The 51,532-nt window shown below is 60.2% G+C and carries 39 protein-coding genes and 1 riboswitch; of the genes, 13 read left to right on the top strand and 26 right to left on the bottom strand.

Features of this window, described 5'->3' with window-relative positions; genetic code table 11:
• Nucleotides 1-88 precede the first annotated feature (88 nt).
• The 4 genes from QMX98_RS09955 to QMX98_RS09940 are packed head-to-tail and all read right to left on the bottom strand — an operon-like array spanning nucleotide 89 to nucleotide 3,957.
• Nucleotides 89-1,150 (bottom strand): extracellular solute-binding protein, encoded by a 1,062-nt coding sequence (locus QMX98_RS09955; RefSeq protein WP_010460986.1) that lies wholly within the window; start codon nucleotides 1,148-1,150, stop codon nucleotides 89-91.
• A 17-nt stretch (nucleotides 1,151-1,167) separates the two neighbouring features.
• Nucleotides 1,168-1,956 (bottom strand): ABC transporter permease, encoded by a 789-nt coding sequence (locus QMX98_RS09950; protein ID WP_010460984.1) that lies wholly within the window; start codon nucleotides 1,954-1,956, stop codon nucleotides 1,168-1,170.
• Nucleotides 1,953-2,870: an ABC transporter permease gene (locus QMX98_RS09945; RefSeq protein WP_221106181.1), complete on the bottom strand. Its 918-nt coding sequence runs from the start codon at nucleotides 2,868-2,870 to the stop codon at nucleotides 1,953-1,955. The genes QMX98_RS09950 and QMX98_RS09945 overlap by 4 nt, the downstream gene beginning before the upstream one ends.
• 1 nt (nucleotide 2,871) lies before the next feature.
• Complete coding sequence (locus QMX98_RS09940; protein WP_077749685.1) at nucleotides 2,872-3,957, bottom strand: ABC transporter ATP-binding protein; 1,086 nt, start codon at nucleotides 3,955-3,957, stop codon at nucleotides 2,872-2,874.
• 140 nt (nucleotides 3,958-4,097) lie between these two features.
• Between QMX98_RS09940 and QMX98_RS09935 the strand changes: the two genes are divergently transcribed.
• From QMX98_RS09935 to uvrA, 3 genes are all read left to right on the top strand, one after another.
• Nucleotides 4,098-4,787, top strand: a complete 690-nt coding sequence (locus QMX98_RS09935; RefSeq protein WP_010460977.1) for a GntR family transcriptional regulator — start codon at nucleotides 4,098-4,100, stop codon at nucleotides 4,785-4,787.
• A gap of 146 nt (nucleotides 4,788-4,933) precedes the next feature.
• A complete protein-coding gene (locus QMX98_RS09930; RefSeq protein WP_282410663.1) occupies nucleotides 4,934-7,045 on the top strand; it encodes an ATP-binding protein in 2,112 nt (703 codons plus the stop codon).
• A 121-nt stretch (nucleotides 7,046-7,166) separates the two neighbouring features.
• Nucleotides 7,167-9,794 carry an excinuclease ABC subunit UvrA gene (uvrA, locus tag QMX98_RS09925; RefSeq protein WP_154504945.1) on the top strand — a complete coding sequence of 876 codons (2,628 nt, stop codon included), beginning with the start codon at nucleotides 7,167-7,169 and terminating at the stop codon, nucleotides 9,792-9,794.
• Nucleotides 9,795-9,870: 76 nt separating this feature from the next.
• On the opposite strand, the gene QMX98_RS09920 is transcribed toward uvrA, so the two are convergent.
• From QMX98_RS09920 to QMX98_RS09895, 6 genes are read right to left on the bottom strand one after another with little or no spacing between them, the layout of a single operon-like run.
• A complete protein-coding gene (locus QMX98_RS09920) occupies nucleotides 9,871-11,814 on the bottom strand; it encodes a response regulator (protein WP_083376565.1) in 1,944 nt (647 codons plus the stop codon).
• Complete coding sequence (locus QMX98_RS09915) at nucleotides 11,804-12,679, bottom strand: ATP-binding protein (RefSeq protein WP_102593990.1); 876 nt, start codon at nucleotides 12,677-12,679, stop codon at nucleotides 11,804-11,806. The genes QMX98_RS09920 and QMX98_RS09915 overlap by 11 nt, the downstream gene beginning before the upstream one ends.
• Nucleotides 12,672-13,682 (bottom strand): ATP-binding protein, encoded by a 1,011-nt coding sequence (locus tag QMX98_RS09910; protein WP_282410664.1) that lies wholly within the window; start codon nucleotides 13,680-13,682, stop codon nucleotides 12,672-12,674. The genes QMX98_RS09915 and QMX98_RS09910 overlap by 8 nt, the downstream gene beginning before the upstream one ends.
• Nucleotides 13,679-14,083 (bottom strand): anti-sigma regulatory factor, encoded by a 405-nt coding sequence (locus QMX98_RS09905; protein ID WP_010460966.1) that lies wholly within the window; start codon nucleotides 14,081-14,083, stop codon nucleotides 13,679-13,681. Before QMX98_RS09905 ends, QMX98_RS09910 begins: the two co-directional genes overlap by 4 nt.
• A complete protein-coding gene (locus QMX98_RS09900; RefSeq protein WP_010460963.1) occupies nucleotides 14,080-14,442 on the bottom strand; it encodes an STAS domain-containing protein in 363 nt (120 codons plus the stop codon). Before QMX98_RS09900 ends, QMX98_RS09905 begins: the two co-directional genes overlap by 4 nt.
• 4 nt (nucleotides 14,443-14,446) lie before the next feature.
• Complete coding sequence (locus QMX98_RS09895; RefSeq protein WP_282410662.1) at nucleotides 14,447-15,298, bottom strand: STAS domain-containing protein; 852 nt, start codon at nucleotides 15,296-15,298, stop codon at nucleotides 14,447-14,449.
• A gap of 281 nt (nucleotides 15,299-15,579) precedes the next feature.
• On the opposite strand from QMX98_RS09895, the gene QMX98_RS09890 reads away from it, so the two are divergent.
• A complete protein-coding gene (locus tag QMX98_RS09890) occupies nucleotides 15,580-15,852 on the top strand; it encodes a hypothetical protein (protein WP_077749679.1) in 273 nt (90 codons plus the stop codon).
• 54 nt (nucleotides 15,853-15,906) lie between these two features.
• Here the strand turns inward: QMX98_RS09890 and QMX98_RS09885 are convergent, their stop codons facing one another.
• Nucleotides 15,907-16,428: a DUF4142 domain-containing protein gene (locus QMX98_RS09885; RefSeq protein WP_077749678.1), complete on the bottom strand. Its 522-nt coding sequence runs from the start codon at nucleotides 16,426-16,428 to the stop codon at nucleotides 15,907-15,909.
• Nucleotides 16,429-16,646: 218 nt separating this feature from the next.
• Here QMX98_RS09885 and QMX98_RS09880 point away from each other — a divergent pair, with 218 nt between their 5' ends.
• Together QMX98_RS09880 and QMX98_RS09875 are read left to right on the top strand one after the other, a co-directional pair.
• A complete protein-coding gene (locus QMX98_RS09880; RefSeq protein ID WP_010460955.1) occupies nucleotides 16,647-16,889 on the top strand; it encodes a hypothetical protein in 243 nt (80 codons plus the stop codon).
• A gap of 111 nt (nucleotides 16,890-17,000) precedes the next feature.
• Complete coding sequence (locus tag QMX98_RS09875; protein WP_010460953.1) at nucleotides 17,001-17,243, top strand: hypothetical protein; 243 nt, start codon at nucleotides 17,001-17,003, stop codon at nucleotides 17,241-17,243.
• Nucleotides 17,244-17,350: 107 nt separating this feature from the next.
• Here QMX98_RS09875 and QMX98_RS09870 read toward each other — a convergent pair whose 3' ends face one another.
• The 7 genes from QMX98_RS09870 to QMX98_RS09840 all read right to left on the bottom strand — a co-directional run bounded on the left by QMX98_RS09870 (nucleotide 17,351) and on the right by QMX98_RS09840 (nucleotide 25,865).
• On the bottom strand, nucleotides 17,351-18,442 hold the full coding sequence (locus tag QMX98_RS09870) for an SMP-30/gluconolactonase/LRE family protein (protein WP_010460951.1): 1,092 nt from the start codon (nucleotides 18,440-18,442) through the stop codon (nucleotides 17,351-17,353).
• Nucleotides 18,439-19,578 carry an SRPBCC family protein gene (locus tag QMX98_RS09865; RefSeq protein ID WP_169857638.1) on the bottom strand — a complete coding sequence of 380 codons (1,140 nt, stop codon included), beginning with the start codon at nucleotides 19,576-19,578 and terminating at the stop codon, nucleotides 18,439-18,441. Before QMX98_RS09865 ends, QMX98_RS09870 begins: the two co-directional genes overlap by 4 nt.
• A gap of 100 nt (nucleotides 19,579-19,678) precedes the next feature.
• Nucleotides 19,679-20,542: a LysR family transcriptional regulator gene (locus QMX98_RS09860; RefSeq protein ID WP_010460947.1), complete on the bottom strand. Its 864-nt coding sequence runs from the start codon at nucleotides 20,540-20,542 to the stop codon at nucleotides 19,679-19,681.
• Between the two features lie 54 nt (nucleotides 20,543-20,596).
• Entirely contained in the window at nucleotides 20,597-22,321 is a 1,725-nt protein-coding gene (locus QMX98_RS09855) for a hydrogenase maturation protein (RefSeq protein WP_282410661.1), read from the bottom strand.
• 301 nt (nucleotides 22,322-22,622) lie between these two features.
• Nucleotides 22,623-24,470: an amidohydrolase gene (locus tag QMX98_RS09850; protein ID WP_010460943.1), complete on the bottom strand. Its 1,848-nt coding sequence runs from the start codon at nucleotides 24,468-24,470 to the stop codon at nucleotides 22,623-22,625.
• A 294-nt stretch (nucleotides 24,471-24,764) separates the two neighbouring features.
• Entirely contained in the window at nucleotides 24,765-25,079 is a 315-nt protein-coding gene (locus QMX98_RS09845; protein ID WP_172791130.1) for an SCP2 sterol-binding domain-containing protein, read from the bottom strand.
• Between the two features lie 75 nt (nucleotides 25,080-25,154).
• Nucleotides 25,155-25,865, bottom strand: coding sequence for a histidine phosphatase family protein (locus tag QMX98_RS09840; RefSeq protein ID WP_077749673.1), 711 nt, complete (start codon nucleotides 25,863-25,865; stop codon nucleotides 25,155-25,157).
• 204 nt (nucleotides 25,866-26,069) lie between these two features.
• On the opposite strand from QMX98_RS09840, the gene sohB reads away from it, so the two are divergent.
• From sohB to QMX98_RS09825, 3 genes are all read left to right on the top strand, one after another.
• Nucleotides 26,070-27,092: a protease SohB gene (gene sohB, locus QMX98_RS09835; RefSeq protein ID WP_219097233.1), complete on the top strand. Its 1,023-nt coding sequence runs from the start codon at nucleotides 26,070-26,072 to the stop codon at nucleotides 27,090-27,092.
• Between the two features lie 132 nt (nucleotides 27,093-27,224).
• Nucleotides 27,225-32,087, top strand: coding sequence for an NEL-type E3 ubiquitin ligase domain-containing protein (locus QMX98_RS09830; protein ID WP_348967361.1), 4,863 nt, complete (start codon nucleotides 27,225-27,227; stop codon nucleotides 32,085-32,087).
• Nucleotides 32,084-35,893 carry a DUF6543 domain-containing protein gene (locus tag QMX98_RS09825; protein WP_282410659.1) on the top strand — a complete coding sequence of 1,270 codons (3,810 nt, stop codon included), beginning with the start codon at nucleotides 32,084-32,086 and terminating at the stop codon, nucleotides 35,891-35,893. The genes QMX98_RS09830 and QMX98_RS09825 overlap by 4 nt, the downstream gene beginning before the upstream one ends.
• A gap of 50 nt (nucleotides 35,894-35,943) precedes the next feature.
• Here the strand turns inward: QMX98_RS09825 and QMX98_RS09820 are convergent, their stop codons facing one another.
• On the bottom strand, nucleotides 35,944-36,438 hold the full coding sequence (locus tag QMX98_RS09820) for a DUF934 domain-containing protein (RefSeq protein WP_010460931.1): 495 nt from the start codon (nucleotides 36,436-36,438) through the stop codon (nucleotides 35,944-35,946).
• Complete coding sequence (locus QMX98_RS09815; protein WP_010460929.1) at nucleotides 36,422-38,080, bottom strand: nitrite/sulfite reductase; 1,659 nt, start codon at nucleotides 38,078-38,080, stop codon at nucleotides 36,422-36,424. The genes QMX98_RS09820 and QMX98_RS09815 overlap by 17 nt, the downstream gene beginning before the upstream one ends.
• A 524-nt stretch (nucleotides 38,081-38,604) precedes the next feature.
• Here QMX98_RS09815 and QMX98_RS09810 point away from each other — a divergent pair.
• The gene (locus QMX98_RS09810; protein WP_145310436.1) at nucleotides 38,605-39,678 is read left to right on the top strand and encodes an ABC transporter substrate-binding protein; all 1,074 of its coding nucleotides are present in this window, start codon (nucleotides 38,605-38,607) and stop codon (nucleotides 39,676-39,678) included.
• Here the strand turns inward: QMX98_RS09810 and QMX98_RS09805 are convergent.
• Both QMX98_RS09805 and metH read right to left on the bottom strand, forming a co-directional pair.
• Nucleotides 39,675-39,893, bottom strand: a complete 219-nt coding sequence (locus tag QMX98_RS09805) for a DUF2970 domain-containing protein (RefSeq protein WP_010460924.1) — start codon at nucleotides 39,891-39,893, stop codon at nucleotides 39,675-39,677. The genes QMX98_RS09810 and QMX98_RS09805 overlap by 4 nt on opposite strands.
• Before the next feature lie 864 nt (nucleotides 39,894-40,757).
• Nucleotides 40,758-44,468 carry a methionine synthase gene (gene metH / locus QMX98_RS09800; protein ID WP_102595011.1) on the bottom strand — a complete coding sequence of 1,237 codons (3,711 nt, stop codon included), beginning with the start codon at nucleotides 44,466-44,468 and terminating at the stop codon, nucleotides 40,758-40,760.
• A gap of 155 nt (nucleotides 44,469-44,623) precedes the next feature.
• Between metH and QMX98_RS09795 the strand changes: the two genes are divergently transcribed.
• The 3 genes from QMX98_RS09795 to nfuA all read left to right on the top strand — a co-directional run bounded on the left by QMX98_RS09795 (nucleotide 44,624) and on the right by nfuA (nucleotide 48,772).
• Nucleotides 44,624-46,909, top strand: a complete 2,286-nt coding sequence (locus tag QMX98_RS09795) for a fatty acid cis/trans isomerase (protein WP_282410658.1) — start codon at nucleotides 44,624-44,626, stop codon at nucleotides 46,907-46,909.
• A gap of 186 nt (nucleotides 46,910-47,095) precedes the next feature.
• Entirely contained in the window at nucleotides 47,096-48,130 is a 1,035-nt protein-coding gene (locus tag QMX98_RS09790) for an acyltransferase (protein WP_102595009.1), read from the top strand.
• Nucleotides 48,131-48,187: 57 nt separating this feature from the next.
• Entirely contained in the window at nucleotides 48,188-48,772 is a 585-nt protein-coding gene (gene nfuA / locus QMX98_RS09785; RefSeq protein WP_007898222.1) for a Fe-S biogenesis protein NfuA, read from the top strand.
• Between the two features lie 131 nt (nucleotides 48,773-48,903).
• On the opposite strand, the gene cobM is transcribed toward nfuA, so the two are convergent.
• From cobM to QMX98_RS09765, 4 genes are all read right to left on the bottom strand, one after another.
• The gene (cobM, locus tag QMX98_RS09780; protein ID WP_282410657.1) at nucleotides 48,904-49,650 is read right to left on the bottom strand and encodes a precorrin-4 C(11)-methyltransferase; all 747 of its coding nucleotides are present in this window, start codon (nucleotides 49,648-49,650) and stop codon (nucleotides 48,904-48,906) included.
• Nucleotides 49,651-49,749: 99 nt separating this feature from the next.
• A complete protein-coding gene (locus QMX98_RS09775; protein ID WP_010460913.1) occupies nucleotides 49,750-50,163 on the bottom strand; it encodes a cobalamin biosynthesis protein in 414 nt (137 codons plus the stop codon).
• Entirely contained in the window at nucleotides 50,160-50,864 is a 705-nt protein-coding gene (locus QMX98_RS09770; protein ID WP_282410656.1) for a CbtA family protein, read from the bottom strand. Before QMX98_RS09770 ends, QMX98_RS09775 begins: the two co-directional genes overlap by 4 nt.
• Before the next feature lie 11 nt (nucleotides 50,865-50,875).
• Complete coding sequence (locus QMX98_RS09765) at nucleotides 50,876-51,067, bottom strand: CbtB-domain containing protein (protein WP_010460909.1); 192 nt, start codon at nucleotides 51,065-51,067, stop codon at nucleotides 50,876-50,878.
• Between the two features lie 118 nt (nucleotides 51,068-51,185).
• A riboswitch (cobalamin riboswitch) is annotated at nucleotides 51,186-51,414 on the bottom strand.
• Nucleotides 51,415-51,532 lie beyond the last annotated feature (118 nt).

Genomic DNA, 51,532 nt, shown 5'->3' with positions numbered 1-51,532 from the left:
GGCAAGCCTCGTTCCTACAAGGATGCGCATTCCCCTGTAGGAACAAGGCTTGCCCGCGAAGGCCGCGCCTCGGTCTAAAGCCAGGCACTCAGCCCTTGAGCTTCGACCAAACCCGATCCTGCAGCTCCCGCGCCTTGTTGCTGCACTCTTTCTCCGGCCGCAAGCGCGAGGCGAATTCGTCGGGCATGTTGATGGCGTCCATGACTTTCCACTTGGCGTCGAGCAGCTTGTCGCTCTGGATGCCGTTGGCGTAGGCAATGGAATTGGACACGGCGGCGGCGTTTTCCGGTTTCATCATCCAGTCGATGAAAATCTTCGCGTTACCGGGGTGCGGTGCGCTTTTCGGCACGGCGAAGTTGTCCTGGAACATCGCCAGGCCTTCGCGCGGATACACGTATTTGATGGTGCTCTTCTGCAAGGTGGCGCGTGCGGTCGAGCCGTTCCAGTTCTGCATCATGATCACTTCACCGGAGGCCATGCGGTCGACGGTGTTGTCCGAGCTGTACATCTTCAGGAACGGTTTCTGTTTTTGCAGCAGTTCGAGGATGCGCTTGGCGTCCTGCGGGTTTTCGCTGCATTCGTCGACGTTCAGGTAATGGCTGGCGGCGTTGATCACGCTGCTGGAAGTGTCGAGGGCGGCGAGTTGCCCTTGCAGTTCCTTGCGCGGTTCGAAGAACTCTTTCCACGAATCGTCGAGCTTGCCGCCGGGCACGCGCGCGCTGTCATAAGAGAACCCGGTGGTGCCCCACAAATACGGTGCGGAGAACTTGCGGCCGGGGTCGAATACCGGATCGCGGAATGCGGGTTTCACGTATTGAAAGTTGGGCAGGGTGGAGGCGTCGATTTCCAGCAGCAGGTTCTGGTTGATCAAGGTGCGCATGATCGACTGCGACGGCACGATCACGTCATACGCCGCGCCACCGGCCTGCAACTTGGCCAGCAGGGTTTCGTTGCTGTCGTAGCCGTCCATGGTGACCTTGATCCCGGTCTCCTTTTCGAACTTGGCCAGCAGGTCGACCGGGTAATAATCGGTCCAGTTGTAGAAAAACAGTTCCTTGGGTTCGGCGGCGTGCGCGCCGAACGCAGTGAGTGCAGTGAAGCAGCTTAGGGCCAGACCGGCGACAGCGGGACGCATGCTTTTTGTTTTCATTCGAGAACGCTCCAGGCTCATTGTTGTTTACCGCGCTGTCCCAGCCAGAAGGCCAGCACCACCAGCACGATGGAAATCAACAGCATCAGGGTCGAGATCGCATTGATCTCCGGTGTTACGCCGGCCTTGATTGCCGAGAAGATGTACACCGGCAAGGTGGTCGAACCCGGGCCGGCGACGAAGAAGGTCATGATGAAATCGTCGAGGCTGACCACGAACGCCAGCACCGAACCGGACAGCACTGCCGGCCACAACAGCGGAAGCGTCACCCGGCGGAACACCTGCCACGGGTTGGCGTACAAGTCGTTCGCCGCCTCCAGCAGGCTCTTGTCCAGATCATTCAGGCGTGCGCGGATCGGCAGGTACGCGAAGGGAATGCAGAAGCCGATGTGCGCGACGATCACCGTCAGCAAGCCGAGCTTGATTCCCAGCGCCATGAACAGCAGCAGCGTGGCCACGGCGGTGACGATTTCCGGCAGGATCAGCGGCAGGTTGATCCCGCCCTCGACCATCTTCTGTCCATAGAACGGCCGGTACGTCGCCAATGCCGCGAGCAGCGCTATCGCCGTGGCGCAGACCGTGGCGATGCTGGCGACGATGATCGAATTCAATGCCGCCGTCTGGATCGACGGGTTGGCCAGAATCCGTCCGTACCAGGCGAACGAAAATTCGGTCCACACCGTTGCCGAGCGGTTGGCGTTGAAGCTGTAGGCGATCAGGACGAAGATCGGCACGTACAGATAGGCCAGGATCAGCAGGCTGACTTCGCGGGTCAGTGGCAGTTTTTTCAGGTGCAGGGCGATCATGCGGTGGCTCCCCGGCGTAGTGTTTTGGAAGCGCTGCGGCTATAGAGGGCGTAACCCACCAGCGACAGCAGCAGAATCCCCAGCAACAGGAACGACAGCGAACTGCCCAGCGGCCAGTTGCGCGCGGTGCCGAACTGCTGCTGGATCAGGTTGCCGATCATCAGCGTCTTGCCACCGCCGAGAATCGCCGGGGTGATGAAGGCCCCCAGGCTCGGCACAAACACCAGCAGGGCACCGGCAATCACCCCCGGCATCGACAGCGGCAGGATGATCCGCTTCAGCGCATGCCAGCGATTGGCACCGAGGTCGTAGGCGGCTTCCACCAGGCGCCAGTCGAGTTTTTCCAGGGTCGAATAGATCGGCAAAATCATGAACGGCAAGAAGCTGTAGACCAGCCCGACACAAACGGCGAAGTCGTTGTAGAGCAGGGTGATGCCGCCGGCCTGGGGGAACAGCGCGTTGAGGCTTTGCGCGACCCAGCCGTGCTCGCGCAGGATGATCAGCCAGGCGTAGTTGCGGATCAGCAGGTTGGTCCAGAACGGGATGGTAATCAGCAAGACCATGAGGTTGCGCCGACGCGGCGTGAGGCTCGACATCCACAACGCCACCGGAAAGCCGAACAGGAAACACAGCACGGTGGTGCCACCCGCCTGGAACACCGAGCGCAACAACGCCTGGGCGTAGACCCAGTTCAGTTCCAGTTCACCGTCGAATCCTTCCTGGAAAAACAGCTGCACGTAGCTTTGCAATTGCCAGTCGGCCTGCCAGTCGACGCCGCCATACACATTGCGCGGCAACAAACTGATGTAGCCCATGATCCCCAGCGGAATCGCGATCAGCGCCAGCAAGGTCAGAATCACCGGGCTCAGTAACAGGGCGCGGTTGAGGGCGGGAGAAGTGCTGCTGACGCTCATCTCAGGCCTCCATCAACAGGCAGGCGTGGGGCGGCAGATTGACCGCCACGCGATCACCGACCACCCGGCCACGGTTCAGGCCTTCGTTGTTTTCGCGCAGCATGACCTTGATGTCGTTGTTCAAGCGGCACTGATAAAGCGTCGCGGTGCCGACATACAACACCGCTTCGATTACGCCGCGCAGGTGATGCGGTTGCGCCGGATCGACCAGTTGCGAACGTTCCGGGCGGAAGGCCAATTGCACCTTGGCGCCGTCGAAGCCTTGAGCCGGGCAAGGAATTTCCACCGGCATGCCGCTCGGCACGAAGAGTTTTTCGTTCTGCTGGCCGCGCTTGAGGTGGCCGGGGAGGAAGTTGATGTCGCCGATGAACTGGGCGACGAATTGATGTTGCGGGCGTTCGTAAATGTCGTTGGGCGTGCCGATCTGCAGGATCTTGCCGGCGGACATCACGGCAATGCGATCAGACAGCGTCAGCGCTTCTTCCTGATCATGCGTCACGAAAATGAAGGTGATGCCGGCTTCCTTCTGTACGCGCTTGAGTTCGACCTGCATTTCCTTGCGCAGCTTGAGGTCCAGCGCCGACAGCGGCTCATCCAGCAACAGTACTTTGGGTTTCGGCGCCAGGGCCCGGGCCAGGGCTACGCGTTGCTGTTGACCGCCAGACAATTCGGCCGGTTTGCGCTTGGCCAGGTGTTGCATTTGCACCAGCGCCAGCATCTCATCGACACGCTGGGCAATTTGCTTGTGATCAAGACCCTGCATCTCGAGGCCGAAGGCGATATTCTGCGCGACACTCATGTGCGGAAACAGCGCGTAGCTCTGAAAGACGGTGTTGACCCGACGCTTGAACGGCGGCAGATCGTTGACCGGTTCGCCCGCCAGACGGATCTCGCCGTCGCTGACATGTTCGAAGCCAGCGATGGTGCGCAGGAGGGTGGTTTTGCCGCAGCCGGAAGGGCCGAGCAGGGTGAAGAATTCGTTGTCGGCAATGTCGACTGATACGTTGTCGAGGGCTGGAGCCAGTCCCGGATCGTCGGAATACCGTTTAGAGACGTTACGCACTTCGATAGCTATTGGTTGACCCATAATGGTGCAATCCTCTAATTATTGTATGCAATATCTGGATGCAATCTACAAATAACCGGATTAATCTGCCCGTGCAACCCCCTTTTTCAAAGGCTGCTCATCGCCTGGGGCCGGTTGTTTAGCGCTAAAGGAGGGTTGAAATGACCGATAAGAAACTCGAAACCACGGTCGACCGCGTCTACCAAGGGGTTTACGAGGCGATCAGCAAACGTTCGTTGCGCCCCGGCATGAAGCTCGGTGAGGCTTCGCTGGCCGAACTTTTTAATGTCAGCCGCACGTCGGTTCGTGCCGCGCTCAAGCAATTGGAAGCGGATGGGCTGGTCACCACCGAGCCCAATAAGGGGGCGTCGGTGTCGTTGCCCAGCGACGAAGAGATCCGTTCGCTGTTCGAAACCCGGCGGTTGATCGAGATCGGGATCGTCAGCGAACTCTGCCGTCGTCGGGACACCGCGGTGACCCAGGACTTGCGCGATCATTTGTTGCTGGAAGATGAAGCGCACCGCAGCGGCGACCACGAACGGCTGATTCATCTGCTCGGCGAGTTCCACATCAAACTCGCGCGGAGCCTGAACAACCCGGTGCTGCTGGACTGGTTCCAGAAGCTGATTTCCCGCGCCTCGCTGTACGCCGCCGCCCTCGACGACGACAGCCACGAGGCGTGCCGCGATGACGAACATCTTCGGCTGATCGAGTACATCGAGGCCGGCAATCAAAGCGCGGCCATCGAGCTGACCTGCATGCATTTGAATGGTATCGAGAAGGCGATCCTCGACGTTGCCGCCACACTGAAAACCGGCTACCACCCGCTCAAGCACCTGATTGAGGTCTAGCGTTCGCCACAAAAGCCCGCACGGTTTGAATCGGCTAACCTCATATGAAACCATTGGCGTCGGCGATGCTCGAAACAAACGGGCACGCGCCGTCCTCGCACTGCGATCCCGCATTTCAGTCACTCACAGGGACAAAGAGCCAGTCGATGCAGTTTCTATCTGATAGCCACGGGTGTGCCGGCTGGAACGGTGAAATGGCCGGGCGCATCCGCGCGTTCGACTGGAGCCGGACCGAGCTTGGAAACATCGACACCTGGCCCGCCAGTCTGTGCAGCACGGTGCGGCTGATGCTCGCGTCGCCACTGCCGATGGTGATGCTCTGGGGGCGCGAGGGCTACATGATCTATAACGATGCCTACTCGACGTTTGCCGGTGGCCGCCATCCGTATCTGCTGGGCTCGCCGGTCGAGTTGGGTTGGCCGGAAGTGGCCGAGTTCAATCGACATGTGGTGGATACCTGCCTGGCCGGCGGCACCTTGTCCTATCGTAATAAATTGCTGGAATTGCTACGCGACGGAGTCCCCGAAGACGTCTGGCTGGACCTCTATTACAGCCCGGTCGCCGATGATGAAGGGCGCCCCGCCGGGGTCATGGCGATGGTCGTTGAAACCACTGAATATGTGATCTCCGAACGCCGGCGCCAGGAAGCCGAAGACGCCTATCGCGCCGACAACGAACGGGTGCGCCTGGCGCTCAATGCCGGGGCTTTGCTCGGCTCGTTCGTCTGGGACATCAAGGGCAACGTGCTGTCCGGTGACGAGCGCTTCGCCCGGACGTTCTCCTACCCGACCGAGCAGAACCTGGCCGACCTGCCCGCCGACATTGCTGAAGCCAAGATTCATCCCGACGACCGCAGCTGGGTCCAGGAACGGGTCAGTCAGTCAGTGGCCACCGGCGAGCCCTTCAACGCCGAGTACCGGGTCTTGCGCCCCGACGGCAGCTATTTGTGGGTGCAGGCGAGCGGCTGCTGCGAGTTCAACGAGCAGGGCGAGCCGTTCCGTTTCCCCGGCGTGTTGATTGACATTCATGAACGCAAGATTGCTGAAGAATCTCTGCTCAAATTCACCCGCAACCTGGAGCAGCGCGTGGCCGACGAAGTCGATGCGCGGCTGGCGGCTGAAGAGCAACTGCGCCAGTCGCAGAAGCTCGAAGCCATCGGCGGCCTCACCGGCGGCGTGGCCCACGACTTCAATAACCTGCTGCAGGTGATCGCCGGCAACCTGCACCTGCTGGCGCGGCATGAGCCGGACAACGCCAACGTGCAGCGCCGGGTCAGTGCGTCGATTGCGGCCGTCGAGCGCGGCGCCAAACTGTCTTCGCAATTGCTCGCGTTTGCCCGCCGCCAACCGTTGTCGCCGGCGGTGTGCGATCCACAACTGATATTCGAAGGGCTGGGTGAGCTGTTGCAACGAGCGCTGGGGGAAACCATCCAGATTGATGTGCAGGTGCCGCAAGAACCTTGGTACATCAACGTCGATCGCAACCAGTTGGAAAATGCCATTCTCAACCTGGCGATCAATGCCCGTGACGCCATGCAGGGCGAAGGGACCATTGAGCTGAGCGCCGGGAATGTCGCGCTCGATCGTAAATTCTGTGCCGGTAAGGGCATCGCGGCGGGCGATTATGTGCGTGTCGCGGTGGCCGACAGCGGTGCCGGTATGTCGCCCGAAATACTCGGGCAGGCGTTCGAGCCGTTTTTCACCACCAAGGCCGATGGTCAGGGCACGGGGTTGGGACTGAGCATGGTGTTCGGTTTCGTCAAACAGAGCGGCGGGCACATCGAGATCTCCAGCATCGTCGGGCAGGGCACTCGGGTGCAGCTTTACTTCCCGCGCAGCTTGCGTGCGTTGCCCAGTGAAACAACATTACGTAATTCACCCCGGCAGGGCGGGCACGAAACCATCCTGGTGGTGGAGGACAACGAAGCGGTGCGCAGCTCGGCGGTGGAATTGCTGAGCGAAGAGGGCTATCAGGTCCTCACCGCGGCCAACGGCGACCAGGCGATGCAGATGTTGCTGGAGGGCGTGCGGGTGAACCTGATTTTCACCGATGTTGTCATGCCCGGCCTGATCAAAAGCTCGGACCTGGCAGCCTGGGCCAAGGTGCAGAATCCCCCGGTGGCGGTGCTGTTTACCTCCGGCCACACTCGGGACATCATCTCGCGCAATCACCAGCTCAGCCCGGATACCCATCTGCTGAGCAAACCTTATGGGCCCGAAGCCCTGACACACATGATCCACACCGTCCTCAGTGGCTAACCACGCACACATTATGGGGGGTTGAATGATCGTTCCCTCGCTCTGCGCGGGAATGATCAGGTGGGAGCACGCTCGCTCCCTAGGATTTTGTGTTTTTTCTGCTATCCAATAAGGGCTCACGATGACTTCAACGCGTACCTCCAATCCTCCTTCCGGCATGGTCAGGGTACGCGGTGCCCGGGAACACAACCTCAAGAACATTGACGTCGACATTCCACGGGATGCCCTGGTGGTGTTCACCGGCGTCTCGGGGTCGGGCAAGTCGTCGCTGGCGTTTTCCACGCTGTACGCTGAAGCGCAGCGCCGCTATTTCGAATCCGTGGCGCCCTACGCGCGGCGGCTGATCGATCAGGTCGGTGTGCCGGACGTGGATTCCATCGAAGGCCTGCCCCCGGCCGTGGCCCTGCAACAGCAGCGCGGCACGCCGAGTACGCGGTCTTCGGTGGGCAGCGTGACGACGCTGTCGAGCCTGATCCGCATGCTGTACTCCCGGGCCGGGAGTTATCCGCCGGGGCAGCCGATGCTGTATGCCGAGGACTTCTCGCCCAACACGCCTCAAGGCGCCTGCGCCGAATGTCATGGCCTGGGCCGGGTGTATGAAGTCACCGAAGCCTTGATGGTCCCGGACCCGAGCCTGACCATCCGCCAACGGGCGGTGGCGTCCTGGCCCACGGCGTGGCAAGGGCAGAACCTGCGCGACATCCTGGTGACGATGGGCTACGACGTCGACAAACCCTGGCGCGATCTGCCGAAAAAGCAGCGTGACTGGATCCTCTTCACCGAGGAAACACCGACTGTTCCGGTGTATGCCGGGCTCACCCCGGAAGAAACCAAAGTGGCGCTCAAACGCAAAATGGAGCCCAGCTACCAGGGCACCTTCACCGGCGCCCGACGCTACATCCTGCACACGTTCAGCCACTCGCAAAGTGCGTTGATGAAGAAGCGCGTCGCGCAATTCATGCTCGGCAGTCCTTGCCCGTTGTGCGACGGTAAACGGCTCAAGCGCGAGGCGTTGTCGGTGACCTTTGCCGGCTATGACATCGGCGAGCTGTCGCAGATGCCGTTGCTGCAAGTGGCCGAGGTGCTGAAACCGGTGGCGGCCCACAGCTACCTTGAACAGGCCGATGAGGCGGGCGAGGTGTTGACTCACCGTCAGACCCGCGAGGCCCGTGAACAGCGCGTGGCCCACGGAGCCAGCGGCCACGCCAACGCGCCGGATGTGCGGCATACGCCTAACTTGTCGGTGGAGAAACGCCTGGCCGCGCAACGCATCGCCCAGGATTTACTGGAACGGGTCAGCACGTTGACCGATCTGGGTCTTGGTTATCTGGCGCTGGAGCGCAGCACGCCGACACTGTCGTCCGGCGAGTTGCAACGGCTGCGCCTGGCCACGCAATTGGGTTCGCAGTTGTTCGGCGTGATCTACGTGCTGGATGAACCGTCGGCCGGTCTGCATCCGGCCGATGGGGAAGCGCTGTTCGAAGCGCTGCAACGCTTGAAGGCGGCTGGTAATACGTTGTTTGTGGTTGAACACGACCTGGAAACCATGCGCCGTGCGGACTGGCTGATCGATGTCGGCCCGGCGGCGGGTGAGCATGGCGGTCGGATCCTCTACAGCGGACCGCCACAGGGGCTGACCGAAATCAAAGATTCCCAGACCCGCGCCTACCTGTTCGCCGAGCAAGTCACCGAAGCCAGAACCAGCCGCAAGCCGACCGATTGGCTGCGCCTGGAAGGCATCACGCGCAATAACCTGAACGACCTCGGCGTCGAGTTTCCCTTGGGGTGTTTTACCTCGGTGACCGGCGTTTCCGGTTCCGGCAAATCAAGCTTGGTCAGTCAGGCCTTGCTCGAGTTGGTGGGCGCGCATCTGGGGCGCGCGACCAGCGCCAGCGAACCTGAAGAGTTGAGCCTTGAGGACGATGCGCCACAAGTCAGCGGCGGTCAGGTCACTGCGGGGCTGGAATCGATCAAGCGCCTGGTGCAGGTCGATCAGAAACCCATCGGCCGCACGCCGCGTTCGAACCTGGCGACCTACACCGGGCTGTTCGACAACGTGCGCAAACTGTACGCCGCCACCCCCCAGGCGCAGGCCGAGGGCTACGACGCCGGGCAGTTCTCGTTCAACGTCGCCAAAGGCCGTTGCCCGACGTGCGAAGGCGAGGGGTTTGTCAGCGTTGAGTTGCTGTTCATGCCCAGCGTCTATGCACCGTGTCCGACGTGCCATGGCGCTCGCTACAACCCCGAGACGCTCGCGATCGTCTGGCAAGGTCTGAACATTGCTCAGGTCTTGCAATTGACCGTGGACGAAGCGGTCGAGGTGTTCGCCGAGCAACCGGGCATTCGCCGTTCGCTGGAAGTGCTACGCGACATCGGCCTGGGCTATCTGCGCCTCGGCCAGCCAGCCACGGAACTCTCGGGTGGCGAAGCCCAGCGCATCAAACTGGCCACCGAGCTGCAACGCAACCAGCGCGGGGCGACGTTGTATGTGCTCGACGAACCCACCACCGGCTTGCATCCAAGGGACGTTGACCGGCTGCTCGAACAGTTGAATACGCTGGTCGCGGCGGGGCACACGGTGATTGTGGTGGAGCATGAAATGCGCGTGGTGGCGCAGAGTGACTGGGTGATTGATATCGGGCCGGGGGCGGGGGATCAGGGCGGCAAGATTGTCGTTGCCGGCACGCCGCAGAAAGTCGCCAGGAGCAAGAAGAGCAGGACTGCGCCGTTCCTGGCCCGGGTCCTATGATCGTTCCCACGCGTGGGAACGATCAAGATCCGGTTATCGTTCTTCGCGGGTAAGCCTCGCTCCTACAGGATCGATGTCAGGCGCAGTCGAGCGAGCGTCGGACTTTGTCCAACAGCTCATTGATCTGAAACGGCTTGATCAGCATCTCCATGCCATCGCCGAGGAATACCTGGCGATTGATCGCGTTCTCCGCGTAGCCGGTCATGAACAGGATCGGCAAGCCTTCACGCCAGCCTCGGGCGACATCGGCCAGTTCCCGGCCGTTCATGCGCGGCAGTCCCACATCCGTCAGCATCAGATCAATCGAGGGGTCGTTCTGCAGGCGTTCAAGGGCGCCTTCGATATCGCCCACCTGCGTGCAGCGGTACCCGGCATCCACCAACACTTCGGCAACGAACATGCGCACCGACGGCATGTCTTCGACAATCAGTACATGCTCGCCCGCGCCCTGTTGATCGACGGTCGCCGGTTCCGCTTCCGTGGTGGTCGGGTCGGCGCTGGCGGGCAACATGATCGTGACTTCGGTGCCGCGACGGGCCACGCTGCGGATGTGCGCATCGCCCCCCGATTGCCGGGCGAACCCGTAAATGCTCGACAACCCCAACCCGGTGCCCTGGCCCAGTGGCTTGGTGGTAAAAAACGGGTCGAACACCTTGTCGATCACACTGTGTTCGATGCCCGTCCCGTCATCGCGCACTGACAGGGCGACATATGCCCCGTCCGCCAGTTTCAGGTCGCCGTGGGAATACGCCGCATAGGTGCTGACCCAGATATTTCCGCCTTGGGGAAGGGCGTCGCGGGCGTTGATCACCAGGTTGAGCACGGCGCTTTCCAGCTGGATCGGGTCGACCAGGGCAATCGCGGCCTTGGAGGTCAGTTCGAGTTTGAGCGCAATGTGTTCGCCGATGGTGCGCACCAGCAGTTCCTCAAGGGAACGGATGTGTTCGTTGATGTCCACCGGACGCGTATTGAGCGGTTGCTGGCGCGCGAACGCCAACAAGCGATGGGTCAGCGAGGCGGCGCTCATGGCCGAGTTCAGCGCCGCTTCGGCATAGAACTGGACCTTGTCGGTACGCGAATCGGCCACCCGTTTCTGGATCAGTTCCAGGCTGGTGATGATGCCGGTCAGCAGGTTGTTGAAGTCATGGGCGATGCCGCCCGTCAGCTTGCCCAGTGCGTCCATTTTCTGCACTTGCAGCAACTGGCTCTCGGTGCGCACGCGTGCGGCGATCTCGTGTTCCAGTTGCGAGGTGGCATCGTCGAGACGGGCCAGGTGCGAGCGCTCGCGATGGCGATGCTCGGTGACGTCTTCGACGAATACCAGGCTCAGTTCAGGGGTGCGATACGGCGAAATCTGCCACTCGGTTTCCCGCAGCTCCCCGTCGATGCGCATATTCAGCGTGCCTTTCCAGCGTTCACCCGCCGTCAGGCGCACCCGCAATTCATCGAGAATCGACTCCTGTTGCTCGGCGAAGCATTCACGCAAGCTCTGTGGATCGCGATTGTCCTGAATCAGTCGGGCGAAGGCGTGATTGCATTCGTGGACTTTGAATTGCGCGTCGAGCACCGCGATGGGGGCCGAGACGTTGACGAAAATCTCCCGAAAACGCGCCTCGCTTTCTCGCAGGGCGTTTTCCGTTTCACGCACCCGCAGCAGGGTGCGCAGGGTGGCCAGCAATACGTCCGGGTCCACGGGATGGATCAGGTAGGCATCGGCCCCGGCGTCCAGGCCAGTGATGATGTCGCCGGTCTGGATCGACGCCGCCGACACGTGAATCACCGGCAACAGCGCCGTGGCCGGCTCCGAACGCAGCTTGCGCACGATATCGAAGCCACTCATGTCCGGCAGGTTGACATCCAGGATCAGCGCGTCGATCAATTCGCTGTCGATCAGCGCCAGGCCGTCGCCGCCGGTCCCGGCTTCGAGCACGAGGTAACCGTGGCGTTCCAGGCGTCGACGCAGGGCATAGCGGGTGGCGACGTTGTCATCGACGATCAACAGGCGGATGTCACGTTTCATCGGCGGGCTCCATGGCGATGGCCAGCGGGATGATCACGAAAAAGGTCGAGCCGACCCCGGGCGTGCTTTCTACCCCGACGTCGCCTCCCAGCAGCGCGGCGAAGCGTTTGCACAAAGACAAGCCCAGGCCGGTACCGCGCAAGCGTTTCTGCAAGGGCGAATCGACTTGGGAAAAGTCCTCGAACAATGCGCCATGTAGCTCGGCAGCGATACCTATTCCTGTATCCGTGACGGCAAAGCGCACGTGGCTGGAGCCTTCGAGGGAGGCCGAGACCCGCACTTCACCGCGTGTGGTGAATTTCAGCGAGTTGGAAATAAAGTTGCGCAGGATCTGCGCGAGCTTCTTGTCATCGGTGTACAGGCGCGGCAGGCCAACCGGTTCTTCAAAGATCAGGTCCACGGCGGATGCATTGACGATCGGGCGAAACATGCCGCGCAGGGCGGCAAACAGGTCGAACATGTCGAACCAGGCGGGCGAGATGGTGATGCGCCCGGCCTCGATTTTCGCCAGGTCGAGCAAGTCGTCGACCATGTCGCTCAGTTCCCGCGCGGCCGTGCTGACGAACGCGACCTGTTTGTGCTGCTCGGGGCTGAGCGGGCCGTCGAGTTCATCGGTCAGCAGGCTGGCGATGCTCAGGATCGAGCCCAGGGGCGTGCGAAACTCGTGACTCATGTAGGACAGGAAGCGGCTCTTGAGGTCCGACGCCTGACGCAGTTCTTCGGCCTGGTTGTCGAGTTCGGCGTAGAGCGCGAGCACGCCCTGATTGGTTTCGTCGAGCTCTTCGCGCAGCGCCGTGGCTTCACTTTGCAAGCGCTCGATCAATGCCGATTGTTCTTCGATCGGCAGCAGGGGCGATTCAGCCATGGGCAGCCTCCAGTGCAACGACCAGTACCGTTACATCGTCCCGGCCGCGACAGAAGTCGCGATGCAGGACCGCGGCGATCACGGCGGGATGGCGGTACACCAGGCCGGGGTAATCGTGGAGGTTCCAACGGGATTGCAAGCCGTCGCTGTACATGATCAATAGATGTCCGTTCACATGAGCGTAGTCAAAGGGTTGGGCTTTGCGGTATTGCCCGCCGACGATTCCCGGATGGGACGCCAGGCCGCGGGACTTGTCCGCACTGATCAGGCTGCCGCCGATATTGCCGATACCGGTGAATCTCAGCGTACCGAGGTCACCGTCGAACTGCGCAATCGCCAGCGCACCGCCGCGGGTACCTGTCATGGCCTGGTGAATGTCTTCGAGCAGGTACACCGGCGAGGCAAAAGGGGCCAGGGCGAAAGCTTTTTCACCGGCGCGGGCGGCGCGTTCGGCTTCTTCGCCATGACCCAGGCCGTCGATCACCAACGCGCTGAGGTTCGCCCCGTCAAACGCCAGGTGCCAGACATCGCCGCACGCCGGGTCGTTGTGCAGCGAGTGCTGGCTGATGCCGATGCGCAAGTCGGCGGCCTTGCTGGCGCGTGGGTATAACCGGGCCAATAACACGGTGCCGCGCGAGTCGGTATGAACATCGAAGACTTCCGCCTGGCGCGACACTGCCCCCAGGCCGATGCCCTGCGTACCGCCCGTGGAAAACCCGTCCGTCATGCACGCCTGCAGGTCAAAGCCTTGGGCACGGTCCACTGCGAGTATCTCGATGCCGTTGGCGCTGCTGCCCGGCAGGATGCGCAGGTGCAATTCGCCCCTGGCCGCATGCTTGAGCACGTTGCTGGCCAATTCAGTGGCCACCAGTGCCACGCGTCCGGCATCCGTCGCGTCGAAACCATTGTCTTCGGCGAGCTTCTGCGCCGTGCGCCGGGCATGGCCGATCTGGCTGCTGTCCTCGATCAACAGCACTTGGGTCAGCGACCCCCCGATGTTCATGTCCATCGGGTGATCGTGATGCGAGTGCCCTGTCCGGGTACGGTGTCCAGTTCGAACTCATCCACCAGCCGTTTCGCGCCTGTCAGGCCAAGGCCCAGGCCGCTGCCGGAAGTCCAGCCGTCGGTCATTGCCAGTTTGATGTCCGGGATGCCCGGGCCTTCATCTCGAAACGTCAGGCGCAGGCCGACCCGCGAGTTTTCGTCGAGGATCTGCCAGTCCATGTCGCCACCGCCGCCATAGACCATGGTGTTGCGCGCCAGCTCGCTGACGGCGGTCACCAGTTTGGTCAGGTCGATCAGGCGCATGCCGCACTCGGTGGCCAGCTTGCGCGCCGTCTGCCGGGCCAGGACCACGTCCTGCTCGATTTGAATGGGCTGAGTGCCGCTGCTGCGCAGGGTCATTGCTCGCGTACTCGTTCCTGGAGCAGTTTCATCCCGCGCTCGACGTTCAGCGCGGTGCTGACGCCGGGCAAGGTCAGCCCGAGCTCTACCAGCGTGATCGCGACCGCAGGCTGCATGCCGACCAGCACGGTCTGGGCATCCATGATTTTCGACAGGCCGGAGATGGTGCCGATCATTCGACCGATAAACGAGTCGACCATGTCCAGCGCCGAGATGTCGATCAACACGCCGCGAGCGGAAGTCTTGCTGATGCGTTCGGAGAGATCGTCCTGGAGCATGAGGGCAAGCTGGTCATGCATGTCGACCTGAATGGTCACCAGCAGGAAGTCGCCCATCTGCAAAATCGGAATGCGCTCCATCGTCTTAAACCGTCTTGCTGACGGTGATTCCCAGACGGGTCAGGGCCAGTTTCAGGGCATCGGCCAGGTTGGCCTTGGTGACCACGCCTTGCAGGTCCAGCCCCAGGTGAACGATGGTCTGTGCGATCTGCGGACGCACGCCGCTGATGATGCAATCGGCGCCCATCAGGCGAATTGCGGTCACGGTTTTGAGCAGGTGCTGAGCCACCAGGGTGTCAACGGTCGGCACACCGGTGATGTCGATGATGGCGATTTCCGAGCCGGTATCGACGATGCGTTGCAGCAGCGATTCCATCACCACCTGGGTGCGTTGCGAGTCCAGGGTGCCGATCATCGGCAGGGCGAGGACGCCATCCCAGAGCTTGACCACCGGGGTGGAGAGTTCCAGCAGTTCTTCCTGCTGACGCTTGATCACTGCTTCGCGGGATTTCTGGAAGGTACGGATGGTGTGCATGCCCAGCGCATCGAGCAGCTCGGACACTTGCCAGAGCTGTTCGGCCAGTACCCCCGGATTTTCTTTGTAGTGAGACTGCAGCAGGGAAAACAGCGGACCTTTCAGTGAAAAAATGAAACTGGCGGTCTGGTGCGAATCCTGGCCGAGCAGGGCGCGGCTGTGGGAGAGTTTTTCGAGGAACTGACGAGCCTCATCCCAACCCGGCGCGGCGATGTTGGGACCGTTGCCGTTTTCCAGGCCCGCGGTCACCAGTTGCAGAAAATCCGAGGTTTGCTGCTTGAGATCGTGGTCTTTGACATTACGATTGGCACCACCGGCTTCCAGGCTCTTGATCCATTCCCCAAGCAAATACGTGTGGTTGGTTTTCATCGCGTCGAGTGTGTTGATCTGCATTGCTGCCATGTCCTTGTGCTCCTGAAAGATGGCGGGCCGATTCCCCAAAAACGATCGACCCGAATCAGTGACATTTGCCGTCTGAAATAGTTGTTCGTCCCGACAAGAATTTTTCGTCCTGGCCGGCATTTGCCCGGTAACTCTAGTCGGCACTGCCGCAGACGGCGATTTTTTGACCTTGAGCCTGACGTTGCCTGTCCATTGGATTGAACCCCTGTCCCGGGGTGGCTTCGAACCTTTAAGCCCCCGGCTGTTTGAATCGTGGGCTGGCCGTTACGAGCGAGGTGTGTATGAAAGACGAATCGACACAACAACAGGATCAATCGGGGATGCCGGTCGACCGCAATGACCCGGCGATTGACCCGCAGACGCCGGGTGAGGGTGCGCCAGGCGGTCAGCGTCAGAGCCAATCCTCCGACTCAGAAAGCGCTGACGCAGCGGTGGATCAGAAGAACCGCCATACCGATAATGACAACGAGTTCAGCCCCGGCTTCAAACCGAATCCCGACCGGCCGAAACCCGGCGATGACACGGATGCCGACATCGATACCGATGGCGGCTAGTGCCGGCAGTATGCAAAAAGGCCGCATCCATCGATGCGGCCTTCTTTTTACCGGTTATTTGCTGGGGTGGGCGGCCTGGAGCTCTTTCGCCATCTCCAGGTGTTTTTCCAGTGCCGGCAGCATTTTTTGCGCGAAGCCTTTCAAATCGGTGGCGCCTTTGACCTTGTCGTCCGTCACCGTGTTGGCCTGTTTTTCGAACAGCTTGATCGTGTCTTCGTGGGCCTTCACTTGGTTATTGGCGTAGGCCGCGTCGAAGGACTCGTCCCGCATGTCGAGGATTTTTTCCTTGGCCTGTTTGACCAGCGTCGTCTCGTCCGGGACCTCGATGTCATTCTTTTTCGCCAGGGCCGCCAGTTCATCGTTGGCCTTGGAATGATCGGTGATCATCATGTTGGCGAATTTCTTGATGTCGGCCGATGAGCTTTTTTCCAGCGCCAGTCGGCTGGTCTCGATTTCCGCAATGCCACCTGCGGCTGCGTTGTCGACAAAGTCATTGGAAGTGGCAGCAAAAGCTGTGCCCATGCTGGTGCTCAAGGCGACGGCCAGGGCGAGATGGCGCAGGGTGAATCCGTCCATTGGTCATTCTCCACACAGGTTCGGGTTAGCGATCGAGGTGATCGTTATTCAATGGAGGCAGGCGCTGCGCTAAAGGTTTTATCGGGTTTGCGCCAGGACGACGAACGGACACCGCTGGTCTGATAGGCGGTCGACAGAACCGGCCAACCGAGGCCATTCTGATAGTTGGCGAACGCAATCGATCGCGTTTGCTGCCGATCAACAAACGGAGGTGTTCCATGCCGGTGCCACACGACCTTTATCAGGACCTGAAACTTTCAAAGGAAGATATCCAGCAAAAACGCTCCAAGGATCCGTTACTGGATTCACTGATCAACAAGTATTCGCAAGCGGACGCCGAGGTAGTAAAGGCTGAAACCGCAAAATCGGATGCGCCCAGCGATGATGCACTGAAGAAGCTCAAGGAGACGCGCGTGCAGGTTAAGCAAAAGATCGTTGACCGGCTCCAATCGCCGTCCTGACACGCCTTGTCCACCCACCGACAACCGGTGACTGAAAAATTGGAACGGTGATCAATACCGGCACCTCGAAAGATCAGAGTCCGACCTTTTCGACTCCTTGCGAGGTGCCTTATGAACGAGCCCAGATTTCCAAGTGAAGAGCAGGGCGGGTACGACCCGATCCCGACTCATCCCGAACCGCTAAGCCCCGGCCGCACGACGGTCAATCCCGAAGACGAGCCGGGCATCGACGAATTGCCGAACAACGAAGGCGTGCGCCCGCTGGATGAAGACGACTCCACCGCGATGGACCCTGAGCGGGTGCTTGAAGAGACGGACAATGCCGTGCGCGATAACGAGATAGATCCCCGCTAGCCAAAACCACCACATACCCCCTGTAGGAGCGAGCCTGCCAGTCAATATCACTATTGAATGGCAGACTGCCCGCGCGAGCAGGCCCGCTCCCACATTTTTGGTGTGCGTTATTTCTGGAGCGCGGTGTTTAGGGGCAGGCGCGCCATGTTTTTTGCCTTCAACGAACCCAGGTACAACCAGTCCCCATACTCGCGCACTGTCGTGATCGGCGAGTAATTACCGGTGCTCGCATCCTGCAGGTTGGCAATCACCTTGCCGTCCAGGTCCAGACCCAGCGCAAAGGCGCGCTTTTCCACGGGTTTGGGCAGTACCGTCAATGCCCGAACAATCATTTTGCGCACGAACGGGTGCTGCGCCGTGGCGTCGAGCAGCGCATTACGGGGTGCGTAGAGCGCCACCCAGAAACGGTCGCGGCCATTGAACGCGAGGTTGTCCGGCAACCCCGGCAGATTGTCGATAAATACATCGTGGGTTCCGGCATTCGGCCCGCTCAACCAGAAGCGGATGATGCGGTAAGCGCCGGTTTCGTTGACCAGCACAAAGCTGTCGTCCGGGCCCAGCGTCACGCCGTTGGCAAATTCCAGCGTGTCCAGCAACACCGTGGTCTTGCCGGTCTGGAAGTCGTAACGCAACAAACGGCCGTCGCCCCCGTGCTCGATGATTGCCTCGCCATCCTTGCCGTAGCCCCAGCGGCTGGAAGCGTCGCTGAAATAGGCGTAGTGCCCGGATTTATCGATGGCCACGTCATCGGTAAACCCGAAAGGCACGCCGCCGGCCGAGGTGGTCAGCGGGATCAACCGGCCCTGGGCATCCAGGGACAGCAAACCCTTCACGCCGTCAGCGATTACCAGCAACCCGTTAGGGTGCCGCGCCAGGCCCAGAGGCCGGCCGCCGGTATCGGCCAGCACTTTGGTGTCCTTGCCGTCGAGGCTGGTGCGGATCAGCCGGCCGTCGTGCAGCCCGGTGATGAGCACGTTATCTTCGAGCAGGAGCGCCTCGGGCCCTTCGATGTCCGCCGGGCCGACACGCTCCACCCCTTTGAGCCGCTGATTGTCGGCATACACCCCGCTGGTCAGGGAAGGCGCCGGCGGCGGTGTCCAGGCCACCGGCCGAACCTTGGTCGGGAACAACAATAGAAAAGCCCCCAGGACAATGATCAGCAGCGACAACAGATGGCGAAACCTGAAGGCGCTTCTCACACGCTGACTCCTGCCGGATTCAGGTTTTTCTGCGCCATGTCACGCAACGCCAGCATCGATGCTGCGGACTCACGCTCGATACGTCGCTTGAGCAGCAATCGATTGGTGATGCGCATCGCCAGGCCCGAGAATTGATACTCCAGGGTCCGTACAAAACGTGTGCCTTCGCCCTGCGCCTCGCATTCGTAGGTCACGACCAGCGACAACCCGTGATCACCGCGCGCCCAGGCACTCCAGCGGCGTCCTGGCAGGTATTCGTTGACTTCCCAACTCAAGTGCCCCGCGCGCCCGCCGGCACTGATGTCCTCCTCGAACCGCAGGCCGGCATGCAGCGGCCCACCCTGGCCCTCGACCTTCAGGGACGACGGATGCCACTCCGGCCAACGGGTGACGGTGCTGGCATAGGCGAGCACGTCAATCGGAGTTCCAGCGATAGCGATCTGGTGCTGCATGCGGGTCATGGTCGTACTCGTCAGGGGGGCAGGCACCGGCTCCCAGTACAGGGTGCCGAACAGGTAGTCCATCAGCGGGAAAACGATATTGAAATTGCGTTCCTGCATCAGCTCGCGGCGGTGATGCAGTTCATGCAGGCGGCGCATCTGGCGGATCCACGGTAGGCGCGTGACCGGGTTGTCCGGCGGTAAATGCTCGCAGGCATGGAACACCTCGTACATCAGGTACCCGAGGACCAGACAGCCACCAAACAATCCGGCGACGTTGGCATTGACCTGCTTGAACAGCCACCAGGCGGGCAGGGTGAAGACCACGGTGTGGATCACGATCAGCCAGGCTGGAAACAGAATCACCCGCCAGTCCCGGGCAGTATCGTAGGTCATGTGGCCGGGGGCGAAAAAACTGTGATGGTCGCCGGCATGGCGGGCGTAGAACATCCGCGCGAAGCTCTTTTTGTGATGCCCCAAGTGCCGATGCACCAGGTACACGCCGAAGTTGAAGAACAACAGCGTCAACGGCACTGTCAGCCATTCCAGCGGCCGGACCTGATGCACAGTGCTCCAGAACCCTCCGATGGCCAGCACGCCGAACAGCAGCACAAAGGCCCCGTGCAGCCAGGGGTTGTAGCGCGGATGGATGTCAGCGCGATAGCGGTCGCGGAATGCCTGGGTGGTTTGCCTCACTGCGTTCACCTCTGCTTATTGTTATCACCAGCAGATTAGCTGATCTGCCCGCGCAAGCTTGAGCAAACCTGGATGACACAAGCGCCATGATCCGGTGTATTCAGGTCAGCGGATTCCAGCGCTGGGACCAGTCGTCGTCGATCTTGATCACTTCACGCAGTAAATCGAAGGCCCGTTGCAGGGTCGCCGAGTCGCGATCCCGCGAGTAAACCAGGTAGGTCGGGTAACTGAATTCCGGGGCTTTGGGCACGGGCTCCAGCACGCCGCTTTCGAGGTAGCTCTGCACCACGCGTGTACGGAAGTAGCCGCTGCCGCCGTTTTCCAGAATGTATTGCAAGGCCAGGGGGCCGAGGTTAAAGCTCAGGGCAGCCTTGGCTTTTTCCGGCAGGGCGGCATCGTGCTGACGGCGGAAGTCCGGACCCCAGTCGATATACACATAAGGATCGGGCTGCCCGGCGAGGCGTACCAGGATGAGTTTTTCTTCGAGGATCTGCTCGACTTGCAGGCGCGGCCAATATTCGGGCTGATAGACCAGCGCCGCGTCCAGCACCCCCAGTTCAAGTTGGCGCAGCAGGGTCTCGCCGTCGCGGATTTCCATGCGCAAGGCGTGACTGGGAATCTTCTCGCGCAGTTCGCCGGCCCAACTGAGCATCAGCGGATTGCACAGACTGACCTCGCCGCCAATGTGCAGCACATCGCGGTAACCGTCAGGCAACGGCAAGTCCCGCCGCGCGGCTTCCCAGGTCTCGACCAGTTGATTGGCGTACACCACAAAGGCCTCGCCATTGGGTGTCAGCCGCGCACCGGCACGGTTGCGCACGAATAACGTGCTGCCCAGCTGGCTCTCGAGTTTTTGCACGCGCGCCGTGATTGCGGTCTGGGTGACGTGAAGTTTTTCCGCCGCGGCAGCCAGGCTGCCGTGGCGAACAATTTCCAGAAAGGTGCGAGCGAGATCAATGTCCATGGGGCGGCCGGTGCGGGAGGTGCCGGCATTGTAAACGGATCTGCGGGGGCCGGCTTATGTAGCAGCGGCCAACGGCTGCGTCCGGCTGCGCTGGCGTGTCCACTGCGCCACCAGCCGCACCGGTGTGCCGCACGCCTTGCGCTTGAACACAAAATGTCGGCACTTCTCGGCGAACTGTTTGCGGTCGTGCACCATGTCCAGTTCCATCGCCGCCAGCTCGGCGTTTCTGCAGTGCTGCATAAGTTGCGTGTCGAGCCGGCTCTTGCGCTCGCGCACAGCGGCATACGCCGGATCGGTCAGCGCATTGCCCGCCCGTTGCAACAACCACCGGCCGAACGCGTCCGGACAGCGTGGGCCGATTTCCTGAACCATGCCCAGTTGCATGGCATGCATCGCGCTGACCGGCAGGCACTCCTCGCAAAGTTTTTCCGCCATCCGCGGACCGACGGCGCGGGGCAGGCTGTAGGTCCAGTATTCAGAGCCGTACAGCCCCATGGTTTTGTAGTGCGGGTTGAGGACGATATCCGCGCGGGCGAAGACAATATCTGCGGCCAGCGCCAGCATCACGCCGCCGGCCCCGGCACTGCCCGTCAGGCCGCTGACCACCAGTTGCCGGGCGCTGAACATTTCTTCGCAGACGTCGTCGATCGCCTGGATATTGGCCCAGGCCTCCAGCCCCGGCGCCTCGGCAGCCTGGATCACGTTGAGGTGCACGCCATTGGAGAAACTGCCGCGCCCACCCTTGATCAGCAGCACCTGGGTATCTCGGGTCTTGGCCCAGCGCAGAGCGGTGACCAGTCGCTGGCATTGCTCGGTGCTCATGGCGCCGTTATAAAACTCGAAAGTGAGCTCGCCGACAGTCCCCGATTCACGGTAGCGGATCGGTTGATAGGTTTCGGTGTCAGGGGACGAGGCGATCGATCCGTGGAGGATGGGCACGTTATTCAGTTGGGCAGCGAGTACATGCCGGGCTGGACGTTTGAAGGTTTCTTCGCCCGGCCGGGGTTTGCGTCGCATCGAACCGATCCACACACTGTGATCGCCGGTGGCGACCAGTACCGCGTCGTCGCGCACCGCCAGAATGTCTCCAGGTGTGCCGCTGCGTGAGTCCAGATGGGCGTCGTATACGTAATACTGACCACCTGCCAGGCTCGCCAATACGCCAGGTTGCCCGTCCGCTGCGTCAATGCAGCGTTTGATGAATCGCGAGCAGTCATGCCAACCGAAGGTCCGATCAGCCTGGTTCATGTTCGGCTGCAAGTGGCCCATCACCCGGGGATGATGTTCGACCGGTACGGGCTCATAACCGTCGATGAATTTGTCCACGACATCACGAATGCAGCGGATCGCCGCATCGCTGACCGGGCCGTTATACAGCTCGGATTTGCGCAGGCCTTGGGGGAGGTTGAATTCGCACGTAGACCAGACCGGCCCGGCATCCATGTCTTCCGCGGCTTGAAGCGCGGTGACACCCCAGCGGGTCAGCTCACGGGTTATGGCCCAATCCAGTGCGCTGGCGCCCCGGTCACCGACAATGCCCGGATGGATAATCACCACCGGGCGATCACGGTTGCTCCACAGGAGTTGCGGCACCCGGTCCTTGAGGAATGGGCAAATCACTAGGTCGGCCCCCGCCTGCTCAATCTGCTCGCAGGCAGCTTTCTCGTCGGTGAACAGCACTACGCTGGGGCTGTGTCCCAACTCGCGCAATTCGAGCCAGGCCCTTTGGCTCAGACCATTGAATGCCGATGACAACAGGATAATGTTGAGTGAACGCATGTTTGACTCTTCCTTGAGAATGGCCGGCCATCAGCCTCGAATAAGCCTTCATTGGCTTTCGATGCAAGTTAGGGTGCGGGAATGACAGGCGCTGGACCTTGATGTGGGTCAAACCATTCCGACTTGCCTGTCAGTTGAAAGAATAGGGCCGACGTCCTTGTGCTGGCACCTGTAAGAACTAACAGTTTTTTAGACGAGTTTGCGATGTCGGCGGTCGCTAAAGAAGGGGGGGGGCGAGTGCGGCTACAGCCTGGGAGTCATGCCTGAGGCAGACCCCCAGTGGGTGTGGGGGAATCATTGTTCAAAACGCAAAACACGAACAGCCAAACGCGCCCCAGAACCCCTGAAAGTCGCTGACCGGCGCTGACGACAATCGCGCCCGCTCGTGGCTGTGCGCATGCACCGCGCACGCGCCGATGCATTGATGCACCTGCGCCGTCAGTGGCGCCACGGGTTTCCAGTGGCCCGGCACCTTGGCGACGGGCGACCACTCGGGCACCACAGGAATCGGCGGCGGCCCGAGTTTTTCAAACTCGACGCTGCCGTAGACGATCTTGCCGTCGACAATGGTCAGCACCGACTCGATCCATTTGATCGCTTCATCGTCGATGTGGAAATAGTCCGCCGACAGTGCAATCAGATCCGCCAGTTGCCCGACCTTGATCTGGCCTTTCTTGCCTTGTTCGGACGAAAACCAGGCGCTGCCGTGGGTGAAGAGTTCCAGCGCCGTATCGCGGCTCAAGCCTTGCGGGTACAGTTCCAGTCCGCCAACGGTGCGGCCGCTGACCAGCCAATACATCGATGTCCAGGGGTTGTAGCTGGACACCCGCGTGGCATCGGTGCCGGCACCCACCGGAATGCCTTCGGCGAGCATGCGCGCAATCGGCGGCGTGTGTTCGGCGGCTTTGGCGCCATAGCGGTCGACGAAGTATTCGCCCTGGAAAGCCATGCGATCCTGAATGGCGATGCCCCCGCCCAAGGCTTTGACCCGCTCGATGTTCCGCGGGGTAATGGTTTCCGCATGATCGAAAAACCACGGTAAACCGTCGAACGGGATGTCGCGATTGACCTTCTCGAACACGTCGAGCATGCGGCTGATGGATTCGTTGTAGGTGGCATGCAGGCGGAATGGCCAGCGCTGTTCCACCAGATGCCGCACCACCGGTTCCAACTCCTGTTCCATGGTTTGCGGCAAGTCCGGGCGTGGTTCGAGGAAGTCTTCGAAGTCGGCCGCCGAAAACACCAGCATTTCCCCGGCACCGTTGTGCCGCAGGAAATCGTCGCCCTGGCCGTAATGGGAGGTGCTGGTCCAGTTTTTGAAGTCGGTCAGCTCTTCCTTGGGTTTCTGTGTGAACAGGTTGTAGGCGATGCGCACGGTGAGTTGCTGGTCTTTGGCCAGCTGCTGAATGACTTGATAGTCGTCCGGGTAATTCTGATAACCGCCGCCGGCATCGATGGCGCTGGTCACGCCGAGGCGATTGAGTTCGCGCATGAACTGGCGGGTCGAGTTGACCTGATAGTCCAGCGGCAACTTCGGCCCCTTGGCCAGGGTCGAGTAGAGAATCATCGCGTTCGGGCGGGCGATCAGCATGCCGGTGGGATCACCATTAGCGTCCCGCTGGATTTCGCCGCCCGGCGGGTTCGGCGTGTCGCGGGTATAACCGACCACTTTCAGCGCCGCGCGGTTGAGCAGGGCGCGGTCGTAAAGGTGCAGCACGAACACCGGGGTGTCCGGTGCGGCTTTGTTCAGTTCATCAATCGTCGGCAGGCGCTTCTCGGCAAACTGGAATTCGTTCCAGCCACCGACCACCCGCACCCATTGCGGTGTGGGCGTGCGGTCGGCCTGGTCCTTGAGCAGGCGCAAGGCATCGACCAGCGACGGCACGCCTTCCCAGCGCAGCTCGAGGTTGTAGTTCAAACCACCGCGGATCAGGTGCAGGTGCGAGTCGTTGAGGCCGGGAATCACCGTGCGTCCGTGCAAGTCGACGATCTGTGTGCCGGGGCCTTGCAGGGCCATGGCCTGGGCGTCGCTGCCGACTACCACGAAGCGTCCGTCCTTGATCGCGACGGCGCTGGCCTGGGGTTTCTTGCGGTCGACGGTGTGCAGGCGTCCGTTGTACAGAATGAGGTCGGCCGGGGTGTCGGGCATGGTTTTACTCCCTGCGATGAGCGGGCTGATCCAGGCACCGACGGCGCCTGCCGAAAGGCCTTGCAGTACACGTCGGCGGTTCAGACCTTCGTGGTTGTCAGGTGGACTCATGGCAGTGCGCTCCGTCAATTCATCGAGGGGCAAACAGCCGATGTCTGACGCATGCGGCCACAAGGAATATAGACGGCAAATTCACCGGTAGCCGATTTGCGGGGGCGGAAAACGACGAATCCCGCCACAAGGGGCGGGATTCGTGTGCAGCCAGAGAGGTTCCCGAAGACGGGAACCGCCGTCTTAGCTTGGGAACAGCTCGGACAGTTTCATGGCCAGCATCATGTCGCCTTCAGCGCGCAGTTTGCCGCCCATGAACGCTTGCATGCCGTCGGTCGAACCGTCGACGATGCCTTGCAGGGTTTCGCCGTCCATCACCAGAGTGACCTGGGCGTCAGGATTTTCGCCTTCCTGCAGCTCGCAAGTGCCATCTTTGACGACCAGCGAGAAATTCTTGGTGTCGTCGATGCGGAAACCGAATACCAGGTTCAGACCGGCAGCGGCGGCTGGGTTGAACTTGGCTTTCATTGCTTGTACGGCATCAGCTACGGAGGTCATGGTTCGATCCTTTCTTGGGTAATAAGAGCAGTAATTACAGCTGGTGATTACAGCCAGGGTCACAATAGTCCGGACTCAGCGAAACGTGATGAGTTCCGGTGCCTTCAACAGTTGCAAGTGCGCGTGACTGTTGAAAGAAGACAATGCCACCTCGCGACCGCGAAACTTCAGCAGGTTGAGCGAGGTGTTGACGATTTGCCAGTTCAGTTCAAATGCCTGCCTTGCGGGCATCTGAGTAATGAGGTGGAGCAGGGCAGTGATGGTGCCACCGGAGGTGAACACGGCGATTTTCTGGGTGTTGTCGGCGCTTTCGAGGAGGCGGTGCAGACCGGCCTGTACGCGTTCGACAAACCCAAGCCAGCTTTCAAGCCCCGGCGTGTCATAGGTGCCGGCGAGCCAGCGCTCGATGATCAGGGCGAAGATGCGCTGGAACTCGGCACGGTTTTGCGCGGCATTGCGCAGGATGTCCAGGGCTTCGGGTTCATCCTCCAGCATGGCCGGCAGCAGCGCGCGGATCACCGCGTCGGCATCGAATTCGTTGAAGGCGGAATCGATTTCCAGGGTCGGCACCGGCAGGCCCACGGCAGCGAACTGTTCCAGCGCGCTGGTGGCCGTATGCTGTTGGCGGCGCAAGTCGCCCGACAGGCAGCGGTCAAAGCTGACACCCAGCTCGGCGAGGTGCTGGCCGAGGATTTCTGCCTGGCGAACACCGGTCGGCGACAGGACGTCATAGTCGTCTGCACCAAAGGAGGCCTGGCCATGTCGAATCAGATAGATGCTGCCCACGTCCGCGTCATCCCGGTACGTTGAAGGTTTGGCGAGGTTATGAGGATGACAGTGAGCTGTCAATGAAAAAACATACGCTTGTTTGAAATGCCCGTTACAGGCCTGTTGCCAGAGGTTTCACGGCTGGCCGCCGAGGCGGAGCATGGGTATGCTGGCGTTGTCCCGCGCGTGTTTTAAGCCGCGCATCGTTTTGAAGGAGTCACTGTGGAGTTTTTGTCCGAGTACGCCAGTTTCCTGGCCAAGACCGTGACACTGGTGATCGCCATTCTGGTGGTCCTGGCCAGTTTCGCGGCGCTGCGCAGCAAAGGTCGGCGCAAATCGGCCGGCCAGTTGCAAGTCAGCAAGCTGAATGATTTCTACAAAGGGCTGCGCGAACGCCTGGAGCAAACCTTGCTCGACAAGGACCAGCTCAAGGCCTTGCGCAAGTCCCAGGCTAAAACCGATAAAAAACAAAAGAAGAAACCCGAGGCCAAGCCGCGGGTATTCGTGCTGGATTTCGACGGTGACATCAAGGCGTCGGCCACTGAAAGTCTGCGCCACGAGATCACGGCACTGTTGACGTTGGCGACGCCCAAAGACGAAGTGGTACTGCGTCTGGAAAGCGGCGGCGGCATGGTTCACAGCTACGGCCTGGCGTCCTCGCAACTGGCGCGCATCCGCGATGCCGGCGTGCCGTTGACCATCTGCATCGACAAGGTCGCGGCCAGTGGCGGCTACATGATGGCGTGTATCGGCGAGAAGATCATCAGCGCCCCGTTTGCGATTCTGGGTTCGATCGGCGTCGTGGCGCAGTTGCCTAACGTCAATCGCTTGCTGAAAAAGCACGACATCGACTTCGAAGTCCTGACCGCCGGCGAATACAAGCGCACCTTGACTGTGTTTGGCGAAAACACTGAGAAAGGCCGCGAGAAGTTTCAGGAAGACCTGGACATCACCCACCAGCTGTTCAAGAACTTCGTCTCGCGTTATCGCCCGCAACTGGCCATTGACGAAGTGGCCACCGGTGAAATCTGGCTTGGCATCGCCGCGCTGGACAAGCAACTGGTGGACGAACTCAAGACCAGCGACGAATACCTCGCTGAACGAGCGAAGAAGTCGGAGCTGTACCATTTGCATTACGCCGAACGCAAAAGCCTGCAAGAACGTATCGGGATGGCGGCCAGTGGGTCGGTGGATCGCGTATTGCTGAGCTGGTGGAGCCGGTTAACCCAGCAACGCTTTTGGTAACACTTTAAATTAACGGTCGCTTGCACTGCCTTGCAGTGAAAGCAACCGTTTTTTTGTGGCGGTATATAGATAGCGCTTTTTAAAAAAGTGGCTCGATAGGCTAGCGATCCTAGCCAGTTTCGAGTGATCACAATGTCTTCTCCGCCCACAAACTCAAACACGCCTGTGTTGACGCCAGATCAACAGGGTGTCTTTTTTGATCTGATTAAAAGTAATGCTCCTGCCTGGTTGCTGACTGCCTCAAGTCAACGGCGAAGTGAACTTTATGAAAGCCTGACCGCCAGCCATCGTTCAAGAGGTGAACTTGCCGACCTCCTGAAAGGCTTCAAATCGCCTGAAAGCGTCTGTCGTCCCTTACTGGCTCAAGCCATGTCGGACAAGCTGGGTACGCCACTGGATACGCAGGGCGTCATTTTTCAGCACGTGCGATCAACGTCCAGCCTGCTGGGACTTCGCAAGAAACTGGTGCTGCCGATTGATCGGGATCTGCTGTCGGCCGCCTGTGAAAATTTTGAACTCAGCGAAACACTGGCCGGAAACTATAGCGATACATCGTTAATTTATATCCCGCAAACCATCACCGGCACAGTCAATAAAGTCTTATCGATAGAGCCGCATGAGTTCGCCGCGTTGTGCCGCAAACTTGATCTTGGAAAACAATACCAGGCGCATGTCAAATCACTGTTTGAGCCAGCGTCAGGTATCAACCACTTATCTAACAAGTATGTTGCGCACGCCAAGAACAGCTTTGAAGTACAGCGGCATGTCGCGCTGATGAAAAAAGCCATCAGTGTCGAAATGCACCAGGCATTGAAGTCAGTCAAGGAACAGCGCCCCGTCAAACTTGGCAACCACACGCTGGGTTACCAGGCGTTGGAAATGTTTGATGTCACGGTCAGTGGCGCGATGTTTATCGGGCCGGTCGAGGAGCATGACGATGACGATTACCGCTGCGTGGTCTACCTGCCGGATGACCCGCTGCACCCGTTGAAGGAATACGCGTCCTTCACGGATTTCGAGGTGGAATTGAGTAAGCGTCTGAGAACCTCCGCGTTCCAAAAATTCTTCATGCGCTACATCAAGCTGGGTGAACGGTCCGCGTTTCTGCAAGCCCTTGAAAAACGCTTGTCCGTCCCCGTTTCCTCGCCGCTTCCCGCGACCAGTGTCTACGTGTCGCTGTCGGGTGTGGACATACAAGGCGACATGTTCGAGGAAATTTTTCGTCAGTATGCGAACCAGGTCATCGCCGATGCCCGGCTTCTGGTGGTGCCCACGGACGACGAAGACGAAAAATCCCGACTGGACAGGCTGGAGACCTACAAGGCCATCAGCCTTAATGTCCTGTTGTTCGGTGCATCGTTTGTGCCGTTTGTTGGCCACATCCTCTTGGCTGTGACGGTGATGCAGTTGCTGTCGGAGGTGTATGAAGGCGTGGCCAGTTGGTCCAGGGGCGAGCAGGAGCAAGCCACGGATTATCTGTTCGATACCATCGAAAACCTGATCCTGATGGCCGCGTTTGCCGCCGGTTCGGCGGCTGTTGGTACCGCGTTTAAAAACATCAGGACATCCGTCTTCATCGAGCGCCTGAGAAAGGTTCCGGGTGTGGACGCTCGGGGCCGTCTGTGGAATCCCGATCTTACGGTGTATCAACAGAGCCGACGTTTACCCCCGGCACTCGCAGCGGATGCGAGAGGACTGCACTGGATGGACGGTCAGGCGTACCTTCCAATCGATACACATCTGTATGCCGTGCGGCCAAAAACGGCGACGGACCTATGGGAAGTGATTGCCCCGGTGGGGAGCGGCGGCACCTATTCACCCGAGCTCGAAACTAACGATGTCGGGGCGTGGCGCCATGACTCTGAGCTGCCGCAAGAATGGGATCGGCTAAAATTGTTTCGCCGTTTCGGTTACACCCGCGACAAGGTGCCCGATACCACGGCGACGCACATCCTTGCCGTCTGCGGGATCGAGGACACGGTCTTGCGCCAGGCACACGTCGACCGCAGCCGGCCACCGGCACTGCTGGTCGATACAGTGCAGCGGTTTCGGGCGGATACTGCGGTCACCGACTTTATCGAGCAGTTGAAAACCCCGTCGTCGGCAGTCTTGGCAGACCCGGATCTGCAATTGCACCTGCTGACGACGTCCCGTCATTGGCCAGACAACTCGGCCATCAAAGTCGTCACTGCCGCAGGCAGGCAAACGGGTTTCTATGGCGCGGCCACGGCGTTACCGGGGAAAACCGTCAGCCTCAATCAGGATGCTTTGCATAAGGGCCAATTACACACCTCGCTGCTGACAGCCATGGACAGCGCCCAACGCCAAAGCCTTCTGGGCTCCACTACCCAGGACGCAAGCGCGCGGGCAAAGGCCCTGACAAAGCTCATTGCCGATCAAGCCGAAAGCAGCAAACTCGCGCTGTTCGAGCGGATTTACAAACGTACTGAAGTACCGGCTGATGCCCGGGTCACGGTGTTGATCGACAAGATCGCCCAGTTGCCCTCGGCGATTGCCGAAGAACTGGTGCGGCATGCCGATGCTACGGAGTTGAGCAGCCTGGAGGAGGGCAACGTACCCTTGCGTCTGGCGGAGGAAGCCCGTCGTTATTTGCAACGGGTGCAGGTCAGTCGCGCTTACGAAGGGTTGTACCTTAATGCCGTGGGTGGGCTGGCCACCGACCGCCTGGTGCTCAACACCCTTGAGCAACTGCCGGGATGGACGGGTAATACCAGGGTTCAGTTGCAGGCTTCGTCAGGTGTGCAAAGCGAGTCGATCAGCATTGGATCGGCGGACGCTGCGCAGAAGCTGCAGATCGACGTCCATCCTGATCGATACAGCGTGTCGATCGACGACATTGCTCCCGCCACCGCATTCGCGGGACGCACGCGCGAACAGTATTTCAAGGCCCTCTGGCATGGACTCTCGACGCCGCTCAAAACAGCACTGGGCGTTAACCTGAGCGACGGCGGGGCAGCGTTGCGAGAGAAAATAACGCAGCTCGCCCTGACACGGCGAACCGCCATTGCGCAACTGATCGATGCACGCCCCCCGCGAGCGGGCTACACCTCCCCCATGCGGCTGGCAGACAGGCACGCCACGTCGTCTTCTCCCGTTATGCCGAGGCCCGTGCTCATCAAAACCACCCAAGACGTCCTGGTCCGCAGGGCGCTGGAACTGTATCCGATGCATTCCCCGGTTCGCATTCACGCGTTGGTAAATGATCTGGGGCAGAACGTGACGGTCGTCTTGAAGAAGCTGGAAGCGTTGAGGCTGCAATTTCAGACCATCAGGCAGGTACTGAGTCACTGGGTCAGTCGGCAAACCTGGTATCTGCAGCCCGATGGCTCAAGGCAGGAGGTCAGTCGTCTCAGCAAATATCGCATCGCTCAGGCGATCATTCGCTGCTGGCGCAACGAGCCCGAGGCGAGTGAAGCGGGCGCTAACCTACGCTCCACACTCAGCTTTGACGCCCAGCCTCTGGGCGAATTGCCGGTTATCGTCGGGGACTTCAGCCACGTCGAGAGGTTGGTGCTGGACGGCGTGGGCGCCAGCGCCGGGCTGAACGCCTTCCTGAGAAACTTCCGCACTCTTCGAAGCTTGTCATTGAGAGGCAATCAACTGACGAGGCTGCCGCTGGCGTTGAGCTCAATGTCCGGGTTGGTTCATCTGGATCTGAGCGACAACCTCATTCAACTGACCTCTGAGTCGGTGACTCAATTGGCCGATATGACCAGCCTGCAATCAGTGAACCTGGCGTTTAACCCAAACCTTGTGAGGGCTCCCGATGTCAGCAAGTTGCAGCACCTGGAACACCTGAACCTGCAAGGCACCGGGATAAAAAACTGGCCTTTGGGCGCCTCCGGTTTGCCCAGGCTGAGTGAGCTGGATTTACGAGACAATCAGATCGAAACCCTGCCTGAGGATGTCTTCAAGGGGCATGCGGTCCCGAACAAAGGCACCAACCTGTATGGCAATCCTCTGTCCGCCGACACGTTGAAAAAGGTCGTGGTGCATCAGCAGAAGACCGGTGTAAGCCTGGGGATCATTGCTTCGGACTACCGTCGCTCAGGCGCTTACTCGCCGACCGAGGCTCACAGTTCCGCGTGGCTGACCGGGCTTGGCTCTACCGAAACCCGGCGCAAGCGCGGGTTGTGGGATTCATTGCGCGCCTATCCAGAGTCCAGGGGCTTTTTCACTGTGCTTGCGCAACTGTCCGAGACGGCCGATTACAAACGACTGTTCAGCCACTTCAGCCAGCGGGTGTGGAGTGTCGTGGAGGCTGCGACGGAAGATGATGGCTTGCGACGCAGGCTGTTTCGTCTGGCCCGGGTCGGAAGGTTCAGCGCTGATGGCTACTCCGCACTCTTCAGTGAGATGGAAGTGCAGGTGTTGTTTTATCGGGCCATGGCCGCAGCCCTCACCGGGCCTGCTTCGGTGGAGCAGCAACTGATCACCCTGCTCAGGGGGTTGTTCAGGCTGCATGAGGTCGAGGGGTTTGCGCTGGCGGATATCAATGCGCGCACCGGTCCACAGTCCGGAAGCTACGAACAAGCTCTGGAAATCAGTCTGGCGTATCGCGTGGGGCTGGCCGAACGCCTGAGCTTGCCGGCTCATCCCAGAATGGTGACATCGGCGTTGGATGTCGAGGTGGCGCCGGCGGCGCTGGAACGGGCTTATCAGAAAGTCCTGACCACCGAACGCACCAGCGCGTTGCTGGAATGGATGATCATCCAACGGTTTTGGGTGGAGTATCTGGAGGTGTCAAATCCAGATCGTTTCCTGGCAATCGCCGACCGCTCGGCACGAGATTTTGCGCAGGTGGAGAGGCAGGCTGAACTCACCCGTCCGGTGGCCACCGAACGCCTGAACGCCATTTTCGATAACTTCAAAAATGAACGTCGGGCATTGATCAGGCAGCTCACCGGTGCGGCGCTGATGCGCCATCCCGCGCCTCCAGTCCCGGGGCCCAGCCATTCGGGGGCACCTCAATGAACGACATCGCTCACGAGTCTGCTGATAGCCCGACACCGTCGGCGGCGCCGAAATGGCGTGATGAATTGAAAGCCGTTATCGATCTCGCCTTGCCACAATCCCCAGGCCAGTTCGGCGAATGCCTGATCAAGCAAAAGTGGGGCGCGGGCATCGACCCGCAGACGGCCTTGCTGGTCACGCTCGATTACCATTACAAGGGACATCCTGCCGAGAACGGTTTCGAGCAGGGACGAGTGGCAAGTTCCCGGTCGCTGCTGCACGCGCTGCTGTCCAACGACCAGACGGTGGGTGACGGGCGTTTTGCCGAGACGGCGTTCGGCCTGTACACGCCGCCGGACGTGGGACCGACGATTCGGATCGTCGAGCACGTCGACGAATTCGCCGATCACGGCAGCGGCAATCACCAGACCTATGAAGGCATCTACCGGCAGACCACCCCGCAGGTGTATGGGCCGCTGACTCAGTTCAATCTCAGGCCTGCCGATTTCAAGAAATGGGTCTGGGAGCTGGAGCTCAAGGACCTGTACCAAGCGTATCTCGATCAGGCATGGCCAGCCGACGCTGTGCAGGTGGCGGCCAGACCGTCCGCATTGAAAACGTCGGTCAAGGCGGCGTTCGTCATGGCGGCCTGGTTGCAGCGACATGAACAACGCCTGACGCAAGAAGGTCTGGCGCTGGCGATGCGGGCGGCAGGTCTGTCCGCCGATCAGTCCTGGCAAACGCTGACCCTTGAGCAGCTGCAAGCACCGACTCGCGTGCCTTCAACCGTCAAGTTCGGCCTTCTGAAACTGTACCGCTACACCGCGACCGATATCTGGGCCTTCCGTGACACCGTCAGTGCCCGTGTGCTGGTGTACATCCCTGGCAATTCTTCCCCGCTGCATGAATTCGCCAATACCGCGCAGTTGCGCCAGTGGGTTGCCACGCAGGGCAAGCTAGACACGACCAGGCAGGCCTTGGCCCGTCACTTTGCCGAGGACGATCGCGAAGATGGAACGTTTCACGCCGGCGTTCTGACAGCGCTGGATGGCATGGCGATTTATCCGGCTAAACATTGGCTGGGCAACAACGCCGGTTTCTTCAACAACGATGGCTATTGGGACCCGAACGATTACATCGGCTTCGATGATCCGGCGGCGGCGACCGACCCTTTTGCCCGCCTGCTAATGACAATGAAACAGGCCGCACGGGCAGAGCTTCAGGCCATCCGTGACGATGCGCAGGTCAACCGGGATCAGTTGAGCACCGTCGTCGAACCTGTTGTGCAATGGGTCAACCGGTTTGGTCCGCTCGCCTTGTTTGTCCCAGGAGGCGAGGGGGTGCTGGCATTGGCCGGGCTCATTGACGCCGGGTATGGCCTGAATCAGGCGGTCAATGGAAAAACGCCGGGCCAACGCTCGGAGGGCCGGACACGCACGGTGTTTGGCTTGCTGAATGCGTTGCCGATGCTGGGTGCCGAGTCAGCGCTCAAGGGCAGCGCTGCGCAGGCCGATAGCATGGCGGAGCGCGTCCGCGAGCCCAGCGTCGATCCGGCAGAGCCGGGCGCCCGTCCTGCGTCGGAACCGGCCGTTGCGCCGACGCCCTTGAACCCTCGCATCGAATTGATCCGTGGAATCGGCCCCTCGGTGGCCGCCTTCAGCGATGAGGTCCTGGCGCAGATCGCCAAGGTCAGCGCGGTCGACGATGACATGCTGCGGTTGATGCAGACGGGCCGTCCACCGACCCCTTTATTGGCGGATACCATCAGCCGCTTCAAGATCGATCAGGATCTCGGTCTGGAAGCAGACACTGTGCTTTTCAACCAACGCTACGAAGCGCTGCAAAAGTCGGAGCATGAATGGGTCCGGCTATTTCAGCGCGAGTACCCCGACCTGCCGACAATCGCCATCGAGCAGATGCTCGACCGCTATGGCATCGACATCACGTCGTTGCCAGATGCGAACGAGGCCAGGCAGGTATTCGCGCGACTGGACGGCAAAGCCCGGCAATACCAACAGCATGTCCGTCTCGACCGGGTCTATGAAGGCTTTTACCTGCGCTCGGTCGCGAATGCCGAGACGGACACGCTGGCATTGCACTCGCTGAACAATCTGCCCGGCTGGCCGAAAGACCTGCGCATCGAGGTCCTCGACGGTGCGTCCTCTGGCCGGGTGCTTGATCGTTGCGGCCCCCTTGACAGCCCTCACTGCCGAAACATCATCAAGGTGGGAAACCGTTACCTGCGCCAAGGCCGGCAAACGGATGTCTATGACGCCGTCCTCGGCGTGCTGACGGACGAGGAACGCTCGGCGTTGCACCTCACGTCACCAGACCCGGCCAAGGCGTTGCGGCTCAACCTCGGCGATCGGGCATTGTCCCGTGCCGATACCCTGCTCGGCCTGCAAAGGCTGGACACGGGGCTGACCTTTGAACGGCAGGGACTGCGCGGCGGCGGTTACCCGACAACCCCTCAGGGTGACGCCCTGAAGTTGCAAGCGATCAAGTTGCAGTTCAAGGATATTTATCCGGACATCAGCGACGCGAGCATTGATCAGGTGTTGCTGCTGGCAGAGGGCAGGGTGCAGGCGTATATCGACCTGCTGGCTCTGCAACTGCAACAGCTCAATGTCGATTTGACCGAATGGGTCGATCAAGCGGTACAAGACATTGCCGATATGGACGTTCCCTTCGTGGCCTTGGGCGATGAGGAGGCGGAGGGGATGAACCCTGCGCAAATCGCCGTGCACAATGCCCACGTCCTGCACACCGCCCTGCAACAGGAGCGCGGGGTCAGGACTGAGCTTGCCGTGGAGCTTGTCGCCATTTGGCAAAAACGCGGGCCGCTGCAAGATCGTGTCTATGTCGACGGGCAACTGCGTGGTGTCAGGCTGGACCTGACCTTCGAGGACTTTCACCGATTACCCACGCTGAATGCCAGGCTCAACGATGTGATCGAATTGTCGATGCATGGTTTTCACCTGACCGAGCACGAGAGTCTGAACGGGTTCCTGGAGGGCTTTCCGAACCTTGAAGTGTTGAATCTGGAAGGCTTCGATTTGCGTCCTTTCTTCGTAGGCGGTGACGCAGGGCGCGCCTTGCCGCCCGTTATCGGGCAGTTGCCGAAACTGGTCTCACTCAATCTGCGAGCCACACAGTTGGCATTCACTGAGCGCGCCGCTTCACAATTGAGTGATCTGACCCACTTGCAAACCCTGGACCTGAGCGACAACCCGTTGGGCGTTCCGCCAGTGGTGCTGGGCATGAACAATTTACGCCAGCTCAACCTGAGGAATACGGCGATCAATCGCTGCCCTGTCGGGGTCAAGGATGAGCCTTATCTGACGATGCTGGACCTGCGCGACAACCATATTACTCGGGTTCCGCCCGCGATCATCAATCAGGCGGTGGCGGACGACCGCGTATTGCTATGGGGCAATCCGTTGACAGACGAGGACACGCTGCACCGGTTGATCAGTCATCGTGAACAGACGGGCATCAATCTGTGGCTGAGCGCTCCGGCCGCGGATTATGGTACGCCGACGGTGTGGTTGCGCGACTGCGACGAAGCGTTGCAACAGTCCCGGCAAGCCCTTTGGCAGCGATTGGCAGGTAAACCCTCCGGTACGCGGTTTTTAGCCGTCATAGACCGGCTGAGCCTGACGGCCGACTTTCGGGTCAGTTACCTGTCACTTCAGGCGCGAGTCTGGCGGTTGTTGCATGAGGCCGATGCTTCAGAGGACATGTGGGGGCGGATAATTCGCGGGAGCGGGCGCTTCGATCACCCGATGGCGGCATTCCGGGCGCTGGAGGCGCGTGCGGGTTTCTAAGCGAAGGAGGGCGCCTTGAACCCCGGGCGGGGTTCAAGGTTTTGCCGGTATCAGCGGCGACGGAACAACGGCAGCGGTTCGTCGGTGGCGGCCTGATAGGTCACCGAGAAGTCCTTGAGACCTTCAAGGGCTTCATACGGGTCTTTATCGGCGCGAATGGCAAAGGCGTCGAACCCGCAGCGGTGCATGTAAAAGAGCTGGTCGCGCAGCACATCGCCGATTGCCCGCAATTCGCCTTTGAAGCCATAGCGGTCACGCAGCAGACGTGCGTTGGAGTAGTTGCGCCCGTCGGTGAAGGCCGGGAAATTCAGGGCGATCACTTGGAACTGATCGACGTCTTCACCGATTTCCTCGGCTTCTTCATCGGCATCCAGCCACACGCCAAGACCGCCATCGCGGGCCTTGAGCATACGACTGTGTTCGCGCCACAGCTGCAGCGGGACGATCAGGTCATCGCAGTTGCTGATCTCGTCGATGTTGAAATCCTTGGGCAGCAAGTGCCAGGTTTCGTCGACGACCTCGTTGTTCTTAATGATTCGCTGCATAGACGCGTTCCTTGAAGAGGTCGATGCCAATACGCTGATAGGTGTCGATGAAGCGCTCGTCTTCGGTACGTTGCTCGATGTACACGTCGATCAGTTTCTCGATCACGTCAGGCATGGCTTCCTGGGCGAAGGACGGGCCGAGGATTTTGCCCAGGCTGGCGTCGCGGCTCGCGCTGCCACCGAGGGAGACCTGGTAGAACTCTTCGCCTTTCTTGTCCACCCCGAGGATGCCGATGTGGCCGACGTGGTGGTGACCACAGGCGTTCATGCAGCCGGAGATGTTCAGGTCCAGTTCGCCGATGTCGAACAGGTAGTCCAGGTCTTCGAAACGACGCTGGATCGACTCGGCGATCGGGATCGACTTGGCGTTGGCCAGCGAGCAGAAATCACCGCCAGGGCAGCAGATGATGTCGGTCAGCAAGCCGATGTTCGGCGTGGCAAAACCTTGCTCGCGCAACTCGCCCCACATCGCGAACAGTTGGGACTGTTCAACGTCGGCCAGGATGATGTTCTGCTCGTGGGACGTGCGCAGTTGACCGAAGCTGTAGCGATCGGCCAGGTCGGCCACCGCGTCGAGCTGCTTGTCGGTGATGTCGCCCGGCGCAACACCGGTCGGCTTCAGGGACAGGGTCACCGCCACATAACCCGGCTTTTTGTGGGCCAGGGTATTGCGGGTGCGCCAGCGGGCGAAGCCCGGGTGTTCTTTGTCGAGCTCGGCCAGTTGGGCCGCCTGGTTGTCCAGGGCCTTGTACTCCGGGTCGACGAAGTGTTTGGCGACGCGATGCACTTCGGCCTCGGTCAACGTGGTCTGGCCACCGCGCAGGTGTTCCATTTCCGCGTCGACTTTCTGGGCGAAGACTTCAGGCGTCAGGGCCTTGACCAGAATCTTGATCCGCGCCTTGTACTTGTTGTCACGACGGCCATAGCGGTTGTAGACCCGCAGGATGGCGTCGAGGTAGCTCAACAGGTCTTGCCACGGCAGGAATTCATTGATGAACGCGCCCACTACCGGTGTACGGCCGAGACCACCGCCCACCAGCACGCGGAAACCGAGTTCGCCGGCCGCGTTGTGCACCGGCTCGAGCCCGATGTCATGGACTTCGATGGCCGCACGGTCAGACGTCGAACCGTTGATAGCGATCTTGAACTTGCGCGGCAGGTAGGCGAATTCCGGGTGGAACGTGGTCCACTGGCGAACGATCTCGCACCAAGGGCGCGGGTCAATCAGCTCATCGGCAGCGACACCGGCGAACTGGTCGGTGGTGACGTTACGCAGGCAGTTGCCGCTGGTCTGGATCGCGTGCATCTGCACGGTGGCCAGCTCAGCGAGAATGTCCGGGATGTCTTCCAGCGCCGGCCAGTTGAACTGGACGTTCTGCCGTGTACTGATGTGGGCATAGCCCTTGTCATAGTCGCGGGCAATCTTGGCCATCATCCGCGTCTGGCGCGAAGTCAGTTGGCCGTAAGGCACCGCCACCCGCAACATCGGCGCGAAGCGTTGGATATAAAGCCCGTTTTGCAGGCGCAGGGGGCGGAATTCTTCTTCGCTCAGCTCACCTGCCAGATAGCGTCGGGTCTGATCACGGAACTGCTTGACGCGGTCCTCGATGATCCGCTGATCGTACTCGTCATATACGTACATATAAGTCCTGTTCTCAGGCTTGGGCCGGTCGGATCCCGTTGCGTTTTTTCGCCTGGAGGTCTCCGATGCTGCCTCGGCAATTCTGCGCGCACGGCCGCGCACTCCCTACGGAGCCGGGGCAAGATACCAGTTTGCAGTTATGCGCAAAAGTGATGTTTGAGTATATGTAAAGAACCAAAACGACTAACGAGATCCGTTATGGATAAACCCGTATTTGTCGTGAGGGCAATCGTCGTCTTTACTGTGGTCGAGTCTTTATGCAATCACCGATAAAACCGACAAGAGGCGATGCAATGAGCAACCCTACCAAAGCGACAAAACCTGATAGCACGGTCGATGCTTGGGCGATTCTGTTCCTGATCATTCTGGTCGTGGGCACTGCGGTATTTTGGGTCAGCCATCAATAACCGACCCCGTCCGGGCCCGGTTCCGACGATTGTCGGACAAAAACCGGAATAAACGCCGTTTGCCGTGACTTCGCTGGCTATAATGCGCGGCGAAAATTTCCGGGGGCTCGGGCGTTAATGTTGAAGTTTGTCTACACCTTCCTGCTGATGCTTGGCGCGGCTTGGGGCCCTGTCGCGCATGCAGAGTCGGTGTTGTTTCTCAATCCGGGCAAGACGGATGAGGCCTTCTGGATCAGCTATTCGCAATTCATGCAGGCGGCCGCCAAGGATCTGCGCATTGATCTGCGAATTCTGTATTCCCAACGCATGCCCGAGCTTACCGTGGCGCAAGCCCGCCTGGCCCTGCAAGGTCCCGATCGTCCGGACTATCTGGTGTTCGTCAACGAACAGTATGTCGCTCCACAGATTCTGCGCCTGGCTCAAGGCAGCGGGGTGAAGCTGTTTACGGTCAACGCTTCGCTGACCGCCAATCAGCTGAGCCTGCTGGGCGAGCGTTCCGATCGATTGGGCAGCCTGGTGCCGAACGATGAGGAGGGCGGCTACCTGATGCTCAAGGAGCTGATTCGCCAGCATCCACCCGTGGCGCCTGGGCAGGTCATCGAATTACTGGCGTTTTCCGGCCTGAAGATCACGCCGTCGTCGCAACTGCGCGAACAAGGCATGCTGCGCGCCTTGGCCGAGCACCCGCAAGTGCGCTTGCGCCAAGTGGTTTACGGTGGCTGGAGCCGCGGAAGGGCCTATGAGCAGGCCAAGTTGTTGTTCCGGCGTTACCCGAATGTCTCGTTGGTGTGGTCTGCCAATGACGAAATGGCGTTTGGCGCCATGCAAGCCTATTCGGAGACGGGTGGCGTGCCCGGCAAAGATGCCTTGTTCAGCGGGGTGAACACGTCGCCCGCTGCATTGCAGGCGATGATCGACGGTCGCCTGAGCGTGTTGGTGGGCGGGCACTTCACATTGGGCGGTTGGGCGCTGGTGGAGTTGCATGACGTGGAAATGGGCGTGGATCTGGACCAGTACGGCGGGCGCGACCGGTTGATTCCGGTATTGCAACTGATCGACAAGGCCCACGCCAAGCGGTTGCTGGCCATGGGCGCATCACCGGATTACGGGGTGAATTTCCGTCGTCTGTCGGCCAAGGGCCGGCCGACCTCCTATCGCTATCCGTTCAGCTTGCAAACCCTGATGCGCTAACGCCCCGCCAGATGCACCACCAGTTGCACGATGCCGAACAGCGTCAATGCAAACACCGCCGTGAACAGAATCCCCAGAATCACGAAATGACTCGGCTTGCCGTGGGTGAAGTCCCGCGCCCGATTCTTCCCGCTCTGCACACCGAACGCCGCCGCCATGACGCTTTGCAGCATCTGCCAGAAGGTCGGTGGCTTGTTGTCGACTGGATCGTCCATAAACCCCTCGTCATCAATGTGTGAAGAGTAAGCATAGACAATCCGCGGCATGCACAAAGCAAATGTGGGAGCGAGCTTGCTAGCGAAGGGGTCGTAGCATTCAACATCTTCGTTGAACGTTATAACGCCATCGCGAGCAGGCTCGCTCCCACACTTGATCGGGTTGATCCACACGTTTGTGAACGACCCAAAACAACTGTGGGAGAGAGCTTGCTAGCGAAGGGGTCGTAACATTCAACATCTTCGTTGACTGTCACATCGCAATCGCGAGCAGGCTCACTCCCACACTTGATCGGGTTGATCCACACGTTTGTGAACGACCCAAAACAACTGTGGGAGCTAGCCTGCTAGCGAAGGGGTCGTAACATTCAACATTTTCGTTGACTGTCACATCGCCATCGCGAGCAGGCTCGCTCCCACACTCGATCGGGTTGATCCGCACGTTTGTGAACGACCCAAAACAACTGTGCGAGCTAGCCTGCTAGCGAAGGGGTCGTAACATTCAACATTTTCGTTGACTGTCACATCGCTATCGCGAGCAGGCTCGCTCCCACACTTGATCGGGTTGATCCACACGTTTGTGAACGACCCAAAACAACTGTGGGAGCTAGCCTGCTAGCGAATTGGCCATAACATTCAACATCTTCGTTGAACGTTATAACGCCATCGCGAGCAGGCTCGCTCCCACACTTGATCGGGTTGATCCACACGTTTGTGAACGACCCAAAACAACTGTGGGAGCTAGCCTGCTAGCGAAGGGGTCGTAGCATTCAACATCTTCGTTGACTGTCACATCGCCTTCGCGAGCAGGCTCGCTCCCACAGGGGCCTCATCTGGCCACAATATTGTGGCCAGGCGCCTGGGTTAGTTGTCGTAACCGAGGTTAGGCGCCAGCCAGCGTTCGGTCACGCTCAGTTCCTGCCCTTTGCGCGATGTGTAGCTCTGCACCTGGTCCTTGTCGATTTTGCCCACCGCAAAATATTGCGCCTGCGGATGAGCGAAGTACCAGCCGCTGACCGCTGCCGCCGGGAACATCGCATAGTGCTCGGTGAGGAACACGCCGCTGCGGCCGGCCTGCATTTCGCTGGCCTCGGGGTCGAGCAAGGCAAACAGGGTGCTTTTCTCGGTGTGATCCGGGCAGGCCGGGTAGCCCGGGGCAGGGCGGATGCCGGTGTATTGCTCTTTGATCAGCGCCTCGTTGTCGAGCGTCTCGTCCTTGGCGTAACCCCAGTGTTCTTTTCGCACCTGCTGGTGCAGCCACTCGGCACACGCCTCGGCCAGTCGGTCGGCCAGTGCCTTGACCATGATCGAGTTGTAATCATCGCCGGCGTCTTGATAAGCCTTGGCCACTTCTTCGGCGCCGATCCCGGCCGTGGTGATGAATCCACCCACGTAGTCGGTGATTTCGCTGTCCTTCGGCGCGACGAAGTCGGCGAGGGAGAAGTTCGGCTTGCCATCGGTCTTGATGATCTGCTGGCGCAAGTGATGCAGCTTGGCAATCGGCTTGCCGTCATCGCCGTAGACTTCGATGTCATCCTCACGCACCTGGTTGGCCGGCCAGAAGCCAAACACCGCACGGGCACTGATGAGTTTCTCGTCGATCAACTTGGCGAGCATTTCCTGAGCATCGGCATACAACGCGGTAGCGGCTTCACCGACCACTTCGTCCTGGAGGATGCGCGGGAACTTGCCGGCCAGGTCCCAGGAGATAAAGAACGGCGTCCAGTCGATGTATTCGGCCAGAACCTTGAGGTCGATGTTGTCCAGCACCCTGGAACCGGTAAAGGTCGGTTTGACCGGCACATAAGTGCTCCAGTCGAACTGCGGCTTCTTGGCGATGGCGGCCGGGTAGCTCAGGCGTTCGGTGCGGGCGCTGCGATTGGCGGTGCGCTCGCGAACGTCGATGTATTCCAGGCGAGTCTTTTCGACGAACGCCGGTTTCAACTCCTTGGACAGCAACTGCGTCGCCACGCCCACGGCGCGGGAGGCGTCGGTGACGTAGATCACCGCATCGTTGCTGTACTTCGGTTCGATCTTGACCGCCGTGTGCGCCTTGGAGGTGGTCGCGCCACCGATCATCAGCGGCAGATGGAAATCCTGACGCTGCATCTCGCGGGCCACGTGGACCATTTCATCCAGCGAAGGCGTGATCAGACCGGACAGGCCGATGATGTCGCACTTCTGCTCCTTGGCCACTTGCAGGATCTTCTCCGCCGGGACCATCACGCCGAGGTCGACGATGTCGTAGCCGTTACAGCCGAGCACCACACCGACGATGTTCTTGCCGATGTCGTGCACGTCGCCTTTCACCGTGGCCATCAGGATCTTGCCCTTGGCTTCCGGCTTGTCGCCTTTTTCCAGTTCGATGAACGGGATCAAGTGGGCCACGGCCTGTTTCATCACACGGGCGGATTTCACCACTTGCGGCAGGAACATTTTGCCGGCGCCGAACAGGTCGCCCACGATGTTCATGCCGGACATCAGCGGGCCTTCGATCACTTCGATCGGGCGGGCGAACGACTGGCGCGATTCTTCGGTGTCTTCCACGATGTGCGTGGTGATGCCCTTGACCAGCGCATGCTCCAGACGCTTGTTGACGTCCCAGTTGCGCCACTCTTCGGTCTCGGCTTCCTTGACGCTGCCGTCGCCCTTGTATTTGTCGGCGATGGCGAGGAGGGCGTCAGTGCCGTTCGGCGTGCGGTTGAGCACCACGTCTTCGACCGCGTCGCGCAGCTCGGCCGGGATCTGGTCGTAGATCTCCAGCTGACCGGCGTTGACGATACCCATGGTCAGGCCGTTGCGGATCGCATACAGCAGGAACACCGAGTGGATCGCCTCGCGCACCGGGTTGTTGCCGCGGAACGAGAACGACACGTTGGACACGCCGCCCGAGGTCAGCGCGTAGGGCAGTTCGTCGCGGATGTAGGCGCAGGCGTTGATGAAGTCCACAGCGTAGTTGTTGTGTTCTTCGATGCCGGTGGCCACGGCGAAGATGTTCGGGTCGAAAATGATGTCTTCCGGCGGGAAGCCGACTTCGTTGACCAGAATGTCGTAGGAGCGTTTGCAGATCTCTTTCTTGCGCGCTTCGGTGTCGGCCTGGCCGGCTTCGTCGAACGCCATCACGACCACGGCGGCGCCATAGCGCTTGCACAGTTTGGCGTGGTGAATGAACTGCTCGACGCCTTCTTTCATGCTGATCGAGTTGACGATGCCCTTGCCCTGAATGCACTTGAGGCCGGCTTCGATCACTTCCCACTTCGAGGAGTCGATCATGATCGGCACACGGGAGATGTCCGGTTCACCGGCAATCAGATTGAGGAAGGTCACCATGGCCTTCTTCGAATCGAGCATCCCTTCATCCATGTTGATGTCGATGATCTGGGCACCGGCTTCAACCTGTTGCAGGGCCACTTCCAGCGCTTCGGTGTAGTTGTCTTCACGGATCAGGCGGGCGAATTTCGCCGAGCCGGTGATGTTGGTGCGCTCGCCGACGTTGACGAACAGCGAACTGCGATCGATGGTGAACGGCTCCAGGCCCGAGAGGCGGCAAGCCTTCGGGATTTCCGGAATGACACGTGGTGCATAACCGGCCACGGCTTTGGCGATGGCTTCGATGTGGCCCGGCGTGGTGCCGCAGCAGCCGCCGACGATGTTGAGGAAGCCGCTCTGGGCGAATTCTTCGATGACCTTGGCGGTTTCCGCTGGCAGCTCATCGTACTCGCCGAATTCGTTCGGCAGGCCGGCGTTCGGGTGTGCCGAAACGTGGGTGCCAGCCTTGTTTGACAGTTCTTCCAGGTACGGGCGCAATTCTTTGGCACCGAGGGCGCAGTTCAGGCCGACCGAGATTGGCTTGGCGTGGGCGACCGAGTTCCAGAACGCTTCGGTGGTCTGGCCGGACAGGGTTCGGCCGGAGGCGTCGGTAATGGTGCCGGAAATCATGATCGGCAGTTCGATACCCAACTCTTCAAACACACCCTGCACGGCGAAGATCGCGGCTTTGGCGTTCAGCGTGTCGAAAATGGTTTCGATCAGGATCAGGTCGGCGCCGCCTTCGATCAGGCCTTTGGTGGCCTCGGTGTAGTTTTCCACCAATTCATCGAAGGTCACGTTGCGGTAGCCGGGGTTGTTCACGTCCGGTGACAGCGAGCAGGTGCGGCTGGTCGGCCCGATCACGCCAGCGACGAAGCGCGGCTTGTCCGGCGTTTCCAGGGTCTTTGCGTCGGCCACCTTGCGTGCCAGGCGCGCGCCTTCTACGTTTAACTCATATGCCAGGCCTTGCATGCCGTAGTCGGCCAGGGAAACCTGGGTGGCGTTGAACGTGTTGGTCTCCAGAATATCGGCGCCGGCATCCAGGTAGGCTTTCTCGATCGACCCGATCACGTCCGGGCGCGTCAACACCAAGAGGTCGTTGTTACCTTTGACGTCGCTTGGCCAGTCAGCAAAGCGTTTGCCCCGGTAATCCTGCTCTTCGAGCTTGTAGCTCTGGATCATCGTGCCCATGCCGCCATCGAGAATCAGGATGCGCTCTTTGAGGGCGTGCTTGAGAGCTTGAAGGCGAACGCTGCGATCGGACATTGGGACTACTCGAAAAGACCATGACGAAGGGCCGGGATAATAGCAAACCTGTGCGCTTTTAGAGCATGCTCCGGTTTTGCATGAATATCGCTCATGTTGGTGAGGGGGCGAGACCGGTAGAATCGCGGCGTTTTTTCAGGATCAGGACCAGGGACATGTCGTATCGCGTCATCACCAGCATCTTTATGCTGCTTATAAGCTGGGATGCCGCTGCGCAGGGTCCGGCGATTTCCTACACGCGTGACATTCAACCGATCTTTACCGAAAAGTGCGTGGCCTGCCATGCCTGCTACGACTCCGCCTGTCAGCTCAATCTGGGCAGCGGCGAAGGGGCGGCGCGTGGCGGGACCAAATCCCCGGTTTACGACGGCGAACGCAGTCAGGCCGCGGCGCCGACCCGGTTGTTTTATGACGCTTTCGGCAAGCGTGCCTGGCAGCAGAAAGGCTTCTATTCGGTACTCGACGCCCAAGGCAGCCAGGCGGCGTTGATGACGCGAATGCTGGAGCTGGGCCACACAACCCCGCTGCAACCCAACGCCAGGTTGCCGGAAGACATCGTCCTGGGCCTCAACCGGGAAAACATGTGCGCCATGCCGGCGGAGTTCGACGGCTACGCCAGTACCCACCCGAAAGAAGGCATGCCGCTGGCCGTCACCGGCCTGACCGACCAGCAATACCAGACGCTCCAGCGCTGGCTGGCTTCGGGTGCGCCTATCGATGAGCAAGGCCTGGTCCCGAGCGCGAAAGAGGCCATGCAGGTGGTGCAGTGGGAAAACCTGCTCAACGCCCCGGGTGCCCGGGAAAGTCTGGTCGGTCGCTGGTTATTCGAGCATTGGTATATCGCCCATATTTACTTCAAGGACGGTGAGCCGGGGCATTTCTTCCAATGGGTCCGTTCACGCACCCCGACGGGGCAGCCGATCGACCTGATCGATACGCGCCGGCCGAATGATGATCCGGGCACTCGGATTTATTACCGTTTGTGGCCGGTGCAGGGTGTGATCGTGCACAAGACCCACATCACTTATCCGCTGAGCGCGTCGAAGATGGCGCGGATCAAAACACTCTTTTACAGCGGCAACTGGCAGGTCGATGCCTTGCCGGGATACGGGCCGGAGCGCCGGGCCAATCCGTTCAGTACGTTTGAAGCGATCCCGGCTCAGGCGCGTTATCAGTTCATGCTCGATAACGCCGAGTACTTCGTCCGTACCTTCATTCGCGGTCCGGTCTGCCGTGGCCAGATCGCCACGGACGTGATTCGTGACAACTTCTGGGCATTGTTCCAGGCGCCGGAACATGACCTCTACATCACCGACCCGAACTACCGCGGCCAGGCCACGCCGTTGTTGGCGATGCCGGGACAAAACGACGATGTCGGCAGCGTCCTGAGCCTGTGGCATGACTACCGCGACAAGCGCAACGAGTACGAAGCGCTACGCCGGGACAACTACGCCGATCTGCCGGCGCCGAGCTGGTCGACCCTGTGGGCAGGCAACGACAACGCGTTGCTGAGCATCTTTCGGCATTTCGACAGCGCATCGGTGAACAAGGGCCTGATCGGCGACGTGCCGCAAACCATCTGGCTGTTTGACTATCCGCTGCTGGAACGCACGTATTATCAGTTGGTGGTCAACTTCGACGTGTTCGGCAACGTGTCTCACCAGGCCCAGACACGCTTGTACTTCGACCTGATCCGCAACGGCGCCGAGCAGAATTTCCTGCGCCTGATGCCGGCCGATTCGCGGGACGATTACCTTGATGATTGGTATCAAAGCGGTGGCAAGTTCAAAATGTGGCTGGATTACGAGTCCATAGACAATGACACGCCGACGGCCCTGAAGCTGGATGAAAAGGACCCCAAGCGCGACTTCGCGATGCAACTGCTGGCCCGTTATGGCGAGCTCGATGCCAAGCCTGATCCGATCAACCGTTGCGACGGCGCTTACTGTTCGCGACCGAACATCGACCCGGCGTTGCAGAGTGCCGAGCAAGCCTTGAGTCGCCTGACGTCACGCCCGGCGGCCGGTTTGAATGTCATCAATCAATTGCCGGAAGCGACGGTGCTGCGCATCGAGACGGCGAGCGGCAAGCGCGAGGTCTACAGCCTGCTGCGCAATCGGGCCCACAGCAATGTGGCCTTCCTGCTCGGCGAATCGCTGCGCTATCAGCCTGGGCTCGACACCTTGACCATTTTCCCGGGCGTGCTCAGCAGCTACCCCAACTTCATGTTCAACATACCCGCCGACCAGGTGCCGGCGTTCGTCGATGCGATGGAAAACGCCAAGGATGCGCACCGCTTCGAGAAAATCGTCGAACGCTGGGGCATTCGCCGCAGCCATCCGCAGTTCTGGTTCTACTTCCATGACCTGAGTCGCTACATCCACGAAACCGAGCCGGTGGAAGAGGGCGTGCTGGATATGAACCGGTACGAGAATCTTTGATCGACCTTTGACTGCTGGTCGGTGTCGGACTCAATAGGCACCGCCATTCCCCTGTAGGAGCGAAGCTTGCTCGCGAAGAGGCCGGTACATTCAACATCATTGTTGGCCGGTCGATCGCCTTCGCGAGCAAGCTTCGCTTCTACAGGGGGCTGCGGTGATGTGTGAAGTGCGATCGGAGGGGCGCCGATGTTGATTTCAGTACAGGCACTGCGCGCCGTCGCGGCATGGACGGTGGTCTGCCACCATTTCATGCAGATATTCTTCGACTTCAAGGCCCGTGGTCCCGTGGGTCAGATGTTCATCGACAAGGGCGCGGTGGGCGTTGATATCTTTTTCGTCATCAGTGGCCTGGTGATCTTCCTGTCCACCGAAGGGAAATCGCTGCCACCTGCACGGTTTCTCCTGTATCGACTGTTTCGCATCGTTCCGGCGTACTGGCTGTACACGGTGCTGATGGCGCTGGTGGTCGTGTTCGCACAGCCTGTGTTGCCGGATCAGACGGTCGACTGGTCACATGTCCTGCTGTCGCTGTTATTCATTCCCACGCAAAACCCCGGTGGCTACGGCATCTATCCGACCCTCAATGTCGGCTGGACGCTGAATTACGAAATGCTGTTCTACGTGCTGTTCGCCTGGGCATTGCTGTTCCGTTTGCAGGTTCGGCTGCTGATCGTCGCGGCGTTGCTGTTTGCGGTGTGCCAGGCGTGGACCGGTTATGGCTGGATCAGCGAGTTCTACCGCTCGGACATTGTTTATGAGTTTCTGCTGGGGATCGCCATCGGCATGATCTACCGGCGCGGCTGGATCAAGCCCGGTGTCTGGCTGCCCTTGCTGGGGATTGGCGGCGCGTTGCTGGCGATTTATAACCTGGCACCGCAGCCACGCTTCCTGGCCTGGGGCGTGCCCGGTGCGGTGTTGGTGATGGCGTGCATGGCGCTGGAACGCTTTTTCGAGAACACCCGTCTGTTCAAGGTGCTTGGCGATTGTTCCTATTCGGTTTACCTGATGCATGTGCTGGTGCTGTCTGTCGGCGGATATGTCGCGCAGCGTTATGGGGTAAATCCCTACGTGATGTTCGCCGTTTGTGTGGTGACCATCGGCGTGGCTTCCTGGGCAAGTTACGAATATGTAGAAAAATGCAGCTATCGGTGGCTTAAAGAGTGGATCGACGGCGAACCGGCAAGCAACGCTGTTCCGGCTCTTTCCCGACAAAAATACTAGGACTTTGTACGGCGCGATGATTGGCGTAAACTGCGCCCAAGCCTGCGAGGAGTTTCCATGACCGCTATTACCATCACCGACGCCGCACACGATTATCTGGCTGATCTGCTCTCCAAGCAGAACACCCCGGGCATCGGCATCCGCGTCTTTATCACCCAGCCTGGCACCCAGTACGCCGAAACCTGCATTGCGTACTGCAAGCCGGGCGAAGAGAAACCTGAAGACACCGCGCTGGGGCTCAAAAGCTTCACCGCTTACATCGATTCGTTCAGCGAAGCTTTCCTGGACGACGCGGTCGTCGACTACGCTACCGACCGCATGGGCGGCCAACTGACGATCAAGGCGCCCAACGCCAAAGTGCCGATGGTCAACGCTGACAGCCCGGTCAACGAGCGTATCAACTACTACCTGCAAACCGAGATCAATCCGGGGCTGGCCAGCCACGGCGGTCAGGTCAGCTTGATTGATGTGGTCGAAGACGGCATCGCCGTATTGAAATTCGGCGGCGGTTGCCAGGGCTGCGGCCAGGCAGACGTCACCCTTCGCGAAGGCATCGAGCGCACCTTGCTCGAGCGCATTCCCGAGCTCAAGGGTGTACGCGATGTAACTGACCACACGCAGAAAGAAAACGCCTACTACTAAGTAAGGTGTTCGCTGCGAAATGAAAAAACGGCACCCGTGAGTGCCGTTTTTTATGGGTGAAATTCACTGGCCCCATCGCGAGCAGGCTCGCTCCCACAGGGGGCTATCATTGGATACCCAATGGGAGGACCCTATGGCCTGTAGAGATGTGCATGTCCGGCGCGATACAGCGATGACTCACTGAACTGATCACTGCCCAACACCCGACCCACCAGAATCAACGCCGTGCGGCGAAATCCCTTGGCTTCAACCTTCGCGGCAATGTCCGCAATCGTCCCCACCACCCAATCCTGATCCGGCCAGGTCGCGCGGTGAATCACCGCAATCGGGCAGTCGGCGCCGTAATGTGGTAGCAACTCCGCCAGGATCTTCTCCAGATGACTGACCCCCAAATGAATCGCCATGGTCGCCCCGTGCTGGGCCAGGCTCCCCAGTTCTTCACCGGCCGGCATCACGGTTTTGTCGGCGTAGCGGGTCAGAATCACACTCTGTGAAATGTCGGGCAGGGTCAGTTCAGCCCCCAAAAGCGCCGCACACGCGGCAGTCGCCGTGACCCCCGGGATGATTTCAAACGCAATCCCGAGTTCACGCAGACAGCGAATCTGCTCGCCAATCGCGCCGTAAAGACTCGGATCACCGGAATGCACCCGCGCCACGTCCTGGCCGTTGGCATGGGCGGTCTTGATCAGTTCAATGATTTGCTCCAGGTGCAATTCGGCGCTGTTGACCACCTGTTCGGCACCATGGCCTTCGAGCACGGCGGCGGGCACCAAAGAGCCTGCATAGATGATCACCGGGCAACTGCGAATCAGCCGTTGGCCTTTGACGGTGATCAGTTCCGGGTCACCGGGACCTGCGCCAATGAAGTAGACGGTCATCGTCCGTTCCTTTGAATAAAAGAGTCTGTCAGAAAAGGGGCTTGGGCAAGGCTTCAGATGAAGATTGCTCATGATCGAAGGCGGGGATTATCGGGGATCTTACGCAACGCAGGCCAATGCCAGGGTGGCCTGGGCATATTTTTGTCGCGAAATCAGCAGTTTTGCCGGGGCCTGGGCCAAGTGTTCGGCGAGGGCCAGGGCGGCACTTTCCGCCACGCCGTAGCAGCCGGTGCGTTCGAACGCGATGTCCGAATGATGGCTGAGTTGCGGTTTGTAACCTTCCAGTTGCTCACTGCTGAAATACATCAGCGGTAACGCCAGTTGTTCGGCGAGTTCGACCAGGCCAGGCTCATCACGCTTCAGGTCGATACTGGCCAGGGCCTTGATCTGGTGAAGTCCGATTTGATGAGCCTGCAATGCCTGATCGATCAACGCCCGCAGCGTGCTGGCGGGGCAGCCGCGCTGGCAGCCCAGGCCGACGACTAAAGTCGGCGCTGTGCGAGGATCAATCATGCGTGGTATTGGCCATCGCTTTTGCGGCGGAACAACCAGGCGCTGATCAGGCCCAGGGCCAGCCAGAACGCGACGTTGGTCAGCTGCGACGCGATTTTGAACTGCGCTTCCAGCGCTTGCGGAGCGAGCATCGAGTGCACTTCCGGTTGCGGCGCGCCGATCACGTGCGGAACGGCGAGAATCGCCACGCCAAGGATCTTCATCAGCCAGTGACGGCTGAACACGATCAAGGCGATGCCGACCGCCGTGGAGGCGGCTGTACTGATCCACCAGAGTTGCCGTTGCGCCAGATCAGCTGCGGCAGTGCCCGGCAGTTCAGGCGGCAGGCCGAGGGTCGGGGCCAGCACGAAGGTCGCGTAACCGGCCAGGCCCCAAAGCAAGCCCTGGGAGGTTTTGGTCGGTGCACGCAAGGTGTAGAGGCCAGCGAGCATCAGGGCGAAACCGACGGCGACCACCAGGTTACCGCCCGTGGTCGACAGCACGCGCTGCCAACCGTCTTCCGGTTCCCAGGCTTCGGCGTCGTGAGTGTGAGCGGCGGCACCGGCGGCGTGTTCGTGAACTTCAACAGCGACCGGCTCGGATTTTTCGTAGGTTTCGGCCTGCAGAATCAGCGGCGAGACACAGAAACTTTGCAGCAGGGTCAGCAGCAGGGCGGCCAGCAGCCCTGTGAAACCTGCGGTTTGCGCAATACGCTTGATCATGTCAGCAGGTCTCAATGGCACGGGAAGGCAGAGCTGTGACGGGTGTCGTGCGCGGCATTGTGCACCGCTTCGATGTGCGAGAACCCAGCGAAATACACAAGGCACGCGCCAAGGATCGACGCACACACGGCGGCGGTCAGGCGTTGGCTCAGGGTTGTGGTGGTACTGGCGGTGCTGTGGTCGGTGCTGCTGATGATCGACATGGCGCATCCCTCTGGTCTGTCAGCGGGTGAATAGAGCGCATGGAAGACCCCTGCGAGTCGGGCGCGCAGAGGTTCAAACAGCGCCCGCCCACCGCGGGTTTGTTATTCAGTGACGTAAAGGTCACTTTGTGTTGCGGGCCGGTCTCCGGGCTCACGAGGGGTCAAGGCTTGCGCCTGAACCTGCAAGCATCACCTTCCCATGCCGAACTGCTGGCACAGTGGATCTGACGCTTCGCTCGCTTACCGTTGCGGGGGCAGCACCGGACTGACATGGCTTGGAGTAAAGCACATGATTCACCGGTTTCCCGTTTCACCCTGTGAAGGGCACCCGTAACAAGGCGTGTAGGAGAGCATGGGCGGGGGTTTGACGTCAATTGGCATGGGTTCTCATTCGATAGCCAGGTGAATTCTTCGCGGGCACGCCTCGCTCCTGTAAACGCACCGCTGTCCCGCAGGAGCGAGGCG

The sequence above is a fragment of the Pseudomonas sp. PS02303 genome (genome assembly GCF_029959925.1).
Lineage (GTDB): Bacteria > Pseudomonadota > Gammaproteobacteria > Pseudomonadales > Pseudomonadaceae > Aquipseudomonas > Aquipseudomonas mandelii.
This window is presented reverse-complemented; position numbering and strand designations above follow the sequence as displayed.

Bases quoted from the DNA above. Each gene is read 5' to 3' on its own strand.
- QMX98_RS09955 (WP_010460986.1), bottom strand. From the start codon at position 1,150: ATGAAAACAAAAAGCATGCGTCCCGCTGTCGCCGGTCTGGCCCTAAGC.
- QMX98_RS09950 (WP_010460984.1), bottom strand. From the start codon at position 1,956: ATGATCGCCCTGCACCTGAAAAAACTGCCACTGACCCGCGAAGTCAGC.
- QMX98_RS09945 (WP_221106181.1), bottom strand. From the start codon at position 2,870: ATGAGCGTCAGCAGCACTTCTCCCGCCCTCAACCGCGCCCTGTTACTG.
- QMX98_RS09940 (WP_077749685.1), bottom strand. From the start codon at position 3,957: ATGGGTCAACCAATAGCTATCGAAGTGCGTAACGTCTCTAAACGGTAT.
- QMX98_RS09935 (WP_010460977.1), top strand. From the start codon at position 4,098: ATGACCGATAAGAAACTCGAAACCACGGTCGACCGCGTCTACCAAGGG.
- QMX98_RS09930 (WP_282410663.1), top strand. From the start codon at position 4,934: ATGCAGTTTCTATCTGATAGCCACGGGTGTGCCGGCTGGAACGGTGAA.
- uvrA (WP_154504945.1), top strand. From the start codon at position 7,167: ATGACTTCAACGCGTACCTCCAATCCTCCTTCCGGCATGGTCAGGGTA.
- QMX98_RS09920 (WP_083376565.1), bottom strand. From the start codon at position 11,814: ATGAAACGTGACATCCGCCTGTTGATCGTCGATGACAACGTCGCCACC.
- QMX98_RS09915 (WP_102593990.1), bottom strand. From the start codon at position 12,679: ATGGCTGAATCGCCCCTGCTGCCGATCGAAGAACAATCGGCATTGATC.
- QMX98_RS09910 (WP_282410664.1), bottom strand. From the start codon at position 13,682: ATGAACATCGGGGGGTCGCTGACCCAAGTGCTGTTGATCGAGGACAGC.
- QMX98_RS09905 (WP_010460966.1), bottom strand. From the start codon at position 14,083: ATGACCCTGCGCAGCAGCGGCACTCAGCCCATTCAAATCGAGCAGGAC.
- QMX98_RS09900 (WP_010460963.1), bottom strand. From the start codon at position 14,442: ATGGAGCGCATTCCGATTTTGCAGATGGGCGACTTCCTGCTGGTGACC.
- QMX98_RS09895 (WP_282410662.1), bottom strand. From the start codon at position 15,298: ATGGCAGCAATGCAGATCAACACACTCGACGCGATGAAAACCAACCAC.
- QMX98_RS09890 (WP_077749679.1), top strand. From the start codon at position 15,580: ATGAAAGACGAATCGACACAACAACAGGATCAATCGGGGATGCCGGTC.
- QMX98_RS09885 (WP_077749678.1), bottom strand. From the start codon at position 16,428: ATGGACGGATTCACCCTGCGCCATCTCGCCCTGGCCGTCGCCTTGAGC.
- QMX98_RS09880 (WP_010460955.1), top strand. From the start codon at position 16,647: ATGCCGGTGCCACACGACCTTTATCAGGACCTGAAACTTTCAAAGGAA.
- QMX98_RS09875 (WP_010460953.1), top strand. From the start codon at position 17,001: ATGAACGAGCCCAGATTTCCAAGTGAAGAGCAGGGCGGGTACGACCCG.
- QMX98_RS09860 (WP_010460947.1), bottom strand. From the start codon at position 20,542: ATGGACATTGATCTCGCTCGCACCTTTCTGGAAATTGTTCGCCACGGC.
- QMX98_RS09855 (WP_282410661.1), bottom strand. From the start codon at position 22,321: ATGCGTTCACTCAACATTATCCTGTTGTCATCGGCATTCAATGGTCTG.
- QMX98_RS09850 (WP_010460943.1), bottom strand. From the start codon at position 24,470: ATGCCCGACACCCCGGCCGACCTCATTCTGTACAACGGACGCCTGCAC.
- QMX98_RS09845 (WP_172791130.1), bottom strand. From the start codon at position 25,079: ATGACCTCCGTAGCTGATGCCGTACAAGCAATGAAAGCCAAGTTCAAC.
- QMX98_RS09830 (WP_348967361.1), top strand. From the start codon at position 27,225: ATGTCTTCTCCGCCCACAAACTCAAACACGCCTGTGTTGACGCCAGAT.
- QMX98_RS09825 (WP_282410659.1), top strand. From the start codon at position 32,084: ATGAACGACATCGCTCACGAGTCTGCTGATAGCCCGACACCGTCGGCG.
- QMX98_RS09820 (WP_010460931.1), bottom strand. From the start codon at position 36,438: ATGCAGCGAATCATTAAGAACAACGAGGTCGTCGACGAAACCTGGCAC.
- QMX98_RS09815 (WP_010460929.1), bottom strand. From the start codon at position 38,080: ATGTACGTATATGACGAGTACGATCAGCGGATCATCGAGGACCGCGTC.
- QMX98_RS09810 (WP_145310436.1), top strand. From the start codon at position 38,605: ATGTTGAAGTTTGTCTACACCTTCCTGCTGATGCTTGGCGCGGCTTGG.
- QMX98_RS09805 (WP_010460924.1), bottom strand. From the start codon at position 39,893: ATGGACGATCCAGTCGACAACAAGCCACCGACCTTCTGGCAGATGCTG.
- metH (WP_102595011.1), bottom strand. From the start codon at position 44,468: ATGTCCGATCGCAGCGTTCGCCTTCAAGCTCTCAAGCACGCCCTCAAA.
- QMX98_RS09795 (WP_282410658.1), top strand. From the start codon at position 44,624: ATGTCGTATCGCGTCATCACCAGCATCTTTATGCTGCTTATAAGCTGG.
- QMX98_RS09790 (WP_102595009.1), top strand. From the start codon at position 47,096: ATGTTGATTTCAGTACAGGCACTGCGCGCCGTCGCGGCATGGACGGTG.
- nfuA (WP_007898222.1), top strand. From the start codon at position 48,188: ATGACCGCTATTACCATCACCGACGCCGCACACGATTATCTGGCTGAT.
- cobM (WP_282410657.1), bottom strand. From the start codon at position 49,650: ATGACCGTCTACTTCATTGGCGCAGGTCCCGGTGACCCGGAACTGATC.
- QMX98_RS09775 (WP_010460913.1), bottom strand. From the start codon at position 50,163: ATGATTGATCCTCGCACAGCGCCGACTTTAGTCGTCGGCCTGGGCTGC.
- QMX98_RS09770 (WP_282410656.1), bottom strand. From the start codon at position 50,864: ATGATCAAGCGTATTGCGCAAACCGCAGGTTTCACAGGGCTGCTGGCC.
- QMX98_RS09765 (WP_010460909.1), bottom strand. From the start codon at position 51,067: ATGTCGATCATCAGCAGCACCGACCACAGCACCGCCAGTACCACCACA.